The sequence below is a fragment of the Falsiroseomonas selenitidurans genome (assembly GCF_012103215.1).
GTDB classification, from domain to species: domain Bacteria; phylum Pseudomonadota; class Alphaproteobacteria; order Acetobacterales; family Acetobacteraceae; genus Falsiroseomonas; species Falsiroseomonas selenitidurans.
The window spans coordinates 55999-113669 of sequence record NZ_JAAVNE010000010.1 but is presented as its reverse complement, the minus strand read 5'-3'; the positions used below and the strand labels follow the sequence as shown (position 1 = coordinate 113669).

At 69.1% G+C, this 57671-nt stretch carries 43 protein-coding genes and 1 tRNA gene (2 of these 44 only partly in view); 27 read left to right on the top strand and 17 right to left on the bottom strand.

Annotated features, from left to right (window positions below; translation table 11 throughout):
• Both HEQ75_RS08685 and HEQ75_RS08680 read left to right on the top strand, forming a co-directional pair.
• Window positions 1-555, top strand: partial view of an NAD-dependent epimerase/dehydratase family protein gene (locus HEQ75_RS08685; RefSeq protein ID WP_168029329.1) — the 3' portion only. It extends 456 nt beyond the left edge of the window; the window shows 555 of its 1011 coding nt (coding positions 457-1011); the start codon falls outside the window, past its left edge; the stop codon is at window positions 553-555.
• A 67-nt stretch (window positions 556-622) separates the two neighbouring features.
• Complete coding sequence (locus tag HEQ75_RS08680) at window positions 623-2992, top strand: xanthine dehydrogenase family protein molybdopterin-binding subunit (RefSeq protein ID WP_168029327.1); 2370 nt, start codon at window positions 623-625, stop codon at window positions 2990-2992.
• A gap of 9 nt (window positions 2993-3001) precedes the next feature.
• Here HEQ75_RS08680 and HEQ75_RS08675 read toward each other — a convergent pair whose 3' ends face one another.
• The 3 genes from HEQ75_RS08675 to HEQ75_RS08665 are packed head-to-tail and all read right to left on the bottom strand — an operon-like array spanning window position 3002 to window position 9422.
• Window positions 3002-5959 carry an ATP-binding cassette domain-containing protein gene (locus HEQ75_RS08675; RefSeq protein ID WP_168029325.1) on the bottom strand — a complete coding sequence of 986 codons (2958 nt, stop codon included), beginning with the start codon at window positions 5957-5959 and terminating at the stop codon, window positions 3002-3004.
• Window positions 5959-8136: an NHLP family bacteriocin export ABC transporter peptidase/permease/ATPase subunit gene (locus HEQ75_RS08670; RefSeq protein WP_168029323.1), complete on the bottom strand. Its 2178-nt coding sequence runs from the start codon at window positions 8134-8136 to the stop codon at window positions 5959-5961. The genes HEQ75_RS08675 and HEQ75_RS08670 overlap by 1 nt, the downstream gene beginning before the upstream one ends.
• A complete protein-coding gene (locus HEQ75_RS08665) occupies window positions 8133-9422 on the bottom strand; it encodes an NHLP bacteriocin system secretion protein (RefSeq protein ID WP_168029321.1) in 1290 nt (429 codons plus the stop codon). The genes HEQ75_RS08670 and HEQ75_RS08665 overlap by 4 nt, the downstream gene beginning before the upstream one ends.
• Before the next feature lie 189 nt (window positions 9423-9611).
• Here HEQ75_RS08665 and HEQ75_RS08660 point away from each other — a divergent pair, with 189 nt between their 5' ends.
• From HEQ75_RS08660 to HEQ75_RS08645, 4 genes are all read left to right on the top strand, one after another.
• Window positions 9612-10661, top strand: a complete 1050-nt coding sequence (locus HEQ75_RS08660; RefSeq protein WP_168029319.1) for a calcium-binding protein — start codon at window positions 9612-9614, stop codon at window positions 10659-10661.
• 261 nt (window positions 10662-10922) lie between these two features.
• Complete coding sequence (gene pdxA / locus HEQ75_RS08655) at window positions 10923-11903, top strand: 4-hydroxythreonine-4-phosphate dehydrogenase PdxA (RefSeq protein ID WP_168029317.1); 981 nt, start codon at window positions 10923-10925, stop codon at window positions 11901-11903.
• 22 nt (window positions 11904-11925) lie between these two features.
• Window positions 11926-12654, top strand: a complete 729-nt coding sequence (locus HEQ75_RS08650; RefSeq protein WP_456237385.1) for a pyridoxine 5'-phosphate synthase — start codon at window positions 11926-11928, stop codon at window positions 12652-12654.
• A gap of 472 nt (window positions 12655-13126) precedes the next feature.
• Window positions 13127-14170 (top strand): dipeptidase, encoded by a 1044-nt coding sequence (locus HEQ75_RS08645; protein WP_168029313.1) that lies wholly within the window; start codon window positions 13127-13129, stop codon window positions 14168-14170.
• A gap of 98 nt (window positions 14171-14268) precedes the next feature.
• Here the strand turns inward: HEQ75_RS08645 and HEQ75_RS08640 are convergent, their stop codons facing one another.
• Window positions 14269-15021: an alpha/beta hydrolase gene (locus HEQ75_RS08640; protein ID WP_168029311.1), complete on the bottom strand. Its 753-nt coding sequence runs from the start codon at window positions 15019-15021 to the stop codon at window positions 14269-14271.
• Window positions 15018-16172 carry a fumarylacetoacetate hydrolase family protein gene (locus HEQ75_RS08635; RefSeq protein WP_168029309.1) on the bottom strand — a complete coding sequence of 385 codons (1155 nt, stop codon included), beginning with the start codon at window positions 16170-16172 and terminating at the stop codon, window positions 15018-15020. Before HEQ75_RS08635 ends, HEQ75_RS08640 begins: the two co-directional genes overlap by 4 nt.
• Before the next feature lie 195 nt (window positions 16173-16367).
• On the opposite strand from HEQ75_RS08635, the gene HEQ75_RS08630 reads away from it, so the two are divergent.
• From HEQ75_RS08630 to HEQ75_RS08620, 3 genes are all read left to right on the top strand, one after another.
• A complete protein-coding gene (locus tag HEQ75_RS08630; protein ID WP_168029307.1) occupies window positions 16368-17321 on the top strand; it encodes an isopenicillin N synthase family dioxygenase in 954 nt (317 codons plus the stop codon).
• 63 nt (window positions 17322-17384) lie between these two features.
• On the top strand, window positions 17385-18509 hold the full coding sequence (locus tag HEQ75_RS08625) for a glycosyltransferase family 4 protein (protein WP_168029305.1): 1125 nt from the start codon (window positions 17385-17387) through the stop codon (window positions 18507-18509).
• Window positions 18506-19435, top strand: a complete 930-nt coding sequence (locus tag HEQ75_RS08620) for a glycosyltransferase family 9 protein (RefSeq protein ID WP_168029303.1) — start codon at window positions 18506-18508, stop codon at window positions 19433-19435. The genes HEQ75_RS08625 and HEQ75_RS08620 overlap by 4 nt, the downstream gene beginning before the upstream one ends.
• On the opposite strand, the gene HEQ75_RS08615 is transcribed toward HEQ75_RS08620, so the two are convergent.
• Window positions 19407-20684 carry an NYN domain-containing protein gene (locus HEQ75_RS08615; RefSeq protein WP_209318434.1) on the bottom strand — a complete coding sequence of 426 codons (1278 nt, stop codon included), beginning with the start codon at window positions 20682-20684 and terminating at the stop codon, window positions 19407-19409. The two genes, HEQ75_RS08620 and HEQ75_RS08615, sit on opposite strands and share 29 nt — an antisense overlap.
• Before the next feature lie 109 nt (window positions 20685-20793).
• Between HEQ75_RS08615 and thrS the strand changes: the two genes are divergently transcribed.
• The 14 genes from thrS (at window position 20794) to HEQ75_RS08545 (ending at window position 31546) form a co-directional block, all read left to right on the top strand.
• The gene (thrS, locus tag HEQ75_RS08610; protein WP_168029299.1) at window positions 20794-22749 is read left to right on the top strand and encodes a threonine--tRNA ligase; all 1956 of its coding nucleotides are present in this window, start codon (window positions 20794-20796) and stop codon (window positions 22747-22749) included.
• 139 nt (window positions 22750-22888) lie between these two features.
• Complete coding sequence (gene infC / locus HEQ75_RS08605) at window positions 22889-23401, top strand: translation initiation factor IF-3 (RefSeq protein ID WP_235961403.1); 513 nt, start codon at window positions 22889-22891, stop codon at window positions 23399-23401.
• Between the two features lie 74 nt (window positions 23402-23475).
• Complete coding sequence (locus HEQ75_RS27820) at window positions 23476-23895, top strand: hypothetical protein (RefSeq protein ID WP_209318433.1); 420 nt, start codon at window positions 23476-23478, stop codon at window positions 23893-23895.
• Between the two features lie 135 nt (window positions 23896-24030).
• Complete coding sequence (locus HEQ75_RS08595; RefSeq protein ID WP_168029293.1) at window positions 24031-24255, top strand: methyltransferase domain-containing protein; 225 nt, start codon at window positions 24031-24033, stop codon at window positions 24253-24255.
• Between the two features lie 12 nt (window positions 24256-24267).
• Window positions 24268-24408: a hypothetical protein gene (locus HEQ75_RS08590; protein ID WP_168029291.1), complete on the top strand. Its 141-nt coding sequence runs from the start codon at window positions 24268-24270 to the stop codon at window positions 24406-24408.
• 259 nt (window positions 24409-24667) lie between these two features.
• Window positions 24668-26053: a signal recognition particle protein gene (gene ffh, locus HEQ75_RS08585; RefSeq protein WP_168029289.1), complete on the top strand. Its 1386-nt coding sequence runs from the start codon at window positions 24668-24670 to the stop codon at window positions 26051-26053.
• A gap of 22 nt (window positions 26054-26075) precedes the next feature.
• Window positions 26076-26414 (top strand): 30S ribosomal protein S16, encoded by a 339-nt coding sequence (gene rpsP / locus HEQ75_RS08580; RefSeq protein WP_168029287.1) that lies wholly within the window; start codon window positions 26076-26078, stop codon window positions 26412-26414.
• A 37-nt stretch (window positions 26415-26451) separates the two neighbouring features.
• Entirely contained in the window at window positions 26452-26958 is a 507-nt protein-coding gene (rimM, locus tag HEQ75_RS08575; protein WP_168029376.1) for a ribosome maturation factor RimM, read from the top strand.
• Window positions 26955-27713, top strand: coding sequence for a tRNA (guanosine(37)-N1)-methyltransferase TrmD (trmD, locus tag HEQ75_RS08570; protein ID WP_168029285.1), 759 nt, complete (start codon window positions 26955-26957; stop codon window positions 27711-27713). Before rimM ends, trmD begins: the two co-directional genes overlap by 4 nt.
• Window positions 27714-27738: 25 nt before the next feature.
• Window positions 27739-28122, top strand: a complete 384-nt coding sequence (gene rplS / locus HEQ75_RS08565) for a 50S ribosomal protein L19 (RefSeq protein ID WP_168029283.1) — start codon at window positions 27739-27741, stop codon at window positions 28120-28122.
• A gap of 67 nt (window positions 28123-28189) precedes the next feature.
• A complete protein-coding gene (gene leuC / locus HEQ75_RS08560; protein ID WP_168029281.1) occupies window positions 28190-29608 on the top strand; it encodes a 3-isopropylmalate dehydratase large subunit in 1419 nt (472 codons plus the stop codon).
• 1 nt (window position 29609) lies between these two features.
• Window positions 29610-30227 carry a 3-isopropylmalate dehydratase small subunit gene (leuD, locus tag HEQ75_RS08555; RefSeq protein WP_168029279.1) on the top strand — a complete coding sequence of 206 codons (618 nt, stop codon included), beginning with the start codon at window positions 29610-29612 and terminating at the stop codon, window positions 30225-30227.
• A gap of 71 nt (window positions 30228-30298) precedes the next feature.
• A complete protein-coding gene (gene leuB, locus HEQ75_RS08550) occupies window positions 30299-31411 on the top strand; it encodes a 3-isopropylmalate dehydrogenase (protein WP_168029277.1) in 1113 nt (370 codons plus the stop codon).
• 58 nt (window positions 31412-31469) lie between these two features.
• Window positions 31470-31546, top strand: a tRNA-Arg gene (locus tag HEQ75_RS08545).
• Window positions 31547-31654: 108 nt separating this feature from the next.
• On the opposite strand, the gene HEQ75_RS08540 is transcribed toward HEQ75_RS08545, so the two are convergent.
• The 11 genes from HEQ75_RS08540 to HEQ75_RS08490 all read right to left on the bottom strand — a co-directional run bounded on the left by HEQ75_RS08540 (window position 31655) and on the right by HEQ75_RS08490 (window position 50026).
• Complete coding sequence (locus HEQ75_RS08540; protein ID WP_168029275.1) at window positions 31655-32383, bottom strand: sulfotransferase family protein; 729 nt, start codon at window positions 32381-32383, stop codon at window positions 31655-31657.
• Window positions 32384-32512: 129 nt separating this feature from the next.
• Window positions 32513-34459 (bottom strand): hypothetical protein, encoded by a 1947-nt coding sequence (locus HEQ75_RS08535; protein WP_168029273.1) that lies wholly within the window; start codon window positions 34457-34459, stop codon window positions 32513-32515.
• Window positions 34460-34691: 232 nt separating this feature from the next.
• Entirely contained in the window at window positions 34692-35792 is a 1101-nt protein-coding gene (locus HEQ75_RS08530) for an alpha-hydroxy acid oxidase (RefSeq protein ID WP_168029271.1), read from the bottom strand.
• 52 nt (window positions 35793-35844) lie between these two features.
• Window positions 35845-39945 carry a glycogen debranching protein GlgX gene (gene glgX, locus HEQ75_RS08525; protein ID WP_209318432.1) on the bottom strand — a complete coding sequence of 1367 codons (4101 nt, stop codon included), beginning with the start codon at window positions 39943-39945 and terminating at the stop codon, window positions 35845-35847.
• Window positions 39945-41387, bottom strand: coding sequence for a glycogen synthase GlgA (gene glgA, locus HEQ75_RS08520; RefSeq protein WP_209318442.1), 1443 nt, complete (start codon window positions 41385-41387; stop codon window positions 39945-39947). The genes glgX and glgA overlap by 1 nt, the downstream gene beginning before the upstream one ends.
• Window positions 41388-41389: 2 nt before the next feature.
• Entirely contained in the window at window positions 41390-42661 is a 1272-nt protein-coding gene (glgC, locus tag HEQ75_RS08515; RefSeq protein ID WP_168029267.1) for a glucose-1-phosphate adenylyltransferase, read from the bottom strand.
• Window positions 42645-44882 (bottom strand): 1,4-alpha-glucan branching protein GlgB, encoded by a 2238-nt coding sequence (gene glgB, locus HEQ75_RS08510; RefSeq protein ID WP_209318431.1) that lies wholly within the window; start codon window positions 44880-44882, stop codon window positions 42645-42647. The genes glgC and glgB overlap by 17 nt, the downstream gene beginning before the upstream one ends.
• Entirely contained in the window at window positions 44882-47383 is a 2502-nt protein-coding gene (locus tag HEQ75_RS08505; RefSeq protein WP_235961402.1) for a glycogen/starch/alpha-glucan phosphorylase, read from the bottom strand. The genes glgB and HEQ75_RS08505 overlap by 1 nt, the downstream gene beginning before the upstream one ends.
• A gap of 191 nt (window positions 47384-47574) precedes the next feature.
• Window positions 47575-48513 carry a glucokinase gene (locus HEQ75_RS08500; RefSeq protein ID WP_209318430.1) on the bottom strand — a complete coding sequence of 313 codons (939 nt, stop codon included), beginning with the start codon at window positions 48511-48513 and terminating at the stop codon, window positions 47575-47577.
• Complete coding sequence (locus tag HEQ75_RS08495) at window positions 48510-49262, bottom strand: SDR family NAD(P)-dependent oxidoreductase (protein ID WP_168029265.1); 753 nt, start codon at window positions 49260-49262, stop codon at window positions 48510-48512. The genes HEQ75_RS08500 and HEQ75_RS08495 overlap by 4 nt, the downstream gene beginning before the upstream one ends.
• Window positions 49263-49282: 20 nt before the next feature.
• Window positions 49283-50026, bottom strand: coding sequence for an SDR family oxidoreductase (locus tag HEQ75_RS08490; RefSeq protein ID WP_168029263.1), 744 nt, complete (start codon window positions 50024-50026; stop codon window positions 49283-49285).
• A gap of 170 nt (window positions 50027-50196) precedes the next feature.
• Here HEQ75_RS08490 and HEQ75_RS08485 point away from each other — a divergent pair, with 170 nt between their 5' ends.
• From HEQ75_RS08485 to HEQ75_RS08470, 4 genes are all read left to right on the top strand, one after another.
• The gene (locus HEQ75_RS08485; protein ID WP_168029261.1) at window positions 50197-53478 is read left to right on the top strand and encodes a transglutaminase family protein; all 3282 of its coding nucleotides are present in this window, start codon (window positions 50197-50199) and stop codon (window positions 53476-53478) included.
• Window positions 53479-53525: 47 nt separating this feature from the next.
• Window positions 53526-55976, top strand: a complete 2451-nt coding sequence (locus tag HEQ75_RS08480; protein ID WP_168029259.1) for a circularly permuted type 2 ATP-grasp protein — start codon at window positions 53526-53528, stop codon at window positions 55974-55976.
• Entirely contained in the window at window positions 55973-56842 is an 870-nt protein-coding gene (locus HEQ75_RS08475; protein ID WP_168029257.1) for a transglutaminase family protein, read from the top strand. The genes HEQ75_RS08480 and HEQ75_RS08475 overlap by 4 nt, the downstream gene beginning before the upstream one ends.
• A gap of 94 nt (window positions 56843-56936) precedes the next feature.
• On the top strand, window positions 56937-57671 hold the 5' portion of the coding sequence (locus HEQ75_RS08470; protein WP_168029255.1) for an endonuclease/exonuclease/phosphatase family protein. It continues 144 nt past the right edge of the window; 735 of the gene's 879 nt are visible here — the first part of the coding sequence; its start codon is at window positions 56937-56939; the stop codon falls past the right edge of the window.

Below are 57671 nucleotides of genomic sequence, written 5' to 3'. Positions count from 1 at the left end.
TATGGCGTGACCAAATTCGCCGTAGAGCGGGCGGGTCTGCGCCTGGCGGGACTCTGGGGGCTGGACGCGGTGGTGGCACGTATCGGAGCGACCTACGGGCCGTGGGAACGCGATACCGGCCTGCGCGACACATTGAGCCCGCACCTGGCCATCGCCCAGCTTGCCGCGGCAGGGGGCTGCGCCATCCTGCCGCCGGCGCCCCTGCCGGCCTACGACTGGATCTATGTGCGCGACCTGGCGGCCGGGCTGCTGGCCCTGCTGGATGCTCCGGCGCCGGCGGAGCGCATCTTCAACCTGGCTTCCGCGCAGGACTGGTCGCCCCATGCCGGCGCCTGCTTGGATGAGCTCGCCGCTGCGATCCCGGGCTTCCAGTGGCGGCACGCCGGCCCGGGCGAACTGCCGAACGTTCCGTTCAACGAGACCCGCCCACGTGGCCTGATGGCCATCGGCCGCGCTGCAGGCCTGGGCTGGGCGCCCCGATTTGCGCCGGAGGCCGCCTATGCCGACTATGCGGCATGGCTGCATCGGACCGGTGGCGTGGCAGGGGTGGCGTGAATCACGCCCCTTCGCATTGCCGGGGCCGCCCCCAGTTCCAAGACCGACCTGCTGCAAGGACCTCCCCATGCCCGATACCAATATGCTCGACCCGACGCGCCTGAAGTTCGGCATCGGCCAGCCGGTCCCCCGCGCCGAGGATCCGGTGCTGCTGACCGGACGCGGCCGCTATACGGACGACATTGCGCTGCCGGGCCAGGCATGGTGCGTGATCGTCCGCAGCCCCTATGCGCATGGCGTGATCCGCGGCATCGCTACGGAGGCGGCGCGCGCCATGCCGGGCGTCCTCGGCGTCTGGACCGGGGCGGACCTTGTGGCCGCCGGCTATGGCCCGATGAAATGCGGTATGCCGTTGAAGAACAAGGATGGCAGCCCGCTGCGCAGCACGCAGCGCCACGCCCTGGCGACCGATAAGGTCCGCTTCGTGGGCGACCCGGTCGCCTTTGTGGTGGCGGAGACGCGGGCCGAGGCGAAAGACGCGGCGGAAATGGTCGAGCTCGACATCGACATGCTGCCGGCGGTCACGGAAGCCTCGGCCGCCGCGGCGACCGATGCGCCGCAACTCTATGGCGATATCCCCGGCAATCTGGTGCTGGACTTCCACCAGGGCGACTCGGCCAAGGTGGCAGCAGCCTTCGCCAGTGCCGCGCATGTCGCCAGGCTCTCCCTGCGCAACAACCGCATCGTCGTCTCGGCGATGGAGCCGCGCAGCGCGATCGGCACCTTTGAGGAGGGCCGGCATGTCCTGCGCGTCGGCTGTCAGGGTGTGTTCGGGCTGCGCAACCAGCTGGCCAACGAGGTCCTCAAGGTGCCGGTGCAGCAGGTGCGGGTGCTGACCGGCAATGTCGGCGGCAGCTTCGGCATGAAGGCCAACGCCTACCCGGAATATCTCTGCCTGCTGCATGCCGCCAAGGAACTGGCCCGCCCGGTGAAGTGGACGGATGAACGCTCCGGCAGCTTCCTGTCTGACCAGCACGGGCGCGACCATGAGGTGGTGGCGGAGCTGGCGCTGGATGCGGAAGCGAAGTTCCTGGCGGTGCGCCTGACATCCTTCGCCAATATGGGCGCCTACCTGTCCACTGTGGCACCGCTGATGGGCACGGCGAATTTCTGGAAGAACGTGCAGTCCAACTACGCGACCCCGCTGATCGAGGTGGCGACGCGCTGCCTGCTGACCAATACCACCCCCGTTTCCGCCTATCGTGGTGCCGGCCGGCCGGAGGGCAACTACTTCATGGAGCGGCTGATCGAAGCCGCCGCCGCGGAAATGGGCATCAGCGCCGTGGAGATCCGCAGCCGCAACCATATCCGCACCGACCAGTTCCCCTATGCCGCTGCCTCCGGCAGCCGTTACGATGGTGGCGACTTCACCGCGGTACTGGAGGAGACTCTTTCTGCGGCGGATGTCGCGGGCTTTGCCGCCCGCAAGGCCGAGAGCGCGTCGCAGGGCCGTCTGCGCGGTCTCGGCATCGGCAACTTCCTGGAATGCACGGCGCCCCCGACCAAGGAGCAGGGCGGGATCCGCTTCGAGAAGGACGGCACCGTCACCATCATCACTGGGACGCTGGACTACGGGCAGGGGCATTGGAGCGCCTTCGCCCAGGTGCTGCACCAGGCCATCGGGATTCCCTTCCAGCAGATCCGTCTGCTGCAGGGCGATTCCGACGAGCTGGTCGCCGGCGGCGGCACCGGCGGCTCCAAGTCGCTGATGGCGTCCGGCGCCGCGATCATGGAGGCCGCGGAGCTGGTGGTGAAGAAGGGGCGGGACGCTGCGGCCTGGGCGCTGGAGGCCGCGCCGACCGATATCGAGTTCGAAGCCCATGCCGAAGGCGGCCATGGCCGCTTCCTGATCGCTGGCACGGACCGCGGTATCGGCATCATGGACCTAGCCGCCCGGCTGCGTGACGCGACCTCGCTGCCGGAGGGCGTGCCGCCCACACTCGACGTGACGCATGTGTTCGACGAGGCGCCGCAGGCCTATCCCAATGGCTGCCACGTCGCGGAGGTGGAGGTGGACCCGGAGACCGGCATTGTCTCCGTGGTCCGCTACACCTCGGTGAATGATTTCGGCGTCATCGTGAACCCGATGCTGGTCGCCGGCCAGGCGCATGGCGGGATCGCCCAGGGCATCGGCCAGGCGCTGCTGGAGCGGGTGGCCTTCAGCGACGATGGCCAGCTGCAATCCGGTAGCTACATGGACTATGCGCTGCCGCGGGCCGAGGACATGCCTTCGATCGGGTTCGTGAGCCATCCCGTCCCGGCCACGACCAACCCGTTGGGCGCCAAGGGCTGCGGCGAGGCGGGCTGCGCCGGGTCACTGCCGGCGGTGATGAATGCCCTGGTCGACGCGCTGTCGACCTATGGCATCCGGCACATCGACATGCCGGCGACGCCGGAGAGGGTCTGGCAGGCGATCCAGGCGGCGCGCGCCACCTGAGCCAAGCGCTCAGCCTTGGCCGGTTGCGCCTGCGGGCGTACCGGCCGTGGCCTGCCAACGGGCTTCCTCGGCGTATTGCCGGGCGAACTGGCCGCCCTTGCGCTGCAGCAGCTGCTCGAAGCTCCCCGACTCGGCGATCCGCCCACCATCGAGGACGATGATTCGATCGGCATTGCGGATGGTGGAAAGGCGGTGGGCGATAACGATGCGGGTGGCGGGCATGGTACGGATGGCACGCATCGTCGCCCGTTGGGTCATGTTGTCCAGCGCGCTCGTCGCCTCATCGAGGATCAGCAGCGCCGGTTTTTGCAGCAGGGCGCGCGCCAGCAGCAGCCGCTGCACCTGACCGCCGGAAAGAACGCGGCTCGCATCGGTCAGCATGGTCTCGAGCCCCATCGGCATGGCGCGCACATCCGCGCCCAGCGCCGCCTGGTCGAGCGCCTGCCAGATCTCGGCTTCGGTCGCGCCTGACAGGCCGCGCACCGCATCCCGCATGCTGCCCGGTGGGACGCGCCCGGCCTGCAGCACGGTGGCCACCTGCCGCCGCAGGATTGCCAGGTCGAGCCCGCGGATGTCGTGTCCATCCATGTAGATCGCGCCGCTGGTCGGCTCCTCCAGGCCGAGCAGCAGCCGGACCAGGGTGGACTTCCCGGCGCCGGAGCGGCCGACAATGGCGACGAATTCACCTGGTTCGATCCGCATCGTCAGGCCGGAGAAGACCCAGGATTCGGTCGGGCCGTAGCGGAATGTCAGGTTGGAAAGCTCGACGGCACCGCTGAGCCGGCCAGGATCCACCTTGCCGGTATCCTGTTCCGGTAGCCCATCCAGCAGCGGCTGGGCGAATTTCCGGGTTGGCATCAGGAACCACAGCGCGAACAATGTTTTGGCGAGTTGGGTCCCGGACGCCGCCATCAGGCCGTAGGCGGCGATGAAGGTCATCACAGCCGAAAGGCTGGGCGGTGGCGCGCCCGCTTCCACGCGCTGCATCAGTGCGATGACGAAGAAGGCCGCCGCCGTGGAAAGCACCGCGAAACCGGCCGCGAAAGCGTCATAACCATTGCTGATGCGCCGTGCCGCGGAAAGCCGGCGCCGCATCTCGGCAAATCGTCCGGCCCAAACGGCCTGGGCCCTGGCTTCGGCCCCTGCGAGCCGCAGTTTCACCAGCCCGGACACGATCTGAAATACCATGGCATCGGCGAGGCCCGACAGAGCCTCGCCGGTGGCGAATGCGCGCGCCTGCATCCAGCCGGCCAGATTTGCCGCGGCGATCTGCAGCACCAGCATGCCGAGCGCAATCCCGGCCGCCAAAGGCTGGGCCAGCAGCATGAGCACGAAGGAGGACAGGATCGTCGCCACGGCGCTGGCGACGATGAAGCCGAAAGTGCGGATCTGCATGGCGAGCGATATGGCCGATACAGCACGGCCGGAGGTCTCACCCACCGTCTGGCGGTTGAGCGTCGCCATTGGCAGCCGCATCACCCGGTCCCAGATCGCCGCATGCAGCGCCGGGCCGGCGCGGGCCTCGATCCTCTGCCGGGCGATCTCGCTGCCAAGCTTCACCACCCACCCGACGCCGGCGATCAGGACCAGGGCAAGGCCAAGCTGGGTCAATTCGGACAGATGGCCGCCCGGAACCAGCAGGGAGAAGGCAATGCCGGTGGCCATCGGCACGGCCTGTCCAAGCGCCGCGCCGATCAGCATGGTGGCGATGATGGCCACAACGTCCGAGGCACTGCCCCCCATGCCGCTGCCAACGAGGTCGAGGAGCGTCAGTGCCTTGCGTGGCAGGGGCACAACCGGCGCCGAAGCTTCGCGTTCGATCCGCGCGGCCGACGCCTCGTCGAGGCGTCGGCCGCGCGGGTCAGTCGGCGTGTGCAGGCGATAACCGCGGGCGGTCCGCAGCAGCGCCACCATTCCCCCGTCCAGCCTGGCGAAAAGCGGGCCGTGGTCCTGCCGCCACCATGCCTCCGGCAAATGCGCCGGTCGCAGCCGCAGCCCTGTAGCGCGAGCCAGTTCCTCGAGAGAGGAGACGGCATCGATGTCGGCGCGGCGCACCCGGATGGGGCGCCGGGCGCGCAGGCCGAGGTGGCTGGCAACCACCCGGAACACCGGCATCAGGGGGTCGCCATCCGCCGCGGCTGGCGGCTCGGCCTCATTGCCCAGGATCGCGGCGAAGGCGCCCCTCTGCTCTGCCCCTGCTTCCGCATCCCGCTCGCCGCGCAGGCGCAGGCGGTTCAACTCATCCGCCGCATCCAGCGCCAGGGCGGCGGGGAGCGCTGCCAAGCAGGCGGCGTTGAAGCTGGCCAGGCCCTGTTGCCAGTCCGGCCCAACCACGGCCTGCTGGGCGGGTACGGGTTCCACCAAGCCGCCACTGCCGGTCAGCCAAGCCTCGCTTGGCAATGGTACCAGCCCTTGCACCGGCTCCAGCCCGAACAGCAGCCAGGACCCTTCCGGCAGGCGGAGCCAGAGCGGCGGGCCGCGGGTCACGATCGTGGCGCCGGCCACCGTGCGGAGGCTGCCGGTAGCTTCGGAGAGGGCGATGTCGGCGCGGGGCCGCGGTGCCATCGGGCGGGCAAGACCCTCGGCAAGGGCCCGCGTCCAGGCAATGATGCCTGCGGCGCGGCGCGCAATGTCCTCCGCCTGGTCGGCCTCAGGATCGAAGGGCCTTAGCAGCGTATCGGCCGTTCCGACGGCGATCAGCGTCGTGCCAAGCTCGTCTTCACCAAGGCCACAGAGCAGGCCGCCTGCCGGAATGGTGCCGATATAGCGGCGCGGACCCTCCTGTGCCGGTGGCCGCGGCGGACGCTGCGCGAAGAGGGTCACGCTGCCCGCGACCACGTACCAGACACTGCCAGGCTCGGTCAGCGGCAGGGGCGCATGGGCGGGAAGGGCCAGCGGCGGCGCTGGCGTCTGCGGCGGCGGCTCGGTTTCGGCTTGCTGGGTGGAGCCGGGCAGGTCGTCGGGCATCAGCCGTGCGCCAACATGGTGCGGAAGGGCCCTTCGGCGGATGCGAGGTCATCCGGATGCCCGCGCTGCACGATGCGCCCGCGCTCCATGACGATGACCTCGTCACAGTCCCGAACCAGGGCCAGGCGGTGGGCGATGATGATCATGGTGCAGCCACGGCGACGGAGGTTGCGCATCAGCGCGGCCTCCGACCGGTTGTCGAGCGCGGCGGTCGCTTCATCCAGCACCAGGATGGACGGATCGGTGACGATGGCGCGGGCCAGTTCCAGCCGCGCGCGCTGGCCACCGGACCAGTTGCGCCCTTCCTCCGCCACCACGCCGGCGTAGCCGCCACGGCGCGCCAAGATCTCGTCATGGATCACGGCATCCTGCGCGCATTCGACCAGTCGCTCATCTGCCAGCGTCGGGTCCCACATCGCCACATTGTCGCGCACGGTGCCATCGAACAGGTACCCCTGCTGGTCGACCACGGCGACCTCCCGCCGCAATTCCTCCCTCGGGATCGCCTCGATCGGCCGGCCGTCGATCAACACATCGCCGGACCAGGGCCGGTAGAGGCCGGCGATCAGCAGCGCCAGGGTCGACTTGCCAGAGCCGGAACCGCCGACGATGCCGAGCCGCCGGCCCGGCTGCAGGGCGAGAGAGATGCCGTCCAACAGCGGAGGGGCCAGGCGGCTATGACCGAAGGTCACGTCGCGCAACTCGATATGGCCGGCGAAGCGGGCGACGGCGGCGCGGGCCGGCGGCTGCTGGAACTCGGTTGCCAGCGGATGGTGCATGGTGTCTTCCAGCAGCGTCAGGTTCGCCCTGGCGTCCTGCATCTGCGTGGCGACGCCGATGAGTTGCGCGACCGGGCCCATGAACCCCATGGTCAAGGCCTGGAAGGCGACCAACTGACCGACAGTCATTGCCCCGTCCATGATCCGCGACCCGCCCAGAACGAGCACCGCCGCGGCGGCCAGAATGGCGACAAAGGCGGGGAGGCCCTCCAGCATGCCCCGGCGCAGGGCCAGGCGCTGGGTGATGTTGGCCACCCCCGCGCGCGTCCCGGCCAACTGCGCCAGCAACAGGCTTTCCGTGCCGGAGGACCTGTAGGTCTCGATCATCTGCAACCCCTGCTTGCCGAGCCCATCGGAGCGCAGAGTTCGCGAAAGCAGGCGCTGGTTGTCATCGCTCAGGCTTCGGCTCAGCCAAAGCAGGGCGACAAGGTTGACCACGGCCGCCAGCACCACCACCCCGGTCAGCACCACGTCGTACAGGAGCATCGCGGCGCAGTAGACGGCTGCCGTGATCAGCCCGAGCAGGCCGCGCCCGACATCACCTGACACGAGGCGCGCGATCCGGTCGTTCAGCACCACGCGCCCGGTGACGTCGCCCGGATGCCGCTGGGCAAAGAAGGCAACGGGCAGGCGGGTCAGCCGCTCCAGGAAACTGGCGGAGCCGGCAACGGACAGCCGCGTCTCCAGCCGCAGGAGGAGGTCGAGCTGGAGCCAGGTGATCGCGGCCATCACCACGGCGGTGCCCGCCATGCCGAGGAGCAGCGGCTGAAGCCAGGATTCGAAGCGACCGACCAGCACGTCGTCCACGAAGACCTGGGAGAAGGCGGGCACAAGGAGCGCCGGAATCATCATCAGCAGGCTGATGGCAACCAGGAAGCTGAAGCTCGTCTCGTTGCCGCGAAGGCGCCTCAGCACCCCGCCGAGCGCGCGCGGCGGCTCGCCGCCGCGGGTGAAATCCGGCCCGGGCTCCATGGTTAGGGCCACGCCGGTGAAATTACGGTCCAACTCCTCCAGGCTGATCCGCCTGGGGCCGCTGCCCGGGTCGTTGATGAAGGCATGCTGCCCGCCGACGCCCTCGATGACCACGAAGTGGTTCATGCCCCAATGCGCGATCAGCGGCATCTGCATCTCGCCGAGATGCAAGGGCTCCATCCGGAAGGCCTGGACCTGCATGCCGTATTGTCGGGCGGCCGCGGCCACATGGCTGGCACGGCTGCCATCGCGCGACACGCCGCAGGCCACGCGCAGTTCCTCCAGCGGCACCCAGCGGCCGTGATGGCCGAGCACGATGCCGAGCGCGGCGGCGCCGCATTCCACCGCCTCCATCTGCAGCAGGGTTGGTGTACGAACCCTTCTTGCGGAAGCGGCTCGGCGCGGTGCAGCAGTCCGTGCCGTCATGGCGCTGCCGCGTCGGCTGTCCGGGTCAGCCAGCCCCGCAGGGCCGGGAAGGCCAACCCGATCAGGCGCACCGAACGGACGGTGAATTCAGCCTCCGCCAGGGTCCCGGATTCGATGGCGAAGTCCGGACCGCTGCCCGTTGACCAGCGCATGCCGCTGCGCGTCGCCGGGTTGCGCTCCAGCGCCACCTCGACTTCGAAGGGCGTGCCGAGTTCCGTTGTGAAGCTGCGGACCAACTGGTCGTTCTGCAAGGTGCGTAGCAGACCTGCCGAAGAGGCCGGCACATGGGCGACGCGGGTGATGCGGCCGTGGATGAAGCCATGTTCCTCTCGCCGGGTGGAAGACGGAGAAACCTCTACACGCAAACCCTCGGCCAACCGCTTGCCGTCCTGCGCAGAGACATAGACCACCGCAACCGGCCCCCCATGGCCAGTGAGCGGATCGCGCTCGATCGTCAGCAGCGGGGTGCCGCGCTGCACCACCTGCCCTTCGTTCACCTTCGCCTCGACCACGACGCCGGCATAGGGCGCGATGACGGCGCCAAGCCGGACCAGCCGGTCGCGCAGGGCCTGCGCCTGGCGTGAGGTTTCATCGGCTCGACGCTCCGCCTCCAGCGTCTCGCGCTCGCGCTGGGTGCGCTTTAGGGCCTGGTCGAGAACCAGCTGTTCTCGTTCGTTGCGGGCTGCGGCGATCTGCTCCCGCACCTGGAATACCTCGACCCGCGCAAACAAGGCGCGGTCGCGGTTCACCAGGTTCTGCTGCGACAAGCCGCGCAGCACATCCTCGCGCTCGCGCATCATGCCCAGCCGTTCCTCCAGCAGGCGCAGGTTCTGTACGAGCGCTGCGTCGCGGGCGACGCGGAAGGCTTCGGCCGCTGCCTCCTCGCGCTGATGGAAATCCAGCAGCTCCCGGCGTTGGCGTGCGGCATCCGCCGCCTGGCCCTCGGCGAGCGAGAGTTGCAGCCGCACCTCGGACTGGTCGACGCGGGCAACCTCGCGGCCTGCCTCCACACGGTCACCGGGGCGGGCCATGAGGCTTTCGATCCGCCCATCCGTGTCTGAGACGATGTCGACCACGCCGCCTGGTGGCAGGAGAATCCCGCGTCCTGCAACCTTCACCGGAACATCGACCAGCGAGGACCACACCAGCCCGATGATCGCAAGCGCGATCAGTGACGCCCCTACCGCCCAGGTCCAGGGGCGCATGACGCGCAGCGCCTCATCGTAACGATCAGGTGCGGCGGCCTCTGCGATCGCCTCGTGACGAAAAAGGGAAGGGGGCGACATGGGAATCCGGAATGATACGGGAGCGGGGTCTCAGCTGCGGCGACAGGTCCCAGGATCGAAGGGCTCGGTGACGCTGGGCCGGGAAGGTTCGTGCAATCAAACTACCATGCAGGACGGTGGCGTGAAAATGTTGTCTCGTAAATTCGGAAAAGCTAATCTTAAACTCGGCGCAGTCAGGAGTACACGTCCGTGTCAAGCAGCAAGCCGCAACCACTCACAAATGAGACGCTTGAGAGCGTCACGGGTGGTTTCAATGAGCGTTCCGGTGGTGCGGGTGCCGACACCATTGTGGGTGGCGATGGCGCTGATAAGCTGATGGGCTCGAATACCTGGGCGCCAGGTTCGGACGGCAATTGGCAGCCGACGAACAGCGGAAACGATGTGCTGGTCGGCGGCGGCGGCGGCGATGAACTGCATGGCGGCGACGGTGACGATCACCTGCGCGGCGGCACGGGTGACGACAAGGTCTTCGGCGGCGATGGCGCCGACACCATCTGGTGGCGTGCCGGCGACGGCAACGACGAACTGCACGGCGGCCCCGGATCCGACAACGTGATGGTCGAGGGCGTATCGCTGCAGCAGGTTACCGCCGGGCTGCAACTCTACCAGGGCAGCTACTCGGTCGTCGGGAACTCGATTGTCTTCAATGGCCCCGCAAATGGCCAGTTTACCGTCAACGGCGAGACGGTGCGCTTCTTCGGCGTTGAGCAACTCACCATGCCGGACTCGACATCCACACCGCCCGTGACTCCGCCTGTCACGCCGCCCTCCTCCGGCGGGGATGTCATCAATGGCACCTCGGGTTCCGACAACTTGGCCGGGTCCGGCACCTGGGGTATGGGCAGTGATGGTTCCTGGCAGCCGCAAAGCAGTGGTAACGACCAGTTCAACGCGGGCGCGGGCAATGATGAGGCGCATGGCGGGGATGGTGACGACAGCTTCCGCATGGGTACTGGTGACGACAAGGCCTTCGGCGGCGACGGTAATGATGTCTTCTATTGGAGCCCCGGTAATGGCCAGGATGAATTCCATGGGGGCCCCGGCCAAGACTCGATGATTATCGAAGGAACGCCCTTCAGCAGCATAAGTTCCAGCAACATGATGATGTACGATGGCGGGTCCTACCGCTTCGAAGGAAACTCCATTGTCTTCAACGGCCCATCCAACGGCCAGATCACCATCAACGGCCAGGTGGTGAAGTTCTTCGGCATGGAGCGAATCAACTTCACCAACAGCTGACGGAATGTCCTTTCTGGCCATTGCGCAAGCCAACCCGGTTGAGGATGGCTTGCGGCATGGGGGGCACCCCGATCGTCCGTCGACGCACGATGAATGGCACGATGGCGCGTCAGGGTGTTCACCGTGGCCAGCCAGGCTGCCGGCGCAATGGTCTTCAGCTCCGTGGCCACCCCCAGCCTGGCCACGGGCGATGAACCAGAGGCTTGTGCTTTGGCAGCAAGGGCACTGGCCGAGACGCCAGGGACAGACTACGCCGGCTTCATGACCCAGACTTCCCTGGCCCTGACAATGGGTGAGCCCGCCGGCATCGGTACGGAGATCGCAGCCAAAGCCTGGCGCTGTCTACGCCATGCCGGCCCGTCCTTTTTCCTGATCGGCGACCCTCGCCAGATTCAGGATGTGCCGACGGCGCTTATCCGCGATCCGTCGGAGGCCAAGATGCGCTTCGGCGACGCCTTGCCGGTGTTGCCGCTGGCGCTGCCGGCACCTGTGCAGCCGGGGCGACTCGATCCAGCCAACGCCCCCGCGGTGGTCGCGGCCATCGAACGAGCGGTGAGCCTGGCATTGGCCGGCCAAGCGGCGGCGGTGGTGACAAACCCGATCCAAAAATCGGTACTGACCGCCATCGGTTTTCCATTCCCGGGCCACACAGAGTTCCTGGGCGAGTTGGCGGGTACCGGCCGCCCCGCGGTCATGCTGCTGGCCTGCCCTGGCCTGCGGGTGGTACCGGTTACGGTACATATGTCGCTGCGCGCCGCTGCCGACCGGCTGACCAGTGACCTGATCATCCAGCATGGACGGATCGTGGCCGAGGCGCTGCGCCAGGATTTTGGTCTGGATCGCCCTCGCCTCGTTGTGGCTGGCCTGAACCCGCATGCGGGGGAGGAAGGGACGATGGGGCGGGAGGATATCGAGGTAGTGGCACCCGCCGTCGCTGCCCTGCGGGCCGAGGGGATCGAGGTGCGCGGCCCATTGCCGGCCGACACGCTCTTCACGCCTCGTGCACGCGCCACATATGATTGTGCGCTCTGTATGTACCACGATCAGGCGCTGATCCCGGTCAAGACCCTGGACATGGATGGGGGCGTGAACGTGACGCTTGGTCTTCGTATCGTCCGCACCAGCCCCGACCATGGCACGGCATTGGATATCGCCGGGAGCGGTCGCGCGGATGAAGGAAGCCTTGTTGCCGCGCTGCGATTGGCAGCCTCCATTGCCGCGACCCGTTCGAAGGCCGTCTGAAGGAATGCCCAAGTTGACGCCCCTGCTGTTGTCGATCAACGTTGACCATGTAGCAACCTTGCGGAATGCAAGGGGAGGCCGCTTCCCCGACCCGATCGCGGCCGCGCAGATCTGCCTTGGCGCGGGGGCCGAGGGCATCACCATGCACCTGCGAGAGGATCGTCGGCATATCCGGGACCAGGATGTGGAACGTATGAAGGCGGAAGTGCCGGCCCTGCTCAACCTGGAGATGGCGGCGACCGAGGAAATGGTCGGCATCGCACTCCGACTCCGGCCGGAGGCGGTGTGCCTGGTGCCGGAAAAGCGGCAGGAATTGACCACGGAAGGCGGGCTGGATGTCCTGAATGCAGGACCCGCATTGGGCGAGGCAGTGCGCCGGCTCACTGGGGCTGGCATTCGGACGTCGATCTTCGTCGAGGCCGATCCCGCCCAGATTGAAGGCGCGGCGCGGATCGGCGCCAATTGTGTCGAACTGCACACCGGCGCCTATGCTGACGCGTCCGCCGCGCAGCGCCCGGCCCTGCTGGCCCGCCTTGCCGCAGGGGCTCGGGCTGCGGCCGGGCAGGGCCTGGCGTGCCATGCCGGGCATGGGCTGGACTTCGGCTGCATTGGCGGCATCGCAGCCCTGCCGGATGTTTCCGAGGTGTCGATCGGCCATTTCCTGATCAGCCAAAGCCTGTTCGAGGGCCTTCCAAGTGCCGTTCGACGGATGCGCTCACTGATCGACGAGGCTCGCAACGCGCCCTGTTGATTGCCATGCCCGCAAGCATCGGGAGATGCAGAATGCGAGGCACGCCGATTGCTGAGTGCAGGCAGCCGCGGTATCCCGCCGCTTGGCGCCTGCAAGAAGCAGATATTCGATGTTGGCAGCAAGGTCCGTTCGCCAGACCATTCCCCGATGGGCGCTGACCCCGGAGGCGCCCGCCGCCATTCCCCGCACGGCCACCGTGATCCGGCTGCCCCTCGGCGCTGCGCGCAGCCGGCGGGTCCTGACTTTTCCAGCGGCCATCGCCGTGCCGCCACGTGTTCCGGAAGAGGAACCCCCGATGGAGCAGACCTTTTCTGCTCCGGTGCTGGTAGCCCTCACAGCGCCTACAGCATTGCTGAGCTGTGTCGTGGTCCTTCTGAACCTGTTGCCCTGACCTTGGGATCCTCAGCCAGCCGCAATGGCAGCATAAGCATGGGCGGTTGACGGACTCGGCAGGGCGAGCCAGCGTTGGGCCATGACTGACACTCCATCCACGGCCGAAGCCTCGCATTTTGCGGCGATCCATGCTGCAACGCTGACCCTCGACACCCATGTCGACGTCGCATGGCCCAGCATGGCAGACCCCGCGACGCGCACCGGCCGCCGGGTCGATTTCCCGAAGATGCGGGAGGGCGGCCTCAAGGCTGTCGTCTTCATCGCCTATGTTCCTCAGGGGCCTCTTTCCGAGGCGGGCCACGCCGCCGCCGGCGCGCGGGCGGAGGCAATGCTGCAGGCGATTGCCGCCACGGCTGGCGCCGAGCCCATGCGACGCCGGCTCTGCACCACCCCCGACGCGTTAGAGGCCTGCCACGCAGCCGGTGAGCTCGGGGTCCTGCTTGGCGTCGAGAATGGCTATGCGATGGGCGAGGATCTGTCCCGGCTTGCCCGTTGGCGCGAGCTTGGCGCCATCTACCTGACCCTGACGCATGACGGGCACAATGCCCTCTCCGATTCTGCACGGCCGCGAGCGGATCTCGGCGACATGCCTAGCCGCCATGGCGGGCTTTCCCAGCTCGGTCGGGCGGCGATTGCCGAGATGAACCGAATCGGCCTCATCGTCGATGTGTCGCATGTCGCACGCAGCGGCATGATGCAGGCGGCCGAGCTCTCCCGCACGCCAATCGTCGCCACCCACACCTGCTGCCGCGCCCTGCGTGACCATCCGCGCAACCTCGACGATGAGCAGCTCGAGATGCTTCGCGCCGTGGGAGGGCTGGCGCAGATTACGGCAGTGCCGAGCTTCTTGTGCAAGCCCGGGCCGGACGGGACGACGAGGGCGACACTCAGCGACTATGCGGACCATGTCGACCATGCGGTTCGACGCATCGGCATCGACCATGTTGGCCTGTCCTCCGATTTCGATGGCGGCGGTGGTTTCACCGGCTGGGAGGATGCATCCAAGACGGCGGCGGTCAGCGCCGAATTGCTGCGGCGCGGATATGGGCCGCGCGAGTTGACGCTGCTCTGGTCCGGCAACTTCCTGCGCGTATGGCGCGCGGCGCTGCGCGCCGCCGGATAGCGCGAAGGACCCGACACCTCTGGCTGGGTGCTGATGAGGTGGTGCGGTCCGGTGCCGGGCCCTCAAGAGACCGCGCGGCTGAGATGCCAAAGCCAGACTCAGCCTCCCAGGCTGTCCAGCGTCTCTGTCAAAAGGCGCAGATCCTCCGCTCGGGACAGTCGATGATCACCGTCCTTGATCAGGTGAAGGCGAACATCGCCGTGGGAGAGCGCATCGACCAGTCGTAACGCATGACGCCAGGGCACATCGGGGTCGGCCATTCCCTGCAGGATCCGAACCGGGCAGGGCAGGCTGAGCGGCCTGTCCAGCACCGATCGGCGGCGTCCATCTTCGAACAACGCCCGGGTCACCGGAGTCGGTTCGCCATAGGCGCTTGGCAGGTGGAGGACACCTTGATCCATCAATTCTGCCCGCTGTGCGTCGGAAAAGGCGGGCCACATCAGCAACTCGGTGAAATCAGGCGCTGGCGCGATGCCGATGAACCCCGCCAGTCGCGCTGGCCGGGCATTTGCCAACAGCAGGCCGATCCAGCCCCCCATGGAGGAACCGACCAGAATCTGCGGTCCCTCGGTCAGCGCGTCGAACACGAGTAACGCGTCGGCGGCCCAATCGCTGATCGTGCCGTCCTCGAATCGGCCGGCGCTTTCGCCGTGGCCGGAATAGTCGAAGCGCAGGAAGGCCCGGCCTCCTGCCGCGCAATGATTGCGCAGCGCCAGTGCTTTCGCTCCCTGCATGTCGCTTCGAAAGCCGGACAGGAAGACCACGCCAGGCCCGCGGCCCGGCAGTCGTGCCCAGGCCAGCCTTCCATGCAGGTGGCCCACCTCCTCCTGAAGGCTGGTCTCGCTGCTCATGCCGGATGGCCGCGGCGGGCGAGGCTGGCCATCAATGCGCCGATGCCGAAGGCCCAGGGGGGGCAGGAATCGGTTCGATCCACCTCGTTCTCCAGCGCGCCGAGGCGCGGTGTCGCGATGCGCACCACGTCACCCGGATGGTGGGTGAAGCCCATGCCCGGTGCGCCGCGATCCTTGGAGGGGGAGAAGGGTGTGCCGAGGAACAGTACCGCGCCATCCGGGTATTGGTGGTGCGCGCCGATCATCTGGCCGACCAGATCGGTCGGGTCGCGACTGATGTCGCCAATCCGCCCGCTGTCCTGCAGCGCGAAGCCGTCCCGGCCTGTGATGGTCAGCGTCAACTCCGCCTGGCGCACATCCTCCAGCGTGAAGCTCTCGTCGAACAGGCGGACCAGCGGCCCGATCGAGCAGGCGGCGTTGTTGTCCTTCGCGCGGCCGAGCAGCAGCGCACTGCGGCCTTCCACGTCGCGCAGATTCACGTCGTTGCCGAGCGCAGCGCCGACGATCCGGCCCTGCGCGTTCACCACCATCACCGCCTCCGGCTCCGGGTTCGACCACTGGCTGACCGGGTGTACCCCGACCTTGGCACCGGGGCCGACGGCCGACAGCACCGGGGCTTTGGTGAAGATCTCGGCATCCGCGCCGATGCCGACCTCCAGATACTGGCTCCACCACCCCTTGGCGACCAGCGCCGCCTTCACGGCCATCGCCTCCGGGCTGCCGGGCACCAGGTTGGCGAGGTCGTCGCCGATGATGCGGCGTACCTCGGCGCGGATGGTCTCCGCCTGGCTGGCATCGCCGCGGCAGCGTTCCTCGATCACGCGTTCCAGCATGGAGCGCACATAGGTCACGCCTGCCGCCTTGATCACCTGCAGGTCGACCGGCGCAAGAAGCCAGGGCTTGGCCGGGTCGCGCGCCGCATGGTGCGCATTGGCCAGGGCGGCGGGCAGATCGAGTGCCACCGGTACACCGCGGGCGCGGATGGCGGCGACCGGATCCTCGCTGTTCATCCAGGCGCTGGCAGTGCCGAAGGCGGGTGTCATGTCGAAAGCTTCGCCCCCCTGCAGCGCATGGACCACCGGACCTTCCGGCGTCATGAGGCGCAGCGCGAAGCTGCCGGCGGCGAGATCGTGCGGCAGGGCCTGGGTCATGGTTTGGTCTTCGATCCTCCCATCGTCAGGCGAGCTTACCCTGCCCTGAGGCGACGCCAAGGCTGGCGCGGTCTGTCACCGTCGGAACGGGTAGGCGGGGCCGCTTCGCCGGTGCCCAGATGGCGCGGGCCTCGGCACGCGCCGCCCGACGCGATGGGTGGTGACGGCGCCGGTGCGACGGGCCAGCATGGGGGCATGAGCGATACAGTTCCCTTGATCGAGGTCTCCGGCCTGCGCGCCGCCGATCCAGCTGCCCGCGCCGTAGTGGCGCATGCGCTCGGGGCCGCCTGCCGCGGCCCGGGCTTCTTTCTGGTGACGGGTCACGGCATTCCGCGGGCCGTCACAGACCGCCTGTTCGCCGTGGCGCGGGACCTCTTCGCGCTGCCGGAGGGCGCCAAGCAGGAAGTCTCCATTCGTCGGTCTCCGCACAACCGCGGCTATGTTGGCCTGTCCGAGGAGCAACTCGACCCTGGTCGACCCGCGGATCGGAAGGAGGCGTTCAATATCGGCCTCGATCTCGGGCCGGACGATCCGGAGGTGCTGGCTGGCAAGCCGTTCCGTGGTGTGAACCAGTGGCCGGCCGGTGTTCCGGGGCTGCGCGAGGCGGTGCTGGCGCAATTCGACGCCGTCTGGGCGCTCGGCCGGCTGCTGCATCGCGGCTTTGCCCTGGACCTCGGCCTGCCGGAGGACTTCTTCGAGTCGCGCCTGGACCGCCCGCTGGCCATCCTTCGCCTGTTGCACTACCCGGCCAAGACGGCTGCGACGAGCGCTCTCGGGGCTGGCGAGCATACGGATTACGGCAACCTCACCATCCTGGCGACGGATGGTGTGGCGGGGTTGGAAGTGAAGCGGCGCGATGGAGGCTGGGAAGCGGTCCCGCATCTCCCCGGTGCTTTCGTCTGCAACATTGGCGACTGCCTTATGCGGTGGACCAACGATGTCTACGCTTCCACCCCGCACCGGGTGCGGACCCCGGAAGCGGAGCGTTTTTCGGCTGCCTTCTTCCTCGATCCGAACCCGGATGCGGTGGTGGAAGCGCTGCCCGGTTGCACAGGCCCCAGCAACCCCGCCCGTTACTCGCCGGTGTCTGGCGCCGATTATCTGCGGGAAAAGCTGGACGCGACCTATGCGCATCGGCGCAAAGGTTGAGCCGGTGCCAATGGACGTGGCGAGGCGGCTTGGCTAGGAAGCCCGGGCCATGAACCCCCGGCCATGACGCCCCCCTCCGCCGTGCTCCAGGTGCTGCCCGCTCTGGCCTCGGGCGGGGTGGAGCGCGGCACGATCGAGATTGCCGAGGCGATCCGCGATTCAGGATTTCGGCCTATCGTCGCCTCGGCTGGCGGCGCCCTGGTGAGCGAGCTCGAACGTCTTGGCGTACGGCATGTGATGTTGCCGCTGGCGACAAAATCGCCGCTCGGGTTGTGGCGCAATGCCGGCAGTCTGACCGCGCTGGCGCGGGCGGAGGGGGTTCGGATCATCCATGCCCGCTCCCGGGCCCCGGCCTGGTCCGCCCTGCTGGCGGCAAGGCGCAGCGGAGCAGCCTTCGTTACCACCTATCACGGCACCTACAACGAGAACCTGCCAGGCAAACGGCTTTACAATTCCGTCATGGCGCGCGGCGACCGTGTCATCGCGATAAGCGGCTTCATCGCCGATCTGATCCGGACGCGGCATGGCGTGCCGGAGGAGCGCATCCGGCTGATTCCGCGGGGTGTGGATCCGCGTCGTTTCGACCCGGCTCTGATCTCGGCCGACGCCATCGATGCGCAACGCGCTGCATGGGACGCGGCGCCGGGAGTCCCGGTCATCCTGCTGCCAGGGCGGCTCACGCGATGGAAGGGGCAGGGTGTGCTGGTGGCTGCCCTGGCGCGTCTTCGCCCGCCCGCCATTGCCGTGCTCGCCGGTGGCGGCCGTCCAGGCTTCCAAGCTGAACTCCAGGCACAGGCGGCACGGGAAGGGGTGGCCGACCGGCTTCGGATCCTGGGCCATGTGCCGGACCTGGCGGTGGCCATGGCCGCTGCGGATGTGGTGGTGCATGCCAGCACCGATGCGGAGGCCTTCGGGCGGACCGTGATCGAGGCGCAGGCGATGGCCCGGCCGGTGATTGCGGCCGACCTCGGCGGGCCGCGAGAGACGGTGGAGCAGGGGGCGACGGGCTGGCGCGTGCCGCCTGGCGATCCGGATGCGCTGGCCAAATGCCTGGCTCAGGTCCTGGGCATGTCGACTTCAGCGCGGGAAGCCGTGGGCCGGGCGGCGCGAATGGCGGTGCTGGCGCGCTACAGCACAGCGGCAATGCAGGCCGCGACCCTCGATGTCTACCGGGAATTGTTGGCATGACGGCCATTCTCGTCATCCGCCTGGGCGCGCTCGGCGATTTTGTTCAGTCCTTCGGTCCCTTTGCGGCAATTCGGGCGCATCATCCGGAGGCCCGGATCGTCCTGCTGACGACGCCACCTTTCGCAGCCCTGGCCCGCCGCAGCCCCTGGTTCGACGATGTCTGGGCGGATGGTCGGCCTTCCTGGCATACACCCCGGGCCGTGCTGGCGCTCGCGCGGCGCCTGCGCAGCGCTGGCTTCGGACGGGTCTATGATCTGCAGACCTCCGGCCGCTCCTCCCGCTACCGTTGGTTGGTGGGTCAGGGCGTTGAGTGGTCAGGCGTGGCGCGGGGCGCCTCCCACCCGCATGCCAACCCAGATCGCGATTCCATGCACACGCTGGAGCGGCAGCGCGAGCAATTGGAGGCCGCCGGCATCCGCCACTTTCCCGCACCGGAACTCGACTGGCTGGATGCGGATCTGGCCCATTTTGCCCTGCCGCCGCGCTTCGCCCTGCTGGTACCCGGCGCCTCGCCCCTGCGGCCAGGCAAGCGATGGCCGGCGGCCCACTTCACGGCTTTCGCCGCAGGCTGCGTGCAGCCCTGCGTGGTGCTGGGCGGGGCGGGCGAGGCGGCTTTGGCCGAGACGATTTGCGCCACCGTACCGGGCGCGATCAGCCTGGCCGGCCGCACTAGCTTTGCTGAGGTCGCGGCGCTGGCCCGCCGCGCCAGCTTCGCACTGGGCAACGACACCGGTCCCACGCATCTTCTGGCCGCCGCCGGGTGCCCCACCCTGGCGCTGTTCGGCGGCGACAGCGACCCGGCGCTATGTGCCCCGCGCGGCCCGGCCGTGGCCGTGCTACGCCACCTTCCGCTGTCCGGGCTGAGCGTGGAGGCGGTGCGTGCGGCTTTGGCCGGAATCATCCCTCCGGAAGCGGCGCAGGCATGAAGGCCTGTTGGGTCCATTGGCGCAGCGCCTCCGTCTCCGGCTCCGTGAGCTTCTCGTCCAGCGCGCGCAGGGCGTTGAGCAGGGTGACAAACAGCGCGCGCGCCAAGCGCATAGGACCATCCGCCGGGGCCGGCTCGCCCAGCCGGACATAGCCGCGCAGCAGCCAACGAAGCAGCGCCAGCACCTCCCGCGCCGAGACACTGTGCCCGGCGGCGGTTGCGGCAGTGGCAAGGCGCGCGGCAGCCTCGACCGGGTCGAGCGGCTGCGCACGCGCGATCGCGTCAAGTAGGAAGGCCAGTTCTGCCGGGCCGAAGGCCGGCAGATCCTGCGGCAACGCCTTGGCATCCCGCGATCCCCACAGCAGATCCTGGACCAGGGAAGCGGCCTTCTGCATGGCGGCTGCATCGGGCGGGCCTTCCGCTGCGGCCTCCGCCCCCGGGGCCAGGATTGGCCGAGGGGGTTCGCCTTCGAGCCGCTCGGGCACCGCCGGGGCTGGCGCCGCGGGTTGCGTGTCGGAAGGTGCCTTGGCGGGTGGCGTGGCGGGTGGATCGGTGTCGGCCGGTTCCGGCAGGTGCTCAGCCGGTGGTCGGCGCAGTGGCGGCCTGGTCGGTTCGGCCAGGGGCCGCGGGGGGTCTGCGAACTGCGCGATCGGCAGGTCGCCCATGCCCTGGTGGGCGAAATCCTCCAGCCCCACCACCAGGTCGGCGGCTGCGAGGTACGCTGCCTTGGCGGTGTCCTGCGCCAGCACGGTGATACGCCGGTCATGGGCGCGGAGCCGCATCAGCGCCGGCAGGAAGTCGCTGTCGCCGGACAGCAGGACGAATTCTTCGAACCGGGTCGGGTGGTCCAGTGCCTCCCGCATGTCGAGGGCCAGCTTCATGTCGGCGCTGTTCTTCAGCCAGGCGAGCGGCGGGCAATCCACGACCTCGAAACCCGCCTGCACGAAGGCGGCTCGGAATTCGGAGAAGTAGCAGCGGTTGCGCAACTCGCGCGCCAGGCGGTATCGCGCGACAGCCCTGCCAGGCTGGAAATCGTGGTAGCCGGCCGGGTTCAGGTAGCAGCGCCGCACCAGGGTCCGCCGCGTGGCGAGGCTGCCGTCTCCGGCGCGCCCCTCCAACCAGGCCAGCCAGGCATCGGGACGTTCCCCGAAGGCATAGGCCGCGCGCTCGTCCCAACGCAGCAGGGCCATGAAGACATTGTCGAAATCGACATAGAGCGCGGCACGTGGTGGCGAATTCTCGCGGTTCATGAATATGTCCAGCAGTGCGACGGATACCGCCCCAGTGCCTTGACGACGGCACGGCGGGCTGGCCATGGTCGCGCCCCCTCCGCCCATAGTCCAGGAGCCCTGTGGACCAATGCCCGCGATCACCTTGCCTGACGGTTCCGTCCGCGCCTTCGACGGGCCCGTCACCGGCACGACGGTCGCGGCCAGCATCGGCCCCGGCCTGGCCAAGGCCGCGCTCGCCATGCAGGTGGACGGCGTGCTGCGCGACTTGTCGGACGAGATCTCGGCGGATGCCAGTCTCCGCTTCATCACCCGCCGCGACCCTGAGGCGCTGGAGATGATCCGCCACGACACAGCCCATGTGCTGGCGGAGGCGGTGCAGGACCTGTTCCCCGGCACCCAGGTGACCATCGGCCCGGTGATCGAGAACGGCTTTTACTACGACTTCTTCCGGAACCAGCCCTTCAGCGTCGAGGATTTTGCCGCGATCGAGGCGCGGATGCGGGAGATCGTGGCGCGCAACGCGGCGTTCCAGCGCAGCGTGGTCTCCCGCGCCGAAGCCACCGCGCTCTTCGAGAAGAGGGGCGAGGCCTTCAAGGTCGAGCTGATCCGCGACCTGCCGGATGGCGTGGATATCAGCCTCTACAGCCAGGGCGAGTGGATCGACCTGTGCCGCGGGCCGCATATGCGCTCCACCGGCGATGTCGGCACCGCCTTCAAGCTGACCAAGGTCGCCGGCGCCTATTGGCGCGGCAAGTCCGAGAACCCGGTGCTTTCCCGCATCTACGGCACCGCCTGGCGCGACCAGAAGGAGCTCGACACCTACCTTCTCCAGGTCGAGGAGGCTGAGAAGCGCGACCACCGCCGCATCGGCAAGGAAATGGGCCTGTTCCACCTGCAGGAGGAAGCGACCGGCAGCGTCTTCTGGCACCCGAAGGGCTGGAAGCTGTACCGGACGGTCGAGGACTATATGCGCCGCCGCCTAGACCAGGCCGACTACCAGGAGGTGAAGACCCCCCAGCTGGTGGACCGCCGCCTCTGGGAGGAATCCGGCCACTGGGAGAAATTCCGCCACGCCATGTTCCTCGCCAAGGTCGAGGACAAGGACGAGGCGGATCGCACCTATGCGCTGAAGCCGATGAACTGCCCCTGCCATGTGCAGATCTTCAACCAGGGCGTCCGCAGCTACCGCGAACTGCCGCTGCGCATGGCCGAGTTCGGCGCCTGCCACCGCTTCGAACCCTCGGGTGCGCTGCACGGCATCATGCGCGTGCGCGCCTTCACCCAGGACGACGCGCATATCTTCTGCGAGGAACACCAGATCGCGGATGAGACGGTACGCTTCGTGGCGCTGCTCTCCGGCATCTATCGCGACCTCGGCTTCGCCGATTTCCAGGTGAAGTTCTCCGACCGCCCCGCCGTGCGGGCCGGCGACGACGCGACCTGGGACCGTGCCGAAGGCGCGCTGAAGGAGGCCTGCGCCGTCGCCGGGGTGGAATACGAGCTGAACCCGGGGGAGGGCGCCTTCTACGGCCCGAAGCTGGAATTCGTGCTGCGGGACGCGATCGGCCGCGACTGGCAATGCGGCACGCTGCAAGTGGATTTCGTGCTGCCGGAGCGACTGGATGCCGTCTATGCGGCGGAGGATGGCACTCGCAAGCGGCCGGTCATGCTGCACCGGGCGATCCTGGGGTCCTTCGAGCGCTTCCTCGGCATCCTGATCGAGCAGCATGCGGGCCGCTTCCCGCTGTGGCTGGCACCGGTACAGGTGGTGGTGGCAACCATCGTCTCCGACGCTGACGACTATGCGCGCCAGGCCGCAGCGGCCCTGGCCAGGGCCGGATTGCGGGTGGAACTCGACCTGCGGAACGAGAAGATCAACCGCAAGGTGCCCGACCACATTGCTCAGCGCGTGCCAGTACTGGCCGTGGTCGGGCGGCGGGAGTCGGAGGAGGGGATGCTGGTGCTTCGCCGCCTGCCAGGGCGGGAGCAGGAGAGCCTGCCCCTGACCGAGGCCGTGGCGCGACTGGCGGCCGAAGCCACCGCGCCCGATCTGCGGCAAATCCTGGCTGTTGCGCCGCAATAAGGCCGCAGGATGCCGCAATGGCGTGCAGGCTGGGTCGCGTCCTGGCTTGCACCCACGGGGCCGGATCGCCATAACAGACGAGAGTCGGTTTGAACAACGATAGGAGAGCGCTATAGCCCGAGGTCCGATGCCCGCCCAGATGCCGACACGCGACGGCCCGCGGGTCAATGAGGAGATCCGTGTCCCCCAGGTCCGCCTGATCGATCAGGATGGCGAAATGATCGGGGTGATGTCCGCGCGGGATGCTTTGCTGCGGGCTTACGAGGTCGGCCTCGACCTTCTCGAGATCAGCCCCAACGCTGTGCCTCCGGTCTGCAAGATCCTGGATTACGGAAAATACAAGTACGAGCAGCAGAAGAAGGCGAACGAAGCGCGCAAGCGTCAAAAGGTCGTCGAGCTGAAGGAAATAAAGGTTCGCCCGAACATCGATGACCACGACTATGAAGTGAAGATGCGCCAGATGAAGGAGTTCATCGGCGAGGGTGACAAGGTGAAGGTCACGCTCCGCTTCCGCGGCCGCGAGATGGCACACCAGGATCTGGGCCTGAAGGTGCTCGACCGGATTCGGACGGAACTGGCGGAGGCCACCAAGGTCGAGTCCATGCCGCGCTTGGAAAACCGGCAGATGATCATGGTGCTGGCGCCCAAATAGGCGCCAGTTGCTGCCACCACGCTGGCGCTGCGGGCGCAGCGGAATCTCCATGATGCCGGAGGTGCACGACCCGCATGTTCGCCGCGATCCAACGGCGTCTGTCCGCCCTTGTCGTTGGTCCGTCGGCGCCGCGCGCCGCAAAGATTGCGCCGGATTCGGCGCAGTCATTCAGGGCTCCGGCCTTTACGGTGCCGACTCCTGCCCAGTTGGCCGAGGATGCAGCACTGCCCGAACGCGCCGCTGTCTTTGCCGCCGCCTGCCGCAGTCGTCTGCCCATGCTGGATCGGGTGATGGCAGGCCTGGTGGCGGAGGGGCGATTGCGTCCTGACCAGCAGGCTTATGGCCAGGAGCATCGGCCTCGCTTCACGGAGGCGCTCTTTGCGATCGAGTCGCTGCTGGCACCCGCGCCTGATTGGCCAGCCTGCTCGGTACTGGAGGTCGGCTCCCCATCACGCGCAAGTTGTTCCATGCGGCCTTCCCGCGTCTGCATCTGACGGCGGCGTGCCTGTTCCACCACCGCCAGCTGGACGGCATCGTGGAGCGTGCGGTGCCGGTGGATCTCGAGAAGCTGGACCTGCGTGGCGTGTCGACCCCAGGCGCTGGCGGACCCAACGCTGCGTGACCTCGACATGACGATGCTGTGCGGAGTGCTGGAGCACCTTCTGGTCAACCCGGCGAACATCTTCCGCGCCCTGGCCGCGACCCTTCGCCCCGGTGGCCTGCTTTACGTTACAACGCTGAATTTTCTCCGTCAGGGCTGCCGAGGCCTCCTGCTCCCTGGACGCAATCCGCAACGGCTGTTCCGTCCGGACTATCGGCCGGAGGATCGTTTTCACCACCATGTCCGCGAGTAAACGCTGGCAGAAGTGCTGGACGCGATGCAGGCGGCCGGTCTGGCACTGGAACCGGCGCTGTATTCCGCCTGCTGGGATAGCGATGAGGAGGCTGCGCGGCTGCTGGCCGCTGCACTGCGCGATCTGGTGGTGGTGGGGCGCAAGCCGGACTGAAAGGGGGTACCCTCACATCGCCGGCGCAATTCGTCTGCCACCCGGCGGTTGGCTTCGGGCTTTGCATCGGTGCGCGCTTGACGCAGGCGACAGGCGCCGCTAGTCGGGCTCTTCCGGTCCGCCCTGGGCCAATCGGTCGTCCTGCTTCGTGCGGGTCGGCTCCGCCGCTCCGCGAAGGCTCGCGCAGCGGCGCGATTTCGTTTGGGGCGAACGCAATGGCTACCGAGGTATCAGGCCGCCACGATGGGCGAGGCGCACCATGTTTGAGGCTTTGGGCAACCGGCTGACGGGGGTCTTCGACAAGCTGCGCCGCCGCGGCGCACTGTCCGATTCCGATGTCCAGGAGGCGCTGCGGGAAGTCCGCATTGCGCTGCTGGAGGCCGATGTCGCCCTGCCGGTTGTGCGTGACCTGGTCAACCGCGTCCGGGACCGCGCGGTGGGGCAGGAAGTGATTCGCAGCGTCTCTCCGGCGCAGCAGGTCATCAAGATCGTCAATGATGCGCTGGTGGAGGCGTTGGGCGGCGGGGAAGGGGATGATGGCAAGCGCGGCATCGACCTGAACGCACCGTCGCCGCTGCCGATCCTTATGGTCGGGCTGCAGGGTTCGGGTAAGACCACCACTTCCGGCAAGATCGCGCTGCGGCTGCGAACGCGGGAGCGGAAGAAAGTCCTGCTGGCCTCGCTCGACGTGCATCGCCCGGCAGCGCAGCTGCAGCTGCAGCAGCTGGCGGATCGCGCCGAGGTCACCTGCCTGCCGATCGTCGCCGGCCAGCGGCCGCTGGAGATTGCCGCCCGCGCCATGGATTTGGCACGGCGCGAGTTGTTCGACGTGGTCATCCTGGACACCGCCGGCCGGCTTTCCATCGATGCCGAGCTGATGGCCGAAGTGGCCGCGGTGAAGGCCTTCGCAAAACCGCATGAGACGCTGCTGGTCGTCGATGCGATGACCGGTCAGGATGCGGTGCAGACGGCTCGCGCCTTCAACGAGCAGGTCGGCGTCACGGGCATCGTCATGACGCGCGTGGATGGCGACGCACGGGGCGGCGCGGCGCTGTCCATGCGCGCCATCACCGGCGCGCCGATCAAGCTCCTGGGTGCCGGCGAGAAGCTTGATGCGCTGGAGGACTTCCACCCCGATCGCATCGCCAACCGCATCCTCGGCATGGGCGACATCGTCTCGCTGGTCGAAAGGGCCGCCGAGACGATCGACCAGGCGGAAGCCGAGAAGCTCGCGAAGAAGATGCAGAAGGGGTCGTTCGACCTCGAGGACTATGCCCAGCAGATCAAGCAGATCGGCAAGATGGGCTCGCTGTCCGGCATCCTCGGCATGCTGCCCGGCATTGGCAAGATGAAGGCGCAGATCGAGAACGCGAACCTCGACCAGTCCATGCTGAAGCGGCAGGCCGCCATCATCTCCTCGATGACGGTGAAGGAACGGCGCAAGCCGGAGCTGATCAAGGCCTCGCGCAAGAAGCGCATCGCCGCGGGCTCCGGCACGACGGTGCAGGAAATCAATCGCCTGCTGAAGCAGTTCGACGACATGTCGGACATGATGAAGCGGATGAACAAGATGGGCCAGAAGGGGCTGATGCGCGGTGGTCTCGCCTCGCTGATGCCCGGCCTTGGCAACAAACGACCTTTCTAAAGATCAGGAGAAGGTAACCCTCATGGGCCTCAAGATCCGCCTCGCGCGCGCCGGCGCCAAGAAGCGTCCCTACTACCACATCGTGGTGGCGGACAGCCGCAGCCCGCGTGACGGCCGCTTCATCGAGAAGCTGGGCAGCTACAACCCGATGCTGCCGTCGGACCACCCCGATCGCGTGCGCCTGTTCGCCGAACGCATCACGCATTGGAAGTCCGTCGGCGCCCTGCCGACGGAGCGCGTGGCCAAGTTCCTGGGCCATGCCGGCCTGGCACCGATGCCCGTGTATCCGGAACAGCCGAAGCAGTCCGCGCCGAAGAAGAAGGCGCAGGAACGCGCCGCCGCGAACGCCGCGGCCGGCTGAACGGACGGTGCTGGCGGTGGCGCGGGTGCGACGCGTGATGGTGGGGGAAATCGGGCGGCCGCACGGCGTGCGGGGCCTGGTGCGTCTGCACGCCTTCACCACCGACCCGCACGCCATTGGCAGCTACGGGCCGCTGACGGACGAATCCGGCACGCGCCGCTTCGTGGTGACGCCGATGCCCGACGGCATCGGGCGCATCGACGGTGTGGCCGACCGCGACCAAGCCGCGCGCCTGACCGGCACCAAGCTGTTCATCGACCGCGACCGCCTGCCGCCCCCCGCGGATCCCGAGGAGTTCTTCCTGTGCGACCTGGAAGGCCTTGCCGCCTTCGGGGCGGATGGGACCGAGATTGGCTCGGTGCGCGCGGTGGAGGATTACGGTGCCGGTGCCATCCTGGTGGTGGATGGCCCGGCGGGCGAATTGCTGCTGCCCTTCACCCGCGCCGTGGTGCCGGTGGTGGACATCGCCGGCGGCCGGCTGACCGTGGTGCCGCCGGAGGAGGTGGTCGTGCCGCCCCGCCCGGGCGAGGACGCGGCCGCATGACCTGGCAGGCCAACATCCTGACCCTGTTCCCGGAGATGTTCCCCGGACCGCTCGGCCTGTCGCTTGCCGGCCGGGCGCTGCGCGAGGGGCGTTGGGGGCTGCGCGCGATGGACATCCGCGGCTTCGCGACGGATCGGCATCGCACGGTCGACGATACGCCTTTCGGCGGCGGGGCGGGGATGGTGATGCGGCCGGATGTGCTGGACGCGGCTTGCGCGGCGGCGGTGGCGGAATCCCCCGCTGCGCCTCTGGTCTACCTAACGCCGCGCGGGCGGCTGCTGGACCAGGCCCTGGTCCGTGACCTGGCCGCCGGGCCGGGCGTGGTGCTGCTCTGCGGCCGCTACGAAGGGGTCGACCAGCGAGTGATCGAGGCCCGCGGCATGGTCGAGGTCTCTGCCGGCGACGTCGTGCTGTCGGGCGGCGAGCCGGCGGCGCTGCTGCTGCTCGATGCCTGCGTCCGGCTGCTGCCGGGCGTGATGGGCGCGGCAGCGAGCGCGGAGGAGGAAAGCCACGGCACCGAGGGACTGCTGGAGTATCCGCACTACACGCGCCCGGCCGAATGGCAGGGCCGCGCAGTGCCGCCGGTGCTGCTCTCCGGTCATCATGCCGAGGTGGCGCGCTGGCGCCGAACGGAGGCGGAGGCCGCGACCCGCGCGCGGCGCCCCGATCTCTGGGACCGACATCTCCGCCGACGGGCGGAATCCCATGAACCGGCTGAGGCGGGGCGGCTGGACGGCCACCCGGCCGCCGCCTAGATCCAATGAAGCAAAGGACCAACCGATGAACCTGCTCCAGCAGTTCGAGGCCGCCCAGCAGGCGCGCCTCTCCGCCAGCCGCCCGACCCCCAGCTTCGACGCGGGCGATACCCTCCGCGTCATGGTGAAGGTGGTGGAAGGCGAGCGCACGCGTGTGCAGGCCTATGAAGGCGTCTGCATCGCCCGCAGCAACCGCGGCCTGAACAGCAACTTCACCGTCCGCAAGCTGTCCTATGGCGAGGGTGTGGAGCGCATCTTCCCGCTGTATTCGCCGAACGTGGCGGAGATCATCGTGGTTCGCCGTGGCAAGGTACGGCGCGCGAAGCTGTATTACCTGCGCGGCCGCACCGGCAAGTCCGCGCGAATCGAGGAGCGGGCGCGCGACAAGCGCGAGACCGCGACCGCCTGACCCGGCAGCGGCCCCGCCGCGCCGGCGGGGCCCTCGGGTTGGAGGACGAAGGACAAGGGGGAAGGCGATGGCCAAGCCACGCACGCTGTTCGACAAGATCTGGGACGCCCATGTGGTGGAGACGCTGCCGGACGGCACGGCGGTACTCTACATCGACAAGCATCTCACCCACGAAGTCACCAGCCCCCAGGCCTTCGAAGGCCTTCGCCTGGCCGGCCGCCGCGTGCGACGGCCGGATGCAACGATCGCGGTGGTGGACCACAACATCGCCACCGACGCCTCCCGCTACGGCCGCATCGAGGATCCGGAAAGCCGCCAGCAGGTTGAGACGCTGGAGAGGAACGTCGCCGAGTTCGGCGTTCCTTACATCCCACTGACGGATATCCGCCAGGGGATCGTCCACGTCATCGGGCCGGAACTCGGCTTGTCCCTGCCGGGAATGACGTTGGTCTGCGGCGACAGCCACACCTCCACCCACGGCGCCATGGGCGCGCTGGCCTTCGGCATCGGCACTTCGGAGGTGGAGCATGTGCTCGCCACGCAGACGCTGCTGCAGAAGCCGGCGAAGAACATGCGCATCACGGTGGATGGCACGCTGCCCGCAGGCTGCACCGCCAAGGACATCGTGCTGGCCATCATCGGCCGGATCGGCACCGGCGGCGGCACGGGCCATGTGATCGAATACGCTGGCGAGGCGATCCGCGCGTTGGACATGGCCGGGCGCATGACGCTCTGTAACATGACCATCGAGGCCGGCGCCCGGGCCGGCATGGTGGCGCCGGACCAGACCACCTTCGACTACGTGAAGGGTCGGCCCTTCGCGCCGAAGGGCGAGGCATATGAACGTGCCGTCGGCTGGTGGAAAACGCTGCCGACGGATGAGGGCGCACATTTCGACAAGGAAGTGCGGCTGGACGCTGCCGGTATCGCGCCGCAGGTGACCTGGGGCACCAACCCGGAAGCCGTGCTGCCGATCACCGGTACTGTGCCGGATCCGGCGCTGGTGGCCGACGAGGACCGCCGGGCGCAGATGGCGCGCATGCTGCAGTACATGGACCTGCAGCCGGGCCAGAAGCTGGAAGGGCTGAAGATCGACGTCGCCTTCATCGGCTCCTGCACCAATTCCCGCATCGAGGATATCCGTGCCGCCGCCGCGATCGCCCGCGGCCGCAAGGTGGCCGATGGCGTGCGCGCCCTGGTGGTGCCAGGCTCCGGCCTGGTGAAGAAGCAGGCGGAGGATGAGGGGCTGGACCTGATCCTGAAGGAAGCGGGCTTCGAGTGGCGCGAGGCCGGCTGTTCCATGTGCCTCGGCATGAACCCTGACAAGCTGACCCCCGGCCAGCGCAGTGCCAGCACCAGCAACCGCAACTTCGAGGGCCGACAGGGACCGGGCGGGCGCACCCACCTCGTCTCCCCGGCCATGGCAGCGGCGGCGGCCATTCACGGCATGCTGGTCGATGTCCGCAAGCTGCAGGAGGGTGTGTGAGATGAAGGCCTTCACCACGCTGACGGGCGTCGCCGCGCCAATGCCGGCCGCCAACATCGACACCGACAAGATCATCCCGGCCCGCTTCCTCAAGACCATTGCGCGCACCGGGCTCGGCAAGTCGCTGTTTGCGAATATGCGCTATCGGGAGGACGGGTCGGAGAATCCGGAATTCGTGCTGAACCAGGAACCCTACCGTCAGGCGGAGATCCTGATCGCCTTCGACAATTTCGGCTGCGGCTCCTCCCGCGAGCACGCGCCTTGGGCGCTGCTGGATTTCGGCATCCGCTGTGTCATTGCGCCGGATTTCGCCGACATCTTCCACTCCAACTGCTTCAAGAACGGCGTGCTGCCGGTTCCGCTGCCGCGCGAGGTGTGCGAGCAGTTGATGGAGGATTCCCGCATGGGCGGGAATGCACGCATCACGGTGGACCTGGAGCGCCAGGTGGTGGTGCGCCCGAACGGGGAGGAGATTTCCTTCCAGATTGATCCCTTTCGCCGGCACCTGATGCTGAATGGCCTGGACGATATCGGCCAGACCATGCAGCACGCGCCCGCCATTGATGGGTTCGAGGCGCAGCAGCGTGCCGCCCAGCCCTGGCTCTACGCCGAGGCCTGACCGATCGGGGGCCGTCCTGGTCCCCACCCCGACCCTCCCCGCGGGGGAGGCCTTTGCCGACAGGACGAACCATGCCCGCCAACAAGAAGCTTCTCATCCTGCCGGGCGACGGCATCGGGCCGGAGGTGATGCGCGAGGTGCGACGCATCATCGACTGGATGGACCGCCGCCGCAGCGTGACCTTTGAGATCGAGGAAGGCCTGGTGGGCGGCGCCGCGCTGGATGCCACCGGCTCGCCCTGCCCGGATGAGACAGTAGCAGCGGCGAGGCGTGCCGATGCGGTGCTGTTCGGCTCTGTCGGCGGGCCGCGCTGGGACAGCCTGCCTTTCGACCGGCGCCCGGAACTGGGCATCCTGCGGCTGCGCAAGGATCTGCAACTGTTCGCCAATCTGCGCCCTGCGGTGGTGCTGGACGCGCTGATCGACGCCTCTGCGCTGCGTCCCGACCTGGTGCGGGGCCTGGATATCATGATTGTGCGGGAGACGACCGGCGGCATCTACTTCGGCGAGCCGCGCGGCATCCACCTGAACGAGCAGGGCCGCCGCGTTGGTGTCGACACCGAAATCTACTCGGAGGACGAGATCGCTCGCGTGGCCCGCGTCGCCTTCGACCTGGCGCGCAAGCGCCGCAACAAGGTGACCAGCGTCGAGAAGGCCAACGTCATGCAGTCCGGCCGCCTGTGGCGGGCCGTGGTCGGCGAGATCGGCAAGGCGGAATACCCGGATGTCGAGCTGGAGCACATGTACGCGGACAATTGTGCCATGCAGCTGGCCAGCCGGCCGAAGCAGTTTGACGTGGTGCTGGGCGGCAATCTGTTTGGCGATGTGCTGTCCGATCTGGCGGCGGCACTGACCGGCTCGCTTGGCATGCTGCCTTCCGCCACCATCGGCGCGCTGCAGGCGGATGGCCGCCGCACCGCGTTGTACGAGCCGATTCATGGCTCTGCCCCGGACATCGCCGGCAAGGGGGTGGCGAATCCCAGCGCCCAGATCCTGTCCTTCGCCATGCTGTTGCGCCTGTCCTTTGGCATGGACGAGGACGCGGCGCTGATCGAGCAGGCGGTGGAGAAGGTACTCGGCGGCGGTCTGCGCACGGCCGATATCATGGCCCCCGGCATGGCCCGCGTGGGCACCAGCGTGATGGGCGAGGCAGTGTTGCGCGAGCTTGAAAAACTCTCGTCATAGAAGCGGATGGCGGGCTTGCGCGCTTGGGTGCTGCCCGCTATCTACCGGCTCCCGTCGCGGACCCGTAGCTCAATTGGATAGAGCACCAGACTACGGATCTGGGGGTTAGGAGTTCGAATCTCTTCGGGTCCGCCACGGGATTTCATCTGCTTGCGGAAAGGCCGGATCTTCATAGATCCGGCCTTTCCGCATTTGCGGGCCTTGGCGACGAAGGCGCTTCTGCGGTCGGGTGGTTGAAGGCGGTCAGGCTGCCGCGTAGGCACTGTGCAGCATGAGGCCCGCATGGCGATCCGCGATGTGGCGATACAACGCCCGGTCCTCACGCGTCAGGTCCAGAAGTTGCTCACAGGTCTCGCAGGTCAGCGTGATGCGGCCCTGCCCCGCCGTCACGTTCTCCCGCCCCGGCGCCTGTGGCGGCAGGTCCAGCCATCGATGCAGATGAAGCGAAACATCGGTGAGCCGTTCAGTGGTCCCGACCAGGCCGTAGCAGCTTTCCAGGACAGGAATTGCCTCGGCTGCCGTGCTCCGCCCGGTCAACTGCCGGCAGGCCTCGGCGGCCAACTCCCGTCCCGAATCAGCGATGAATTCGGCAAAGCCGCGGTTGCGGAAACTGTCGTGCAGTGGATGCTCGGTCCAGGTGGACATGTAGTTGAAAGCAGACAGGAGCCGGGCCACTGGGTCGCGCAATAGCGTGGCAAAACGTGCGCCCGGTGGAGCCAGGGCGAGCGCTTCCTCGAATGTGAAGTGGCCGCTGACCAACCGATAGCGGGCAACATCGGCGGGTCGCATCGATCGGAAGGCCGCCTGCGCGGTACTGTCGCCAATGCGCAGCACGCTGCCCGCCGGCAGGCCACGCTCCAGGGCTGCGTGCAAGGCGAACCCGCCGGTCTTCGGCAGGTGAACGAAGACGATCTGCGGCGGCAAGCCGGTTTTGGCGTCAGGCGCTGCCGCATCCATGCGGGTCTCGTGCAATGGAATCCTCCAGCGTGGCTGTCTTGCCCAAGAGGATCCTGGGGCCCTGGCAGTGCCAGACTGTCAACGCCCAGATGGCTCGCGGAGCCTCGCCGCCAGCCCGTTCTCACGACGAGGTGAAGTGAAGGTTCAGCGCCGGGCGTCGCGCCGTGGACGGATGAAGGCATAGATCACCAAGGCCAGTCCGGCCAGCCAAGCGGTGCCAACCACCCAGGGCCGCCAAGGCATCAACGGGCCGTGCAGGGCGGGCGTCGGGGCGGCCTCTTCCGGATAGCTCACACGCACGTCAGGAAGACCGCGGCCCCGCCACGCCAGCGCCACACCCTGGCCGTCCAGCAGCGCAACATCACCGTCGTCCAGGCGCGGCGCCTCGGCCGGTAGGAGCGGTGGCGGGCCCAGCCGCCGCAGCCAGAGCCCAGGCTGCCCCTCCGCGACCAACAACTGTGCCGCCATCACCCGCTGCAGCCCCGCAAGGTCCAGGATCGGCCTTCCATCGGCGTTCGAGAGCAGGATCCGTCCGGCATCGAAGCGCAACACCGGGTCGGTGCCCTGCGGCGGCTCCCGCGTTGCTGCAAGAAATGGCGCCGAAGGGCGCACCTCTTCCCCCGGCTCCACCAGGCGCACCATCAACGGGGCGGTCGGTGCCAGCAGCCGACGCAAGACCCAGAGAATAGGATTCAGTTGTTCCGCCACCAACACCCCGCCGGGCGCGTCGGCGAGCACCTCCATACCGCCGGCATAGGCGGCGGGCAGGTCATGAAAGGCGCCTGGCGAACCCGCCGGCACAAGGCCGATCCGGCTGGGCGGCAGCAATTGCGCTGCGCCGGCTGGCTCGCCGCGCCGCAATTCCACCGAGATCTGGTTCTCAAGCCCAGCCAATCCGGCCGGCACCGGCAGCAGGAAGCGGCCCTGCCCGTTGCTCGAGAGGGGGCCACCGCCGAGAACGACTTCGTTCAGCAACACGCTGGCCACGGCGCTCGGGCCGGCAGCCCCCTGCAGCGCCACCTCCACCGAGCCAACCCTTGTCCCCGGAGGCAGATCCCGGGCAGAGAAGCCGAGGCGCCATGTGGCATGCGCGCCATGCCGGGGCGTGAGGTCGCCCCGCAACCCTGTGAAGGGTAGGGTGTCGGCTGAGGCCGTCATCTCCGGCGTGGAGACCGTACCGCCATGGATGGACGCGGCCGATGCCAAGCCGGCCCAGCCGCCAGCCAGCAGCCCGGCTGCCCGCTCCGGCTCGGGCCCGCCGAGTGTCAGCACCGGCACCCCGTCCATGAGCCGGGCTGCAGCCGCCTCCGCTCCCTGGCCGACCAGCACCGCGCCGGTTTCCCACAATCGGCCGCCACCACGGCCCGGCACGGCCTGACCAGGCGGCGCGCTCGCAATGGTCACCAGCCGTCCGCTATCTGCGAGCGCCAAGCCGATGCGCAGCGCAGCTGCGGCCTCGGACGCCGAAATCGCGCCCGGGCGCAACAGTACCTGGGTTTCCCGAGGGAGCAGTCGGAAAAGCGCGGCAACGGACAGTTCAGGTGCGTCCGGCAGCAGCACTACCACCGCACTGTCCGGCAGTAGGGTGGCGGTGGCAGGTCCTTGTGTACCGACCAGGCGCAAGGACAAGGTCAGTGCGCCGGAATGTCGGGCGACGTCGGCAGCGGGTACCGCCACATCCAATGCAAGGCGACGTGCCCCATCCGGAAAGGCGACGCTGTCCAACAAGCGGTCATTCGCTAGGAGTTCAACGGCATGCCGGCCGGGAAAGGGGGCGGCGAGATCGAGGTGCAATTCCAGCCTGGCTCGAAGCCCCGGCAGGCCACGTGGCAAAGGGACGCTGAGAGACTTACCAACCGCGCTGAAGGCGAAGCCGGCCGGCAGTCCGAGTTCCTCCAGCCCGATCCGCCGTTGGAGGCCGGCGGAACCCGGTAACTCTACTGGAATGACACGCAGGTTCGGAGCCGGTGTTGCAGCGGGCGCATCCGCCTCGGGTGGTTTGGGCGCCGGTGGCGGCGGCGGCGGCAGGGCTTCCACCAAGATGCCGCTGCGCCCGCGCGGCTGCGCGTCAGCGGCCACCGCCACAAGCAACAGGGTGAGGCTTGCAGCACTCCGGAGAAGGATGATTGGGGCTCGCACAGGTCCTCGGGTAGAGGCAAAAAGGAGGAAGAGCCAAGCGGGCGTCAAACTGGGCTGGAGTGAGTATTCCATCCGCCGGAGCCACCCGGCAAGGCGGTGGCGCGGCAGTGTCCCCAAGCCTTCATGTGCTGCGTCGTGGTCGACCTGTTCCCGGTCCGGATCATGGGTCCGGGCAGGTTTGGAGTCAGTAGCCGCGCTCGGGCTCCGCCAGCAGCGGGAAGGCGGAATGCACATGTGGCATCACCACTGGCGCCACCGGATGCAGCATGCTGCGGTTCACCTCGGCGAAGCTGGTCGCGCCCAGCAGGCCGAGGCAGGTCTGCACCTCATCCTCCAGCAGCTTCAGCACGCGGGCAACGCCTTCCTGCCCTGCCGCCGCCAGGCCATAGCAGTACAGCCGACCGAGACCGACCAGCTCCGCCCCCAGCGCCACCGCCTTCACCAGGTCCGTGCCGCGGCTGATGCCGCCATCCATCCACACCCGGGCGCGGCCGCCTACCGCCTCCACCACCTCCGGCAGCACGGCGAGCGAGCCGCGGCCGTGGTCGAGCTGCCGGCCGCCATGGTTCGAGACATAGACCACCTCGATCCCATGCTCGACCGCCATCGCCGCATCCTCCCCGGTGCCGATGCCCTTGAGGATGAGGGTGACGTTCGGATGCGCTGCGCGCACCCTGGCGATGTCGGCCCAGGACAGAGCGGCCTGGTGGTTCATGCCGCCGGACCGCGCCCGCCAATGCTTGACGAAGCGCTTGGCGATGTCGCGTTCACGGCGGCTGTAATGCGCCGTGTCCACGGTGATGGCGAAGGCGTCGTAGCCGGCATCCGTGGCCCGGTGGATGTGTTCGTCGACGAACTCCGGCCCGCCGCGGACATAGAGCTGAAAAATCTTGGCGCCGTCCGGATTCGCCTGGGCCGAGCCTTCCAACCCCGGCTCCGTCACGCTGCTGACGATGATCGGCACGCCGAATTCGGCCGCCGCGCGGCCGGCCGTGGCGGCGCCGCCTGGATCGAAACTGTCCAGCGAACCAACCGGGGCGAGGGCCACCGGCAGCCGGATGCGTCGCTTGCCGAGGAAGTCGCCGCCGCTGTCCACCGTGCTGACATCGCGCAGCACGCGCGGGCGGAAGGCCCAGGCATCCAGCGCGGCGCGGTTGCGCAGCATTGTGGTCTCGGTCTCGGTGGCGCCGACCAGGTAGTCCCAGATATTGGCATTCAGCCGCAGCTTGGCCGCCTTCACCAACTCATGCAGCGTCTGGAAACGTTCCTGGCCCTCGGTCGACATATTCCACCCCTCGGCATTGGGCGCGCAGTCTGCCCCGGGCCGGTGGGCGCGGCTAGCCGGGGGGGCGTGTGGCGCGCAGCACGTCCAGGATGGCGCGGGCGCGCGGCAGGTCGGGCAGGGCGGCGACGGGGCCGGGCAGGCGCCGGCGCCAGTTCGGCCGTTCATCCACCGTGCCGGGCAGGTTCACCGCCGTCTCCTCCGCCGCCAGGTCCTCCAGCTGCGCCAGCAGCAGGGCAGCGGGCGTCGTGGCGACGAATCGGTGGATGGCGGCGGCCAGCGCATCATCCATCGCGCCCTCCGCCGTGGCGCCTTCGGGTAGCAGGCCCTCGGCGGCCAGGGCGGCCAGCAGCGCCGCCTTGTCCGCCGCGCGTTCCGCCTTCGCCGCCAGCGGGTCCGCCAGCAGGCCGAGCGCGGCGCGTTCGGTGAGGTCGGCGCCCGACCAGAAGCCCTCCAGCGTCGCCAAATCGTGGGTGGCGACGCAGGCGGCGGCGCGGGCCGGCCAACGCACCGGTGGCTGGAAGGCGGGCCCGGCGCGCTCGAACCACAGCACGCGGTAGGACAGCACATCCGCCGATTGCAGCGCCTGGCCGATGCCGGGCGGCACGGTGCCGAGATCCTCGCCCACCACCAGGCAGCGCGCGCGGCGGCTTTCGAGGATGAGCTGCGCCAGCAGGTCGTCGAAGGGTTGCGCCAGATAAGTGCCTTCCGACCCCTTCGCGCCTTCCGGCACCAGGAACAGCCGGCGCAGGCCCAGCACATGGTCGATGCGCAGCGCCGCGGCGTGGCGCATGTTCTGGCGAATCAGCCGGGCGAAGGCGGCATGGCCGGTAGCGGCGCCGGCGCGCGGGTCCGGCGCCGGCAGGCCCCAGACCTGGCCCTCCGCCGCGAAGGGATCCGGCGGCGCACCGATGGAAAAGCCGGGCAGGAAGCGCTGGTCGCCGGACCAGATCTCCGCCCCGTCCGGCGCCGCGCCCACCGCGAGGTCCCGGTACAGCCCGGCCCCGGCGCGGCCGGCCACGGCCAGTTGGGTATCGGCCAGCCATTGCTGGAAGACGGCAAAGCCGATGGCGTCCCGCGCCTCGTTGCTGAAGGCGGCGATGCCGAAATCGTCGCCATGGCGCAGCCCGTCCGGCCAGGCGCGCGCATCGCTGTGGCCGAAGCGGTCCTCCAGCGCGGCGAAGGTGCAGAAATTCTCCAGAGAACGCCCACCGGCCTGGCGGAATTCGGCGAGCGCCGCGGGTTCAGCCGCCAGCGCGTCCCACGCGGCACGCAGCACCGGGCGCTTGGCCTGCCAGACCGCAGCATGGTCCACCGCGGCGCCGGCCGCCAAGGCGGCGAAAACGGGCGCGGCCTGGGTCAGCGCCGCGCGGACCGCGGGCATCTGTCCCACCAGGGGCAGGTCGGTCACGTCGATGAAGATCGGGTCCAGGAAGCGGCGGTCTGAGGGGTGGTAGGGGCTGGCACGCCGGCGGTCGGAGGGAAACAGCGCATGCGGCGGGCTGAGGCCCAGCAGCAGAGCGCCCTGCGCCCCGGCCATGGCGGCGGCTTCCGCCACCGCGCTGAAATCGCCGACCCCCTGGTCCTGGGCGCCGCGCAGCGCGTAGATCTGCGCCGCCAGGCCGAAGCGTCGCCCACCGTCCCGCAGGGCATCGGGCAGGAAGGCACGCGGCGACGCCAGGGTCAGCAGGCAGCCCTTCTCCGGCCGGTCTGCCTGCCGCACCACATGCCGCCCTTCCGGCAGCGCCGGCAGATCCACCAGCCGTCGCGCCGCGGCGCTGCCATCGGGCAGCACCAGCCGCTGCGTCTCCCCCGCCTCCGCCGCCACTTCCAGCCGGCGAAGGCTGCCATCCTCGCAGGCGATTTCCAGCATCAGGGGCCGGTCGGTCAGCGGCAGCGGCAGGCGCGGCGCCCCAGCACCGCGGTAGGCGCGGGAGGGTGGCAGCCCGGGCGGGGCGGAAAGCCGCGCCAGGCTGTCGCGGATCTCGCCTTTCTGGCCCGCCGGCAGCCCCAGTGCCGCCAGCGCCGCGCGCAGCGTGGCTGGCGGCACCACCGTCTCCTCGCCGGAGATCGCGTGCCAATGGGTGTCGAGCCCCACGGCGCGGGCCAGGCGAGCCAGATCGGTGGTGTCATCGGCCTTGGCCGCAGGAAGCGGCGCCTCCGCCAGCAGCAGCACGGCGCGGGCGGGCAGTTGCGCCGGGATGGTGAGGGAATCGGGGGTGTGGCTGTCGGCCAGCAGCGTCCAGCGCTGCGCCGGACGGGCGGGTGGCAGGTGCAGCGCCTGCGGCGCCCAGCTGGCATTCAGGGCCAGCAGACAACGATCGCCATCCTTGTGCAGCAGCAGCATCAGGGCGCGGGTTTCGGGGTCGATCCAGGCGCCGTGATCCATCGGCGCACCATCGGGGCGCAGCCAGGTGACATCGGCCAGCCCATCCGCCTGTGCCACGCCGGTGAGCGGCGCTGCATCGTGCAGCGCCGGATGCGCCAGCCGAGCGGCAATGAGCCTGGCGGCGAAGGCGACCAGCGCGGCATCCATCCCGTTCCAGTCGAACCAGGCGCTGGCATTGTCCTGGGCATAGGCGTTGTTGTTGCCGCCCTGGCTGCGCCCAGCCTCGTCACCCATCGCCAGCATCGGCGTGCCGCGCGCCAATAGCAGCGTCGCCAGCAGCGCCCGGGTGTCGCCGGCGCGCCGCGCCTGCACCGCCGGATCCGCGCTCGGCCCCTCCGCGCCATTGTTCCAGGAGGCGTTGTCCGAGGTGCCGTCCCGGTTGTCCTCGCCATTCGCGTGGTTGTGCTTCTCCGAGTAGCTGACCAGATCGGCCAGGGTGAAGCCGTCATGCGCGGTGACGAAGTTCACGCTGTCGGTCAGCGGCCGCCCGGCGAAGGCATCCGTGGAGCCGGCAAGCCGCGTCGCCAGGCGGGCCACGCCCCCGGAGTCGCCGCGCCAGTACCGGCGCACATCGTCGCGAAATCGGTCGTTCCATTCACCCCAGCCGGGCGGAAAGCGACCGAGTTGGTACCCATCCGTCCCGATGTCCCAGGGCTCCGCGATGATCCAGAGATCGCGCAGCACCGGGTCCTGCCGCATCGCCTGCAGCAGCGGCGCATCCCGGTCGAAGCCCTTATCGCGCCGGCCGAGCGTGGTGGCGAGGTCGAGGCGAAAGCCGTCCAGCCCCGCCTGCTCCGCCCAGTGGCGGAAGGCGTCCATGGCCAGGCGCAGCGGCCAAGGGCGGTCCAGCGCCAGGGTGTTGCCGGTGCCGGCATCGTTCGCATAGCGCGATGAATCGCCGGGCAGCAGCCGGTGGAAGGCGGCATTGCCCAGCCCCTTGAGCGACAGGGTCGGGCCGAATTCGTCGCATTCGCCGGTGTGGTTGAAGACCACATCCTGCACCACCGCGATGCCCGCCGCGTGCAGCGCCGCCACCGCCGCCCGCACCTCCGCCATGCCACCGGGCGCCAGGCGCGGGTCGGGGGCCAGCAGGGCGACCGGGTTGTAGCCCCAGTAGTTGGCCAGGCCGAGCGGCGGCAGATGGCGCTCGTCGATCCAGGCGGCCGCCGGCAGCAACTCTACCGTCGTCACGCCCAGGCGACTCAGATGCGCGATCGCGGCCGGGTGGGCGAGGCCGGCGAAGGTGCCGCGGATCGCCTCGGGAATATCCGGATGGCGGCGCGTGAAGCCCCTCACGTGCATCTCGTAGACCACCTGCGGCCCGGCGGGCCGGCGGCCCGGTGCGGCCGGCAGTGGCGCTTCCAGCACCGCCTTCGGCAAATGCGGCGCGCTGTCCTGCTGGTCCGGGGCGGGGCCGGTGTCGAACAGGCTGCTGTGCAGGGCGAAGGGGCGGTCGAGCGCCCGGGCCCAGGGGTCCACCAGCAGCTTGGCCGAGTTGAAGCGATGCCCGTGCCAGGGCTGGAACGGCCCTTCAACCCGCAGCCCATAGCGCGTGCCGGGGGCGATGCCGGCGATATGGCCGTGATGCACATCGCCGGTGCGGCCTGGCAGGGCGATCCGCGCCACCTCGTGCTCCTGCGCGTCGAAGACGCAGACATGCACGGTGGTGGCGTCCGGTGCGGGATAGGCGAAGTTGGCGCCCGCCGCATCCAGCGTGGCGCCCAGCGGTTCGGCCCGCCCGGGCGCCGCTTCAGCCAGCATGGGCATCAGGCGGCCTGGGCGATCGCGTCGCGGTACAGTGCGGCGTAGCGCCCGGCGGAGCGGGTCCAGGAGACATCGCAGCGCAGCGCATTGGCCTGCAGCCTGGTGAAGGAGGGCTTGTCCCGCCACAGCGCGGCGGCGCGAAGTATTGCGGCCTCCAGCATCTCCTGCCCGACGGGGGAGAAATGCAGGCCGGTGCCCAGGCCCTCGGCCAGCGCCATCTCATTGGCGTCGATCACGCTGTCCGACAGCCCGCCGACATGCGCCACCAGCGGCAAGGCGCCGTAGCGCAGGGCGCAAAGCTGGGCCAGGCCGCAGGGCTCGAAGCGGCTTGGCACCAGCACCACGTCGGCGCCGCCATAGATCTGGCGGGCCAGCGCCTCGTCATAGCCGATCTCGGCACCAACCCGGCCCGGATTGGCCCAGGCGGCGGCGCGGCAATCCTGTTCCAGCGGTGCATCGCCGCTGCCCAGAACCGCCAGCTGCGCGCCCTGGCCCAGCATCGTGCCGAGCGCGCCGAGGATCAGGTCCACGCCCTTCTGCCAGGTCAGGCGGCCGACGAAGCCGAACAGCAGCGCCTCCGCATCCTCATCCAGCCCCAGTCGGCGTTGCAGCGCGGCCTTGTTGGCGGCGCGCGGCGCCGGGTCCGTGGCGCTGAAATTTGCGGGCAGCAGCGGGTCCCGCGCCGGGTCCCAGTTCGCCGCGTCGATACCGTTCAGGATGCCGGAGACGGCGCCGGCGCGGCCGCGCAGCAGGCCATCGAGGCCCATGCCCATCTCCGGCGTGCGGATTTCCGCGGCGTAGGTGGGGGAGACGGTGGTGATGCGGTCGGCGTACCAGAGCCCCGCCTTGAGAAAGCCGGTGGTGCCGAAATACTCCACCCCCTGCACCGAGAGCGCCTCCGCCGGCAGGCCCAGCAGCGGGAACAGGGAGAGCGGGAACTTGCCCTGGAAGGCCAGGTTGTGGACCGTGAAGACCGAGGGCACCCGTTTCGCCGCATAGCGCAGATAGGCGGGCGCCAGACCCGTCTGCCAGTCATGTGCATGCACCAGGTCAAAGCCGATATTGCGTACGCCGCCGGTCGCGACCAGCGCGGCGATGGCGCCCAGCGCGGCGAAACGCACGCCATTATCCGCCCATTCCCCGCCTTGTTGGGTGAGGTAGGGGTTGCCCGGCCTGGCGAACAGATGCGGCGCGTCGATGGCGACGATGTCGAGGCCTGCCACCTCCCCACGCTGCAGCCGCGCCGGGCCGCCGAAAAGGTCATCGATCCGCCGCAGCGCGCGGCCGCCACCCATCGCCGCCATCACCTGCGGATAGCCTGGCAGCAGCGTGGTCACCTTCACGCCCTGCGCCGCCAGCGCCGAGGGCAGCGCCCCCACGACATCCGCAAGCCCGCCTGTCTTGATCAGCGGCACGCATTCGGAGGCGACGGAGAGGACGCGCAGCGTCATGCCTGGATCTTGTCCAGCATCGCCTGCGTCACCAGGCAGATGCCCTTTTCCGTGCGGCGGAAGCGGCGGCCATCCTCGATCGGATCCTCGCCGATCACCATGCCGTCCGGGATCCGCACGCCGCGGTCGATCACCACATTGGACAGGCGGGCGCCGCGGCCGACATCGACATAGGGCAGGATCACGGCGCCATCGACGCGGGCGTAGGAATGCAAATGCACCCCGGTGCACAGCAGCGAACGGCGCGCCGTGGCGCCGGAGACGATGCAGCCGCCGGAGACGAGGGAGGAAATCGCCTCTCCCCGTCGCCCGTCCAGGTCATGCACGAACTTTGCCGGCGGGGTGATCTCGGCGTAGGTCCAGATCGGCCAGTCGCGGTCGAACAGGTCGAGTTCCGGCACCACGTCCGTCAGGTCGATATTCGCTTCCCAATAGGCGTCCACCGTGCCGGCATCGCGCCAATAGGGATTGGCCTCCGCGCTGGAACGGACGCAGGAGCGTTCGAAGCGGTGCGCCACCGCCTTCCCGTGCTTGACCAGGTAGGGGATGATGTTGTGCCCGAAATCGCGCTGGCTGTCCGGGTCCGCCGCGTCGCGACGCAGTTGGTCGAACAGGAATTTCGTTTCGAAGACGTAGATGCCCATGGAGGCCAGGGCCAGGTCCTCGCGCCCCGGGATGCCGGGCGGGTCCTTCGGCTTCTCCAGAAAGGCGACGATGCGGGCATCCTTGTCCACATGCATCACGCCGAAGGCCGTGGCTTCCATGCGCGGCACGGCGATGCAGCCAACCGTCACGTCGGCACCGGACTCCACATGCTGCTGCAGCATGTACTCGTAATCCTGCTTGTAGACATGGTCACCGGCCAGGATGACCATGTGCCGCGGCGCCAGATCCTCGATGATGTCGATGTTCTGGTACACCGCGTCGGCCGTGCCGAGGTACCAGTTCTGCCCGTCGCCGCGCTGGCTGGCGGGCAGGATGTCGAAGGTCTCGTTCCGCTCGGGCCTCAGGAAGTTCCAGCCGCGCTGCAGATGGCGGATCAGGCTGTGCGCCTTGTACTGGGTGGCGACGGCGACGCGACGGATGCCGGAATTGATGGCGTTGGACAGCGCGAAATCAATGATCCGCGACTTGCCGCCGAAGAACACCGCCGGCTTGGCGCGCCGGTCCGTCAACTCCATCAGGCGAGAGCCACGTCCGCCGGCAAGAACGAACGCCATGGCGCTGCGGGCCAGGGGGGCGGAGGCCTGGCTACGGCTGTTCGGCATGGTCGTCTCCCTCGTCTTCTTGATCGTTCTCATCCAGCATCAGGTAGATGGTGGCAAGCGGCGGCAGAACCACCTGCGCGGACGCCTTCTGTCCGTGCAGCGGAAGCTTCTCCGCCACCACCCTGCCCATATTGCCCATGCCGGACCCACCGAAGGCGGTTGCATCGGTGTTCAGCACCTCGCGCCAAACCCCGGCGCGTGGCAGACCGAACCGGTGATGTAACCTCGGAACCGGGGTCAGGTTGCACAGCACGGCCACCGGTGGCCCCGCCGCGCCATCCCGCCGTAGCCAGGAGAACACCGAGTTCTCGGCGTCGTCGGCATCGATCCACTGGAAGCCTTCCTGCTCCGCATCGCGGGCATGCAGCGCCGGCAGGGTGCGGAAAAGCTTGTTCAACTCCCGCACTAGGCCGTGCACGCCCTGGTGCGGCGGGAACTGCAACAGCCACCAATCGAGTTCCCGCGCCTCCGACCATTCGCGCCACTGGCCGATCTCGCCGCCCATGAACAGCAGCTTCTTGCCGGGATGGCCCCACATCATGCCGAAATAGGCGCGCAGCGTGGCGAAGCGCTGCCAGTCGTCACCCGGCAGCCGGCCGAGCAGCGAGCCCTTGCCGTGCACCACCTCGTCATGGCTCAGCGGCAGGACGAAATTCTCGCTGAAGGCGTACATCATCCCGAAGGTGATCAGGTTATGGTGCCATCGCCGGTGCAGCGGGTCCATCGCCACGTAGCGCAGCGTGTCGTTCATCCAGCCCATGTTCCACTTGAACTGAAAGCCGAGCCCACCCTCCACCGCGGCGCGGGTGACGCCGGGCCAGGAGGTTGCTTCCTCCGCGAACATCGCCGCGCCCGGCGCTTCTTCCGCCACCAGGGCGTTCACCTGGCGCAGGAAGGCCACCGCTTCGTGGTTTTCCGTGCCGCCTTCCTCGTTCGGCGTCCAGTCATCCGGCGCGCGGCCATGGTCCAGGTGCACCATCGTGGAAACGGCATCCACGCGCAGCCCGTCCGCATGGAATTCCTGCAGCCAGTACAGCGCGTTGGAGGCGAGGAAGCCCGCCACCTCGCGGCGACCGAAGTCGAAGGTGGCGGTGCCCCAGCCCTTGTGGAAGCCGCGCTTGGGGTCCGGGTGCTCATACAGCGTGGCGCCGTCGAAGCGGATCAGGCCGTGCCGGTCCTGCGGGAAATGCGCCGGGACCCAGTCCAGGATCACGCCCAGGTCGTGCTGGTGGCAGGCGAGGATGAAGCGCTTCAGCCCCTCCGCATCGCCCAGCCGGGCGGTGGGCGCGTGCAGGCCGATGGGCTGATAGCCCCAGCTTTCATCCAGCGGATGCTCCATCACCGGCATCAGCTCGATATGCGTGAAGCCCATCCAGGCGACATAGGGCACCAAGGCCACCACCAGATCGTCCCAGGAATAGAATCGTCCATCCGGATGCCGACGCCAGGATGGCGCGTGAACCTCATAGACCGAGATCGGGGCGCGCGGCGATTGGCGGGCGGCGCGCTGCGCCAGGAAGGCCGCATCCTCCCAGGGGAAGACCGGTTCATCGACGATGACGGAGGCGGTGCCGGGGCGAAGCTGCGCGCCGCGGCCGAAGGGGTCGGACTTCAGCGGTTGCAGGGTGCCGTCGATGCCGAGGATCTCATATTTGTAGGCGGTGCCGGCGCCGAGGCCGGGAATGAACACCTCCCACAGCCCGCTATCGACGCGCTTGCGCATGGGGTGGCGCCGACCATCCCACTCGTTGAAGTCGCCGACGACGGAGACACGCTGCGCGTTTGGCGCCCAGACGGCGAAGCGCGTGCCGGAAGCGCCCTCGTGGCGCACCACGTGCGCGCCCAGCCTTTCATGCAGCCGCCGGTGCGTGCCCTCCACCATCAGGTGGTCATCGAGCGGGCCGAGAGTGGGTCCGAAGCGGAAGGGATCCTCCACCTCCCACAACCCGCCCTCGTTTTCCGCCCGCAGGCGATAGGCGAAGGGCAGAGCGCGGCCGGGCAGGAACCCCTCGAAGATGCCGGCCTCGTCCCTGCGCTCCAGTGCCACGGCGCCCCCGCCATCGGCCGGCAGCACCGAAAGGCGCACGGCGTGGGGCACGAAGGCCCGCACCGCCAGCCCGCCCGGCGCCGGGTGTGGCCCGAGCCAGGCGAAGGGATCCCCATGGCGCGCCGCGCGCAGGGCCTCGATGTCAGCCTGCGGGATGCGCCAGGATTCCACCATCAACGGTTCACCGGCACGTTCCAGATCTCCTGCGCGTATTCGGCGATGGTCCGGTCGGACGAGAACCACCCGACATTCGCCGTGTTCAGGATGGCAGAACGCCACCAGGCGCCAGGGTTGCGCCAGTGCTCCGCAACCTTGCGTTGGGCGTCGAAATAACTGTCGAAATCGGCGGTCACCAGGAAGTAGTCGGAAGCGCGGAGGGAGGCGACGAGGTCGCGGTAGCGGCTGGGATCGTCGGGGGAGAAGACGCCCGCCTCGATCTGCTCCAGCGCCTCCTGCAACCGGCGCGACCGGGCGATCGACTCGGCGCCCTGCCGGCCCTCCGCCCGGTGCTGCGCCACCTGTTCGGTGGTCAGCCCGAAGATGAAGATGTTGTCGTCGCCAACATGTTCCTTGATCTCGACATTGGCGCCGTCCAGCGTGCCGATTGTCAGCGCGCCGTTCAGCGCCAGCTTCATGTTGCCGGTGCCCGACGCCTCCATGCCGGCGGTGCTGATCTGTTCCGACAGGTCGGCCGCCGGGACGATCATCTCGGCCAGCGAGACGTTGTAGTTCGGCAGGAACACCACCTTCAGCAGGTTGCGCACCGTGGGGTCGCTGTTCACCACCCGTGCCACGTCATGTGCCAGCTTGATGATGAGCTTGGCGCGGTGGTAGCTGCTGGCCGCCTTGCCGGCGAAGATCTTCACCCGCGGCGTCCAGGCCTTGGTCGGCTGGCTGCGGATCTCATCGTACAGCGCCACGGCTTCCAGCACATTCAGCAACTGGCGCTTGTATTCGTGGATGCGCTTGATCTGCACGTCGAAGATCGCGTCCGGATCGACGCGCAGCTGGTACTGGTCGCGGATCAAATTGGCCAGCGCCTGCTTGTTGGCACGCTTCACGCCGGCGAACTTCGCCTGGAAGCCGGCATCGTCGGCCAGCGGCCGCAGCTTCTCCAGCGCTCGCTCATCGTCCAGCACCGCTGGGCCGCAGGCTTCCACCAGCAGGCTGGTGAGGCCAGGATTGCATTGCTGCAGCCAGCGGCGGAAGGTGATGCCATTGGTCTTGTTGGTCAGGCGGCCGGGGAACAGGTGGTTGAAGTCGCTGAAGATGGTTGTCTTCAGCAATTCCGAGTGCAGCGCGGATACGCCGTTCACCTTGTGCGACCCAACCACCGCGAGGTGGCCCATGCGCACGCGGCGGCCATGCCCTTCCTCGATGATCGAAACGGAGGACAGCAGACGCCCGTCCTCCGGGTGCTGGCCGCGTACGGAGTCCAGGTGGAAGGCGTTGATCAGGTAGATCAGCTGCATGTGGCGCGGCAGCAGCCGCTCCATCAGGGGCACCGGCCAGCTCTCCAGCGCCTCGGGCAGCAGGGTGTGGTTGGTGTAGCTGATGGTCTTGCGCGTGATCTCCCACGCCTCGTCCCACGGGATGTCGTGCAGGTCGACGCAGATGCGCAGCAGTTCCGCCACCACGATCGCCGGATGCGTGTCGTTCAGCTGGATGGCGACCCGATCGGGGAGCGAGCGCATGTCGCCGTAGACACGCATGTGCCGGCGCACCAGGTCCTGCAGCGCGGCGGAGGAGAAGAAGTATTCCTGGCGCAGCCGCAATTCCTGTCCGGCGGCGCTTTCATCCGACGGGTACAGCAGCTTGGAGATGCTTTCCGCCTTCACCTTGTCGCTAAGCGCGCCGATGTGGTCGCCCTGGTTGAAGGCATCGAGGCGCAGCTGGTCCATGGCGCGCGCCGACCAAAGGCGCAGCGTGTTCACATGCGCGCCGCGCCAGCCGACGATCGGCGTGTCGTAGGCCACCGCCTGCACCGTCTCGCCCGGCTTCCACACATGCTTTACCCGCGCCTCCGAGACGTTCACCGCCTCCACCGACCCGCCGAAGCCGATGGTGTGTGCGATCTCCGGCCTGGCGAATTCCCACGGATTTCCGAAATTCAGCCAGTCCTCCGGGAATTCGTGCTGCCACCCATCACGAATGACCTGCCGGAACAGGCCGTGGTCGTAGCGGATGCCGTAGCCGAAGGCGGGGATGGCGAGGCTTGCCATGCTCTCCATGAAGCAGGCGGCCAGACGGCCGAGGCCACCATTGCCCAGTGCCGCGTCCGGCTCCGCGATGCGCAGCTTCTCGACATCGACGCCGAGTGGCTCCAGCGCTTCCCGGATCGCGCCGACCAGCCCCAGGTTGCAGACGTTGTCGCGCAGCAACCTGCCGATGAGGAATTCGAGGCTCAAATAATAGACCTGCTTGGCGCCGGACTGGTAGGTGGCGCGCGTCAGGTCGATCCAGCGATCCACGATGCGGTCGCGGACCGCGAGCGCGGTGGCAATGAACCAGTCACGATCGCGCGCCCCAAGGCGACTTTTCCCCAGATCATAGGTCAGCTTGTGCAGGATCAGTTCGCGCAGCACCGCGGCATCGTCAGCGCCGCCTGCATTCGCGGCCGTGGCGCCGTCTGGCACGGGGGTGTCGGCGGCCATCGGCGTCGTCGGCGTGTCCATCGGTCTCGATTCCTTCAGGTCCGGTCGCGGCCGCGGCACAGGCGGCTGCTGGGCGACAGCGCGCGAGCGGGGGCCTGCAGTGGGCCACCGCCACGACGCTGTGCTTTGCAGCAATTTGCCTGGGGGGCCAAATGAAATACAAGCGGCAGAGTTGCATGCGCGCAGGTGATGCGGCGACCTCTGGTATAACGTCAGGGTTCCTGCGCCATGGCTGCCAGCCCCGCAAAGGCCGGGGCGGGATGCGTGACGATCGCCAGCGGCACCTCCGCCAGCCAGTGGCGCATCGGCGGCTTTGCCTCGAAACGCGCGCGAAAGCTGGCGCGATCCAGAAGATGCAACAGTCGCGGCGGAATGCCACCGGCGATGAAGACCCCCCCCCGCGCCCCCCAGGCCAGTGCCATGTCCCCGGCGTAGGACGCCAGGAAGTTCAGGAAATGCACCACAGCCTCTCCCGCAACCGGGCATGTGGTGGCTGCGGCAACGATCTGTGCCGCATCGCGCGACGGGACCGGGGCACCCTGCAGCCCTGCCGAGATCGCATCCAGGTTGACCAGGCCGCGTCCGGACAGGGCTTCCTCAGCGCCTGCCCGACCGCAGCGGGCGCGCAGCGCGGCGATCACAGCGTCCTCGCGCGCCGTTTCTCCCGCCAGGCCGATATGCCCACCCTCGGTTGGGATGGCGATCGGCCCGCCCGGCGCCGGCACCAGGCCCGCAGCGCCGAGGCCGGTTCCCGGTCCCACCACCAGCAGCGGCGCACCGGCCACGGCCTGGCCGCCGTCAAGCGGCAGCACGTCCTCGGCCTGAAGATGCGGCAGGGCGCGGGCCTGGGCCAGGAAATCGTTGACCAGCAGCACCCGGTCGAGGCCGAAGCGCGCGGCGATGGCGCGACTGTCCAATGCCCAGTCGGCATTGGTCAGCCGGACGGGTTCCTCCAGCACCGGGCCGGCCAGCGCCAGCACCGCGCGATCAACCCCACCTTCCGGCGCCAGGGTCGCCAGCGCGGCCGCGATCGCGTCGTCCGCCGTGGCATGGCCCGCCACTGGCAGCACCAGCGGCGGCCCGACCTGCCCGCCCTGCAGCAGCGCGAAGCGGGCGTTGGTGCCGCCGATGTCCGCCAGAAGCGCGCTCAATAGGTGGCGCGCCCGCCGGAGATGTCGAACACGCCGCCGGTGGAGAAGGAGCAGTCCGGCGTCGCCAGCCAGCAGATCAGCGCCGCGATCTCCTCCACCTCGACGAAGCGGCCCATCGGGATCTTGGACAGCATGAAGGCAATGTGGCTTTCCGTCATCTGGTGGAAGATGTCGGTCTTGGCGGCGGCCGGCGTGACACAGTTCACCAGCACGCCCTTTGCCGCCAGCTCCTTGGACAGGGACTTGGTCAGGCCGATCAGCCCGGCCTTGCTGGCTGAGTAGTGCGCGGCGTTCGGGTTGCCCTCCTTGCCCGCGACGGAGGCGACGTTCACCACCCGGCCCCAGCCATTGGCGACCAGATGTGGCACCACGGCCTGGGCCACCAGAAAGGGCGCCGTCAGGTTCACTTCCACCACCCGGCGCCACTGCGCGGGCGGGATCTCCGTCACCGGCATGTTGCCGCCGGTGATGCCGGCATTGTTGACCAGGATATCGACCTTGCCATGCGCGGCCACCGTCTTGGCGGTGGCTTCCGCAACCGCCAGTTCATCCGTCAAGTCCAGCACCTGGGCCGAGACACTGCCATCGGCGGCCAGCGCGGCGCGGCTTTCCTCGGCCTTCGCCGGATCCGCGTCCCAGATCGAGACGGCGGCGCCGGAGGCCACCATGCGCCGGGCCACGGCCAGGCCGATGCCCCGCGCGCCGCCGGTGACGATGGCGACGCGGCCCTGGAGATCGAGCTTGTTCATCTTGCGTCCTCCCGCACCAATCAGCCGCGGCCGACGAAGGGCATCTTGCTGGCCATAATGGTCATGGTCAGCACGTTGGTCTCCAGCGGCCAGGCGGCCATCTGCGCCACGGCACGGCCGACATGGTCCACCTTCATCAGTGGTTCCGCCTTGATCGTCCAATCCGCCTGCGGCACGCCCTTGGCCATGCGCTCCGCCATTGGGGTCGCGGCGTTGCCGATGTCGATCTGCCCCACGGCGATGTCGAAGCGCCGGCCGTCCAGGTTCATCGATTTGGTCAGGCCGGTGACCGCATGCTTGGTCGCGGTGTAGGGCGCGCTTCCCGGCCGCGGCACATGCGCGCTGATCGATCCGTTGTTGATGATCCGCCCGCCCATCGGCTGCTGCTTCGCCATCATCCGGAAGGCGGCGTGGGCGCAGAGGAACACGCCGTTCAGATTGACCGCCACCACCTTGAACCACTGCTCCGCCGTCAATTCCTCGAACGGCGTGCCGGGCACATTGTTCCCCGCATTGTTGAACAGCAGGTCCAGCCGGCCAAACTTCTCCGCCAGCGTGGCGAAGGCGGCGTCGATCTGCGCCGGCTCGGTCACGTCCGCCGGCAGCACCAGGGTCTCGCCCTGGCATAGGCCCGCCGTTTCCTCCAGCGCGTCGCGGCGGCGGCCGAGCAGGGCCACCGTCCAGCCCTCCTCGACCAGCGCCAGGCTGGCCGCGCGGCCTACGCCGGAACCTGCCCCCGTCACCAAAGCGAATTTCGACGCCATTGCGCGTTCCCCCTGAAACCCTTGCGCCCCCAGGGTGGAGCGGCGGGGCCGGTCATGTCCACCCGACCCGGCGGCCCCGCCCATCGCCCCACGACGATACGCGGCCTTGCGGCCACGTCCGTTCCGATGGGATAGCGGAGCGTGAAAATCCCCGGCCGGACACCCCCTGCATGAGCATCCACGCCGCGCTCACCCATCGCACCAGCTACCGCTACGATCGGCTGGTCGGCATGTCGCCGCAGCTGATCCGGCTGCGGCCGGCGCCGCATTGCCGGACGCCCATTCTGTCCTACACGCTGGACATCGCGCCGAAGCCGCATTTTCTCAACTGGGTGCAGGACCCGCAGGGCAATTTCATCGCCCGCGTCGTGTTCCCCGAACGGGTGCGGGAATTCGTCGTCACCGTCGATTTGCTGGCCGACATGGCCACGATCAACCCCTTCGATTTCTTCGTGGAGCCGGAGGCGGAGGCCTTTCCCTTCGCCTACGACCCGGTGCTGGCGCAGGAACTGGCGCCGTTCCGCCGCGTCTCCGCCCCCGGCCCGCTGCTGGAAGCCTATCTGAAGGACATCCCGCGCAGCGCACCCAGCACGATCAACCACCTGGTCGACCTCAACCAGAAGCTGTCGACGGAAATCGGCTACATCGTCCGGATGGAGCCCGGAGTCTGGACGCCGGAGGAGGTGCTGGCGAATCGAAAGGGCTCCTGCCGCGACTCCGGCTGGCTGCTGGTGCAGATCCTGCGCCATTTGGGCTTCGCCGCCCGCTTCGTCTCCGGCTACCTGATCCAGCTGGTGCCGGACGTGAAGGCGGTGGCCGGGCCGGTCGGCACCTCCGTCGACTTCACCGACCTGCATGCCTGGTGCGAGGTCTATGTGCCCGGCGCCGGGTGGATCGGCCTCGACCCCACCTCCGGCCTGCTGGCCGGCGAGGGCCACATCCCGCTGGCGGCGACGCCGGAACCCGCCTCTGCCGCCCCCATCACCGGCGGGGTGGACGAGGCCGAAACCGAGTTCGGCTTCCACATGGAGGTGCGCCGCGTCGCGCAGTCGCCGCGCGTGACCAAACCCTATGCGGAGGCCGACTGGGCGCGGATCATGGCGCTCGGCAGCACGGTCGACCGGGCGCTGGAAGCCGGCGACGTGCGCCTGACGGTGGGCGGGGAGCCGACCTTCGTCGCCGAGGGCGACCGTGACGCGGCGGAGTGGAACACGGATGCGCTGGGCCCCACCAAGCGCCCGCTTGCCGGCCGGCTGCTGCGCCGCCTGCAGCCGCTCTGGGCGCCAGGCGCCGCGCTGACCTATGCGCAGGGCAAGTGGTATCCGGGGGAGCCACTGCCGCGCTGGGGCCTGCATTGCCATTGGCGCGCCGATGGCGAGCCGGTCTGGACCGATCCGGCCCTGCTCGCCAGCGACGACGACACGGATACAGCCACGGCCGCGGATGCCGCCGCCTTCGCCGCCGCGCTCGCCGGACGCCTCGGCCTCGACCCCGCGCTGCGCATCCCGGCGCGGGAGGATGTGCATTACTACCTGTGGAAGGAAAAGATGCTGCCGGCCAATGTCCTGGCCGAGGATGCGAAGCTCAAGGACCCGCTGGAACGCGCCCGCTTGGCGCGGTTGTTCGGCCAGGGTCTGGCGGCGGAGGTCGGCTCCGTCCTGCCGCTGCGCCGCGCCGGGCTGGGGGAGGCGCGAGCCTGGGAATCCGGCAAATGGGCGTTCCGCGACGGCGAGCTGTTCCTGATCCCGGGCGACAGCCCCATGGGGTTCCGCCTGCCGCTGGACAGCCTGCCCTGGGCCAGCGAGGCGAGCATCGAGGCGGAGCCGGAGCCCGACCCCTTCGCCCGCCGGGAACCTCTACGGCCACGCCGCGAGGGCGGCGAACGGGCACGTATCGTCGAGCAGCCGGTGCCGGAGCCGGGACGGGAGGAGCCAGGGGTGGTCCGCACCGCACTGTGCGTGGAACCCCGCGGCGGGCTGCTGCATGTCTTCCTGCCGCCCTTCGCCGTGGTCCAGGACTGGCTGGACCTGGTCGCCGCGATAGAGGCGACGGCGCGCGACGCCGGGCGCAAGGTCTTCCTGGAGGGCTACCTGCCGCCGCATGACCCGCGGCTGCTGAACTTCTCCGTCACCCCGGACCCGGGCGTGATCGAGGTGAACGTGCACCCTTCCGCCAGCTGGGCGGAAACCAGCGCGCGCACCGAACAACTCTATGAGGAAGCCCGGCAGATTGGCCTGGCGGCCGAGAAGTTCATGCTGGACGGGCGCCATGTCGGCACCGGCGGCGGCAACCACATGGTGATGGGCGCGGCGACACCGGCCGAAAGCCCCTTCCTGCGCAGGCCGGACCTGCTCAAGTCACTGGTCGGCTTCTGGCATAACCATCCTTCGCTGTCGTATCTGTTCAGCGGGCTGTTCATCGGTCCGACCAGCCAGCATCCGCGGGTGGACGAGGCCCGCGGCGATGCGGTTCATGAGCTGGAAACCGCGCTGGCCCAGGTTCCGCCCGCCGGCACCGTTGTCCCGCCCTGGCTGACCGACCGGATCTTCCGCAACCTGCTGGTGGACATGACGGGCAACACCCACCGCACGGAATTCTGCATCGACAAGATGTATGACCCGGGCCGCGCCGGCGGACGCCTCGGCCTGGTGGAGTTCCGCGGTTTCGAGATGCAGCCGCATTGGCGCATGTCGCTCGCCCAGCAATTGCTGCTGCGCAGCCTGGTCGCCGGCTTCTGGCAGCGGCCCTATGGGCGCCGGCTGGTCAAATGGGGCACCAGACTGCATGACGACTTCATGCTGCATCACCATGCGCGGCAGGATTTTGCCGAAGTCATCGAGGAGGTGAAGGCGCTCGGCTTCCCCGTGCAGGCCGAGTGGTTCGAGCCGCATTTCGAGTTCCGCTTCCCCAAGGTCGGCCAGATCGCCCTGCGCGGCATGGAGCTGGAACTGCGCAATGCGCTGGAGCCCTGGCATGTGCTGGGGGAGGAAGTGACCGCCGCCGGCACCACGCGCTATGTCGACAGCAGCGTTGAACGGCTGCAGGCGCGGGTAACCGGCTGGGTGGAGGAACGCTTCGTCCTGGCCTGCAACGGCCTTCAGGTGCCGCTGGCGCCCACCGGCACGGAAGGCGAATACGTGGCCGGCATCCGCTTCAAGGCCTGGGACCCGCCTTCGGCCCTGCACCCGACGGTGCGCGCCCAGGCGCCGCTGACCTTCGATGTGTGGGACAGCTGGAGCGGGCGCAGCCTGGGCGGCTGCCAGCACCACGTTGCGCATCCGGGCGGGCGCAACTACCAGACCTTCCCGGTCAATGCGAACGAGGCGGAGGCGCGGCGCCGCGCGCTGTTCCAGCCCTTCGGCCACACCCCCGGCGCCATGCCGCCGCCGCGCCAGGCAGCCTCCCGCGCCACGCCGCGAACGCTCGACCTGCGGCGGGCAGCCTCATCCTGACCGACGCCCCGGCCCCCGCGGAGCACGCGCCGCCGCAACTGGACGAGATGGTGGATGGCCGTGGCCAGATCCGCCCGCATTGGCGCGGCCTGCTGGGCGCCTTCTCCTCCCTGGGCTATCCGGCGGTCGCGGAACGGGCGCGGCGGCTGGACCGGGCCTTCGAGGAGGAGGGCGTGGCCACGGTGCTGGCCGACAGCGCCACCCGCACCCGCCGCCCCTGGCGCTGCGACCCGGTGCCGTTGATCCTGCCGGCGCGGGAATTCGCCGTGCTGGAGCAGGGGCTGGCGCAGCGTGCGCGGCTGCTGGCGGCGCTGCTGGATGACCTTTACGGCCCGCAGACCCTGCTGGCCCAGGGCCTGTTGCCGGCCACGCTGGTGTTCGGCAACCCGCATTTCCTGCGCCCCTGCCGGGCCCCCGCCGCCACGCGCTTCCCGCGCCTGACCTTCTATGGCGCCGACCTGCTCCGCGGCCCGGATGGCACCTGGCGGGTGCTGGCGGACCGCTGTGGCGGGGCGAATGGCGTGGGCTTCGCGGCGGAGAACCGGAACCTGCTGGCCCGTGCCCTGCCGGAGGCCTTCCGCGCCGTTCAGGTGCGCACGCTGCGCCCCTTCTTCGACACCTGGCTGGACGCCCTGCAAGCCCTGGCGCCGGGCGGCGCGGACAATCCGCGCCTGGCCCTGCTGACCCCGGGCGCGAAGCAGGAAACCTGGCTGGAACACCTCTTCCTGTCCCGTGAGCTGGGCCTTGAGCTGGTCGAGACCGGGGATTTGACGGTGCGCGACGGCGCCGTGTTCCTGAAGACGCTGCGCGGCCTGCGGCGCATTGACGTGATCATGCGCCGGATCAAGGGCGAGCTGTCGGACCCGCTGGAATTCAGCGGCGGTGGCGTGCCCGGCCTGATGCAGACGATGCGTGATGGCGCCGTGCGGATGGTCAACGCCCCGGGCTCCATGCTGGCGGAAATGCCCGGCGCCGCGCCCTACCTGCCCAGCTGCGGCCGCGCCCTGCTGGGCGAGGAGCTGCTGCTTGAGGGGCTGGAGACGCTGTGGATGGGCGATGCCGCGGCGCGCGCCCGGGTGCAGGCCGCGCCCGAGGCCTGGCGCCTGCGTTCTGCCTTCGAACCCGGCCCGCCGGTGCCGCTGGGCGCGCTGGAAGTGTTTTCGGACAAGGGCAGCGCCGCGCCCTGGATGTATGCCGCGACCCGGCCGCTGCCGCCCTCCGCCGCGCCGCAACTGGTGGGCGAGGCGCTGGAGCCGGCGCCGGTGGTGCTGCGCATGTTTCTGGCCTGCGACGCCATGGGCAACTGGCAGGCCATGCCCGGCGGGCTGGCGCATGTGCTGGAGGGCGGCGGCGCCATCGCCGGCCCGCCGCCGCGCCGCGGCAGCGCCAAGGATGTCTGGGTCATCGCCGAGGACGCGCACGACATCGTCGGCCCTGCCGCGCCGCGCGCTGCGCCGCTGGCAATCCGCCGCGCCTCCGGCGACCTGCCCAGCCGTGTCGCGGACGATTTGTACTGGCTCGGCCGCTATGTGGAGCGGCTGGATGCCTCCGCGCGGCTGCTGCGGGCGCTGCTGGCGCGGCTGCTGCGCGGCCCGGCACTGCCGCGCGAGATTGCGGAGGTCCGCGCCCTGGCGCGCTGCCTGAACGCCAGCGGGCTGATCGACGCGGAAGCCGCGGCCAGCCCGGCGGACGGCACCGCCCTGCCGCGCGCCCTGCGCGCCGCGGCTGGGCCGGGCGGCGCGCTGCTCGGGCTGCTGGAAGCGGTGGAGCGGCCGCAGGTTGCGGTGCGGGACCGCCTGACGCACGACATGTGGACCGCCTTCGCGCATCTGATCCAGGAAGGGCGCGCCCGGCTGCTGGCGGGGGCGGCCGGCGTCGATGCGCTGGCCGGTGCGGCCACCGCCATCATCCGCTTCTGCAACGCCGTCTCCGGCATCGCGGCGGAGAACATGGTGCGCGGCGGTGCCTGGATGTTCCTCGACCTGGGCCGGCGGATCGAACGCGCCACCGCCACCGCGCGCAACCTGGCGCATGCGCTGGACCAGCCCCCGCAGCGGCTGGAGGCCGGACTGCGCCTCGCGCTCGAGATCTGCGACAGCACGCTGACCTACCGCGCGCGCTACCTGGCGGCGGTGCAACCGGCGCCGGTGCTGGACCTGGTGCTGGCCGACCCCGGCAACCCGCGCGCGCTGGGCTACCAGCTTTCCGCGGTATCGGACCGCCTAGCGGAGATCGGCGGGCCGGACGACACACTGGCGGCCACGGCGGCGGGGCTCGCGGCACGGCCCCAGGCGCTGGTCGATGCCGTGCTGGTCGCCACGGACCGGGAGTCCGCGACGGCCGACCTGCCGGCCGCGCTGCATGCGCTGGAAGCCGAGACGGCGGCGCTGTCCGACGCCGTGGCGCGGCGCTATGTCAGCCATATTCGCACCCATTCGCTGGGCGAGGCCGATCCTGGCGCGGCCGATCCTGGGGCGGAAGGCGGGACCGAGGCATGACGCGCTACACCCTGTGCCATCGCACCGCCTATCGCTACGGCCGCTCCGTGGACCTTGCCTCGCACCTGCTGCACCTTACGCCGCGGACGCTGCCGGGGCAGGTGGTCCGCGCCGCCGGCATCGCGGTGACGCCGGAGGGCGGGCGGCGGACGGATGGCGCCGACCATTTCGGCAATGGCGTCACCTGGCTGTTCCTCGGCACGCCGCATGATGCCTTCGAGGTGGTGCTGGAGGCGGAGGTGGAGGTGCATTTTCCGCCGCCCCCCTCCGCCGTCGAGACCCTGCCCTGGGAACAGGTGCGCGCGGCGGCGCAGGCGGCTTCGGGCTGGGACGCCGCCGAATTCGCCCTGCCCAGCGGCCTGGCGCCGGCGGAGCGGGCCGCGGGCGTCTATGCGGCGCAGAGCTTCCCCCCCGGCCGACCCGTGCTGCAGGGGCTGCGGGAGTTGACCACCCGCATCCGGCGGGACTTCGCCTTCAAGGCCGGCGTCACCACCATCTCCACCCCGGTGAGCCAGATCCTGTCGCTGCGCGCCGGGGTCTGCCAGGATTTCGCGCATCTGATGATCGCCGGGCTCCGCGCGCTGGGCCTGCCGGCGCGCTACGTCTCCGGCTATGTGCGCACCCGCCCGCCGCCGGGCCAGGCGCGGCGGCAGGGGGCGGACCAGAGCCATGCCTGGGTCGGCTGCTGGATGGGCCCGGCGCATGGCTGGGTGGACCTGGACCCGACCAACGACCTGGTGGTGTCCGACGAACACCTGGTGCTGGGCTGGGGGCGGGACTTCGCCGATGTCAGCCCGGTGACCGGCATCCTGCTCGGCGGCGGGCGGCAGCGGCTTTCGGTCAGCGTGGACCTGATCGCCGATTGAGGCGCCCCGACCGGGTCTGGCTGTCACGGATCCGCCCCTGGATCGGCGGCGCGACCCCGGCAAGGCTCCGCGCCGACCGCATGAGGAGGCGCCCGTGACCATCCGCTTCGCCAGCTACAACATCCAATACGGCAAGGGCCAGGACGGCCGCTATGACCTGGAGCGCATTGCGCGGGAGGTCGAGGCGGCCGATGTCATCGCGATGCAGGAGGTCACCTCCGGCTTCGCGCGCAGCGGCTTCGTCGACCAGGCTGCCTGGTTCGCGGAACGGCTGGACCGGCACATGGTGTTCGGCGCCACCTACGACGTGGATGCCAGCTACCGGGACGAAGCGGGCCGCCTGGTGAACCGGCGGCGGCGCTTCGGCAATGCCGTGCTCTCCCGCTTCCCGATCCGCTCGACCCGCACCCTGCCGCTGCCCTTCCTGCCGCCCGCGGATCAACAGGACATCCAGCGCTGCGCGGTAGAGGCGGTGCTGGACCTGCCGGGCGGTCCGCTGCGTGTCTATTCCATCCACCTGTCGCACCTGACGCCGGGCACCCGCATCCCGCAGATCCAGGCGCTGAAGGCGATGGTGGCCAGTGCGCCGCGCGATGGCATGGCCTGGGCGAATGGCCGCGACGCGGACTGGACCGAGGGCTGGGCGGAGCCCGCGCCGCCCGAGCCCTGCATCCTGTTCGGCGATTTCAACCTGCGCCCTGACGGCCCCGAATACCCGCTGCTGGTTGGCGACCCGACCCGCCGCCGTGGCCGTGTCGCGGTGCGCGGCCAGTTCGCCGATTCTTGGGCGCTGGCCGGCAACGCCGAGCAATCTGGCTATACCCTGGCG

Excerpts from the sequence above, each read along its gene's own strand:
- leuB (WP_168029277.1), top strand. The coding sequence starts at position 30,299 with ATGCCCGCCAACAAGAAGCTTCTCATCCTGCCGGGCGACGGCATCGGG.
- HEQ75_RS08490 (WP_168029263.1), bottom strand. The coding sequence starts at position 50,026 with ATGGCGTCGAAATTCGCTTTGGTGACGGGGGCAGGTTCCGGCGTAGGC.
- HEQ75_RS08480 (WP_168029259.1), top strand. The coding sequence starts at position 53,526 with ATGGTGGATGGCCGTGGCCAGATCCGCCCGCATTGGCGCGGCCTGCTG.
- glgC (WP_168029267.1), bottom strand. The coding sequence starts at position 42,661 with ATGCCGAACAGCCGTAGCCAGGCCTCCGCCCCCCTGGCCCGCAGCGCC.
- HEQ75_RS08625 (WP_168029305.1), top strand. The coding sequence starts at position 17,385 with ATGACGCCCCCCTCCGCCGTGCTCCAGGTGCTGCCCGCTCTGGCCTCG.
- HEQ75_RS08645 (WP_168029313.1), top strand. The coding sequence starts at position 13,127 with ATGACTGACACTCCATCCACGGCCGAAGCCTCGCATTTTGCGGCGATC.
- glgX (WP_209318432.1), bottom strand. The coding sequence starts at position 39,945 with ATGCCCATGCTGGCTGAAGCGGCGCCCGGGCGGGCCGAACCGCTGGGC.
- HEQ75_RS08615 (WP_209318434.1), bottom strand. The coding sequence starts at position 20,684 with ATGAACCGCGAGAATTCGCCACCACGTGCCGCGCTCTATGTCGATTTC.
- HEQ75_RS08620 (WP_168029303.1), top strand. The coding sequence starts at position 18,506 with ATGACGGCCATTCTCGTCATCCGCCTGGGCGCGCTCGGCGATTTTGTT.
- HEQ75_RS08495 (WP_168029265.1), bottom strand. The coding sequence starts at position 49,262 with ATGAACAAGCTCGATCTCCAGGGCCGCGTCGCCATCGTCACCGGCGGC.
- HEQ75_RS08640 (WP_168029311.1), bottom strand. The coding sequence starts at position 15,021 with ATGAGCAGCGAGACCAGCCTTCAGGAGGAGGTGGGCCACCTGCATGGA.
- HEQ75_RS08635 (WP_168029309.1), bottom strand. The coding sequence starts at position 16,172 with ATGACCCAGGCCCTGCCGCACGATCTCGCCGCCGGCAGCTTCGCGCTG.
- thrS (WP_168029299.1), top strand. The coding sequence starts at position 20,794 with ATGCCCGCGATCACCTTGCCTGACGGTTCCGTCCGCGCCTTCGACGGG.
- leuC (WP_168029281.1), top strand. The coding sequence starts at position 28,190 with ATGGCCAAGCCACGCACGCTGTTCGACAAGATCTGGGACGCCCATGTG.
- rpsP (WP_168029287.1), top strand. The coding sequence starts at position 26,076 with ATGGGCCTCAAGATCCGCCTCGCGCGCGCCGGCGCCAAGAAGCGTCCC.
- glgB (WP_209318431.1), bottom strand. The coding sequence starts at position 44,882 with ATGGTGGAATCCTGGCGCATCCCGCAGGCTGACATCGAGGCCCTGCGC.
- HEQ75_RS08630 (WP_168029307.1), top strand. The coding sequence starts at position 16,368 with ATGAGCGATACAGTTCCCTTGATCGAGGTCTCCGGCCTGCGCGCCGCC.
- trmD (WP_168029285.1), top strand. The coding sequence starts at position 26,955 with ATGACCTGGCAGGCCAACATCCTGACCCTGTTCCCGGAGATGTTCCCC.
- HEQ75_RS27820 (WP_209318433.1), top strand. The coding sequence starts at position 23,476 with ATGTTCGCCGCGATCCAACGGCGTCTGTCCGCCCTTGTCGTTGGTCCG.
- HEQ75_RS08670 (WP_168029323.1), bottom strand. The coding sequence starts at position 8,136 with ATGACGGCACGGACTGCTGCACCGCGCCGAGCCGCTTCCGCAAGAAGG.
- HEQ75_RS08675 (WP_168029325.1), bottom strand. The coding sequence starts at position 5,959 with ATGCCCGACGACCTGCCCGGCTCCACCCAGCAAGCCGAAACCGAGCCG.
- rplS (WP_168029283.1), top strand. The coding sequence starts at position 27,739 with ATGAACCTGCTCCAGCAGTTCGAGGCCGCCCAGCAGGCGCGCCTCTCC.
- HEQ75_RS08485 (WP_168029261.1), top strand. The coding sequence starts at position 50,197 with ATGAGCATCCACGCCGCGCTCACCCATCGCACCAGCTACCGCTACGAT.
- HEQ75_RS08530 (WP_168029271.1), bottom strand. The coding sequence starts at position 35,792 with ATGTCGACCGAGGGCCAGGAACGTTTCCAGACGCTGCATGAGTTGGTG.
- rimM (WP_168029376.1), top strand. The coding sequence starts at position 26,452 with ATGGTGGGGGAAATCGGGCGGCCGCACGGCGTGCGGGGCCTGGTGCGT.
- ffh (WP_168029289.1), top strand. The coding sequence starts at position 24,668 with ATGTTTGAGGCTTTGGGCAACCGGCTGACGGGGGTCTTCGACAAGCTG.
- HEQ75_RS08665 (WP_168029321.1), bottom strand. The coding sequence starts at position 9,422 with ATGTCGCCCCCTTCCCTTTTTCGTCACGAGGCGATCGCAGAGGCCGCC.
- HEQ75_RS08680 (WP_168029327.1), top strand. The coding sequence starts at position 623 with ATGCCCGATACCAATATGCTCGACCCGACGCGCCTGAAGTTCGGCATC.
- infC (WP_235961403.1), top strand. The coding sequence starts at position 22,889 with ATGCCGACACGCGACGGCCCGCGGGTCAATGAGGAGATCCGTGTCCCC.
- leuD (WP_168029279.1), top strand. The coding sequence starts at position 29,610 with ATGAAGGCCTTCACCACGCTGACGGGCGTCGCCGCGCCAATGCCGGCC.
- pdxA (WP_168029317.1), top strand. The coding sequence starts at position 10,923 with ATGACCCAGACTTCCCTGGCCCTGACAATGGGTGAGCCCGCCGGCATC.
- HEQ75_RS08595 (WP_168029293.1), top strand. The coding sequence starts at position 24,031 with ATGACGATGCTGTGCGGAGTGCTGGAGCACCTTCTGGTCAACCCGGCG.
- HEQ75_RS08505 (WP_235961402.1), bottom strand. The coding sequence starts at position 47,383 with ATGGACACGCCGACGACGCCGATGGCCGCCGACACCCCCGTGCCAGAC.
- HEQ75_RS08475 (WP_168029257.1), top strand. The coding sequence starts at position 55,973 with ATGACGCGCTACACCCTGTGCCATCGCACCGCCTATCGCTACGGCCGC.